Origin of the sequence: Pseudomonas capeferrum, assembly GCF_000731675.1 — a bacterium.
Lineage (GTDB): Bacteria > Pseudomonadota > Gammaproteobacteria > Pseudomonadales > Pseudomonadaceae > Aquipseudomonas > Aquipseudomonas capeferrum.
In genome coordinates this window covers 2,329,829-2,387,499 of the sequence record NZ_JMIT01000001.1, presented here as the reverse complement: position 1 = coordinate 2,387,499, position 57,671 = coordinate 2,329,829, and the positions used below count along the sequence as shown (strand labels likewise).

49 protein-coding genes and 1 other RNA gene (2 of these 50 running past the window's edge) are annotated in these 57,671 nt (G+C 62.7%); 22 read left to right on the top strand and 28 right to left on the bottom strand.

Annotation, left to right across the window (positions count from 1 at the left end; genetic code table 11):
- The 4 genes from PC358_RS10630 to PC358_RS10615 all read left to right on the top strand — a co-directional run.
- Positions 1–637 carry the 3' portion of a PhzF family phenazine biosynthesis protein gene (locus PC358_RS10630; protein ID WP_033699419.1) on the top strand. It extends 152 nt beyond the left edge of the window, so only the last 637 of its 789 coding nucleotides appear in the window; its start codon lies off the left edge, out of view; its stop codon occupies positions 635–637.
- Between the two features lie 449 nt (positions 638–1,086).
- Positions 1,087–1,425 (top strand): FKBP-type peptidyl-prolyl cis-trans isomerase, encoded by a 339-nt coding sequence (locus PC358_RS10625; RefSeq protein ID WP_033699418.1) that lies wholly within the window; start codon positions 1,087–1,089, stop codon positions 1,423–1,425.
- A gap of 275 nt (positions 1,426–1,700) precedes the next feature.
- Positions 1,701–2,363 (top strand): hypothetical protein, encoded by a 663-nt coding sequence (locus PC358_RS10620; protein WP_033699417.1) that lies wholly within the window; start codon positions 1,701–1,703, stop codon positions 2,361–2,363.
- Positions 2,364–2,411: 48 nt separating this feature from the next.
- Complete coding sequence (locus PC358_RS10615; protein ID WP_033699416.1) at positions 2,412–3,602, top strand: D-amino acid dehydrogenase; 1,191 nt, start codon at positions 2,412–2,414, stop codon at positions 3,600–3,602.
- 121 nt (positions 3,603–3,723) lie between these two features.
- Here PC358_RS10615 and PC358_RS10610 read toward each other — a convergent pair whose 3' ends face one another.
- From PC358_RS10610 to PC358_RS10600, 3 genes are all read right to left on the bottom strand, one after another.
- Complete coding sequence (locus tag PC358_RS10610) at positions 3,724–4,452, bottom strand: aspartate/glutamate racemase family protein (RefSeq protein WP_033699415.1); 729 nt, start codon at positions 4,450–4,452, stop codon at positions 3,724–3,726.
- A 16-nt stretch (positions 4,453–4,468) separates the two neighbouring features.
- Positions 4,469–6,001: an NCS1 family nucleobase:cation symporter-1 gene (locus PC358_RS10605; protein WP_033699413.1), complete on the bottom strand. Its 1,533-nt coding sequence runs from the start codon at positions 5,999–6,001 to the stop codon at positions 4,469–4,471.
- Between the two features lie 470 nt (positions 6,002–6,471).
- The gene (locus PC358_RS10600) at positions 6,472–6,909 is read right to left on the bottom strand and encodes an Lrp/AsnC family transcriptional regulator (protein ID WP_033699412.1); all 438 of its coding nucleotides are present in this window, start codon (positions 6,907–6,909) and stop codon (positions 6,472–6,474) included.
- 134 nt (positions 6,910–7,043) lie between these two features.
- On the opposite strand from PC358_RS10600, the gene PC358_RS10595 reads away from it, so the two are divergent.
- Entirely contained in the window at positions 7,044–7,940 is an 897-nt protein-coding gene (locus tag PC358_RS10595) for a DMT family transporter (protein ID WP_033699411.1), read from the top strand.
- A 48-nt stretch (positions 7,941–7,988) separates the two neighbouring features.
- Entirely contained in the window at positions 7,989–8,915 is a 927-nt protein-coding gene (locus PC358_RS10590; RefSeq protein ID WP_033699409.1) for a class I SAM-dependent methyltransferase, read from the top strand.
- Positions 8,916–8,971: 56 nt separating this feature from the next.
- On the opposite strand, the gene PC358_RS10585 is transcribed toward PC358_RS10590, so the two are convergent.
- The 9 genes from PC358_RS10585 to gcl all read right to left on the bottom strand — a co-directional run bounded on the left by PC358_RS10585 (position 8,972) and on the right by gcl (position 20,756).
- A complete protein-coding gene (locus PC358_RS10585) occupies positions 8,972–10,996 on the bottom strand; it encodes a mechanosensitive ion channel family protein (protein WP_033699406.1) in 2,025 nt (674 codons plus the stop codon).
- A 149-nt stretch (positions 10,997–11,145) separates the two neighbouring features.
- Positions 11,146–12,144, bottom strand: a complete 999-nt coding sequence (locus PC358_RS10580) for a sulfate ABC transporter substrate-binding protein (protein ID WP_033699405.1) — start codon at positions 12,142–12,144, stop codon at positions 11,146–11,148.
- A 92-nt stretch (positions 12,145–12,236) separates the two neighbouring features.
- Positions 12,237–13,061, bottom strand: a complete 825-nt coding sequence (locus PC358_RS10575) for an ion transporter (protein WP_033699404.1) — start codon at positions 13,059–13,061, stop codon at positions 12,237–12,239.
- 55 nt (positions 13,062–13,116) lie between these two features.
- A complete protein-coding gene (locus PC358_RS10570) occupies positions 13,117–13,992 on the bottom strand; it encodes an urea transporter (RefSeq protein WP_033699402.1) in 876 nt (291 codons plus the stop codon).
- A gap of 193 nt (positions 13,993–14,185) precedes the next feature.
- Positions 14,186–15,601 (bottom strand): pyruvate kinase, encoded by a 1,416-nt coding sequence (gene pyk / locus PC358_RS10565; protein ID WP_033699401.1) that lies wholly within the window; start codon positions 15,599–15,601, stop codon positions 14,186–14,188.
- Positions 15,598–16,872 (bottom strand): glycerate kinase type-2 family protein, encoded by a 1,275-nt coding sequence (locus tag PC358_RS10560; protein ID WP_033699399.1) that lies wholly within the window; start codon positions 16,870–16,872, stop codon positions 15,598–15,600. The genes pyk and PC358_RS10560 overlap by 4 nt, the downstream gene beginning before the upstream one ends.
- A gap of 166 nt (positions 16,873–17,038) precedes the next feature.
- Entirely contained in the window at positions 17,039–17,932 is an 894-nt protein-coding gene (locus PC358_RS10555) for a 2-hydroxy-3-oxopropionate reductase (RefSeq protein WP_033699398.1), read from the bottom strand.
- A gap of 199 nt (positions 17,933–18,131) precedes the next feature.
- Positions 18,132–18,914: a hydroxypyruvate isomerase gene (gene hyi, locus PC358_RS10550; RefSeq protein ID WP_033699395.1), complete on the bottom strand. Its 783-nt coding sequence runs from the start codon at positions 18,912–18,914 to the stop codon at positions 18,132–18,134.
- Between the two features lie 66 nt (positions 18,915–18,980).
- A complete protein-coding gene (gcl, locus tag PC358_RS10545) occupies positions 18,981–20,756 on the bottom strand; it encodes a glyoxylate carboligase (protein ID WP_033699393.1) in 1,776 nt (591 codons plus the stop codon).
- A gap of 257 nt (positions 20,757–21,013) precedes the next feature.
- Here gcl and PC358_RS10540 point away from each other — a divergent pair, with 257 nt between their 5' ends.
- Positions 21,014–21,454 carry a GlcG/HbpS family heme-binding protein gene (locus PC358_RS10540; protein ID WP_033699392.1) on the top strand — a complete coding sequence of 147 codons (441 nt, stop codon included), beginning with the start codon at positions 21,014–21,016 and terminating at the stop codon, positions 21,452–21,454.
- 107 nt (positions 21,455–21,561) lie between these two features.
- Here the strand turns inward: PC358_RS10540 and PC358_RS10535 are convergent, their stop codons facing one another.
- On the bottom strand, positions 21,562–22,173 hold the full coding sequence (locus tag PC358_RS10535; RefSeq protein ID WP_033699390.1) for a TetR/AcrR family transcriptional regulator: 612 nt from the start codon (positions 22,171–22,173) through the stop codon (positions 21,562–21,564).
- A 132-nt stretch (positions 22,174–22,305) separates the two neighbouring features.
- On the opposite strand from PC358_RS10535, the gene PC358_RS10530 reads away from it, so the two are divergent.
- A complete protein-coding gene (locus PC358_RS10530) occupies positions 22,306–23,220 on the top strand; it encodes a DUF808 domain-containing protein (protein ID WP_033699388.1) in 915 nt (304 codons plus the stop codon).
- Between the two features lie 43 nt (positions 23,221–23,263).
- Here PC358_RS10530 and PC358_RS10525 read toward each other — a convergent pair whose 3' ends face one another.
- The 7 genes from PC358_RS10525 to puuE all read right to left on the bottom strand — a co-directional run bounded on the left by PC358_RS10525 (position 23,264) and on the right by puuE (position 30,219).
- Positions 23,264–24,046 (bottom strand): outer membrane protein OmpK, encoded by a 783-nt coding sequence (locus PC358_RS10525; protein ID WP_027592962.1) that lies wholly within the window; start codon positions 24,044–24,046, stop codon positions 23,264–23,266.
- A gap of 352 nt (positions 24,047–24,398) precedes the next feature.
- Positions 24,399–25,184 carry an outer membrane protein OmpK gene (locus PC358_RS10520; RefSeq protein ID WP_033699387.1) on the bottom strand — a complete coding sequence of 262 codons (786 nt, stop codon included), beginning with the start codon at positions 25,182–25,184 and terminating at the stop codon, positions 24,399–24,401.
- A 142-nt stretch (positions 25,185–25,326) separates the two neighbouring features.
- Entirely contained in the window at positions 25,327–26,682 is a 1,356-nt protein-coding gene (locus tag PC358_RS10515; protein WP_033699386.1) for a nucleobase:cation symporter-2 family protein, read from the bottom strand.
- Positions 26,683–26,840: 158 nt separating this feature from the next.
- The gene (locus tag PC358_RS10510; protein WP_033699385.1) at positions 26,841–28,169 is read right to left on the bottom strand and encodes a urate hydroxylase PuuD; all 1,329 of its coding nucleotides are present in this window, start codon (positions 28,167–28,169) and stop codon (positions 26,841–26,843) included.
- Between the two features lie 43 nt (positions 28,170–28,212).
- Positions 28,213–28,716 (bottom strand): ureidoglycolate lyase, encoded by a 504-nt coding sequence (locus tag PC358_RS10505; RefSeq protein ID WP_027592958.1) that lies wholly within the window; start codon positions 28,714–28,716, stop codon positions 28,213–28,215.
- Positions 28,717–28,777: 61 nt separating this feature from the next.
- Entirely contained in the window at positions 28,778–29,293 is a 516-nt protein-coding gene (gene uraD / locus PC358_RS10500; protein ID WP_033699383.1) for a 2-oxo-4-hydroxy-4-carboxy-5-ureidoimidazoline decarboxylase, read from the bottom strand.
- Entirely contained in the window at positions 29,293–30,219 is a 927-nt protein-coding gene (gene puuE, locus PC358_RS10495; RefSeq protein WP_019471481.1) for an allantoinase PuuE, read from the bottom strand. Before puuE ends, uraD begins: the two co-directional genes overlap by 1 nt.
- Before the next feature lie 377 nt (positions 30,220–30,596).
- Between puuE and uraH the strand changes: the two genes are divergently transcribed.
- On the top strand, positions 30,597–30,950 hold the full coding sequence (gene uraH, locus PC358_RS10490) for a hydroxyisourate hydrolase (RefSeq protein WP_008091641.1): 354 nt from the start codon (positions 30,597–30,599) through the stop codon (positions 30,948–30,950).
- A gap of 181 nt (positions 30,951–31,131) precedes the next feature.
- On the opposite strand, the gene PC358_RS10485 is transcribed toward uraH, so the two are convergent.
- A complete protein-coding gene (locus PC358_RS10485; RefSeq protein WP_033699381.1) occupies positions 31,132–32,481 on the bottom strand; it encodes an NCS2 family permease in 1,350 nt (449 codons plus the stop codon).
- A gap of 353 nt (positions 32,482–32,834) precedes the next feature.
- Here PC358_RS10485 and PC358_RS10480 point away from each other — a divergent pair, with 353 nt between their 5' ends.
- Positions 32,835–33,590 (top strand): GntR family transcriptional regulator, encoded by a 756-nt coding sequence (locus tag PC358_RS10480; RefSeq protein WP_033699380.1) that lies wholly within the window; start codon positions 32,835–32,837, stop codon positions 33,588–33,590.
- Positions 33,591–33,741: 151 nt separating this feature from the next.
- Entirely contained in the window at positions 33,742–34,440 is a 699-nt protein-coding gene (gene aqpZ / locus PC358_RS10475) for an aquaporin Z (protein ID WP_033699378.1), read from the top strand.
- Here the strand turns inward: aqpZ and guaD are convergent.
- The 4 genes from guaD to xdhA all read right to left on the bottom strand — a co-directional run bounded on the left by guaD (position 34,437) and on the right by xdhA (position 40,617).
- The gene (gene guaD, locus PC358_RS10470; RefSeq protein ID WP_033699377.1) at positions 34,437–35,741 is read right to left on the bottom strand and encodes a guanine deaminase; all 1,305 of its coding nucleotides are present in this window, start codon (positions 35,739–35,741) and stop codon (positions 34,437–34,439) included. The genes aqpZ and guaD overlap by 4 nt on opposite strands.
- A 10-nt stretch (positions 35,742–35,751) precedes the next feature.
- Entirely contained in the window at positions 35,752–36,597 is an 846-nt protein-coding gene (xdhC, locus tag PC358_RS10465) for a xanthine dehydrogenase accessory protein XdhC (RefSeq protein WP_033699376.1), read from the bottom strand.
- A gap of 173 nt (positions 36,598–36,770) precedes the next feature.
- Positions 36,771–39,170 (bottom strand): xanthine dehydrogenase molybdopterin binding subunit, encoded by a 2,400-nt coding sequence (xdhB, locus tag PC358_RS10460; RefSeq protein WP_033699375.1) that lies wholly within the window; start codon positions 39,168–39,170, stop codon positions 36,771–36,773.
- On the bottom strand, positions 39,163–40,617 hold the full coding sequence (gene xdhA, locus PC358_RS10455) for a xanthine dehydrogenase small subunit (RefSeq protein WP_033699373.1): 1,455 nt from the start codon (positions 40,615–40,617) through the stop codon (positions 39,163–39,165). Before xdhA ends, xdhB begins: the two co-directional genes overlap by 8 nt.
- Before the next feature lie 267 nt (positions 40,618–40,884).
- On the opposite strand from xdhA, the gene PC358_RS10450 reads away from it, so the two are divergent.
- The 7 genes from PC358_RS10450 (at position 40,885) to PC358_RS10425 (ending at position 51,130) form a co-directional block, all read left to right on the top strand.
- Positions 40,885–41,544, top strand: a complete 660-nt coding sequence (locus PC358_RS10450) for a GntR family transcriptional regulator (RefSeq protein ID WP_033699372.1) — start codon at positions 40,885–40,887, stop codon at positions 41,542–41,544.
- Between the two features lie 2 nt (positions 41,545–41,546).
- A complete protein-coding gene (gene smc / locus PC358_RS10445) occupies positions 41,547–45,035 on the top strand; it encodes a chromosome segregation protein SMC (RefSeq protein ID WP_033699370.1) in 3,489 nt (1,162 codons plus the stop codon).
- A gap of 204 nt (positions 45,036–45,239) precedes the next feature.
- Positions 45,240–46,121, top strand: a complete 882-nt coding sequence (gene zipA, locus PC358_RS10440) for a cell division protein ZipA (protein WP_033699369.1) — start codon at positions 45,240–45,242, stop codon at positions 46,119–46,121.
- 236 nt (positions 46,122–46,357) lie between these two features.
- Positions 46,358–48,688, top strand: coding sequence for an NAD-dependent DNA ligase LigA (gene ligA / locus PC358_RS10435; protein WP_033699368.1), 2,331 nt, complete (start codon positions 46,358–46,360; stop codon positions 48,686–48,688).
- A gap of 276 nt (positions 48,689–48,964) precedes the next feature.
- An RNA gene (gene ffs / locus PC358_RS27090) (signal recognition particle sRNA small type) lies at positions 48,965–49,061 on the top strand.
- Positions 49,062–49,314: 253 nt separating this feature from the next.
- Positions 49,315–49,866 (top strand): GNAT family N-acetyltransferase, encoded by a 552-nt coding sequence (locus PC358_RS10430; RefSeq protein ID WP_033699367.1) that lies wholly within the window; start codon positions 49,315–49,317, stop codon positions 49,864–49,866.
- A gap of 94 nt (positions 49,867–49,960) precedes the next feature.
- The gene (locus tag PC358_RS10425) at positions 49,961–51,130 is read left to right on the top strand and encodes an MFS transporter (protein WP_033699366.1); all 1,170 of its coding nucleotides are present in this window, start codon (positions 49,961–49,963) and stop codon (positions 51,128–51,130) included.
- Here PC358_RS10425 and PC358_RS10420 read toward each other — a convergent pair.
- A complete protein-coding gene (locus PC358_RS10420) occupies positions 51,077–51,520 on the bottom strand; it encodes a helix-turn-helix domain-containing protein (protein WP_033699365.1) in 444 nt (147 codons plus the stop codon). The genes PC358_RS10425 and PC358_RS10420 overlap by 54 nt on opposite strands.
- Positions 51,521–51,613: 93 nt before the next feature.
- Here PC358_RS10420 and PC358_RS10415 point away from each other — a divergent pair, with 93 nt between their 5' ends.
- The gene (locus PC358_RS10415; protein ID WP_413787216.1) at positions 51,614–52,087 is read left to right on the top strand and encodes a DUF2938 domain-containing protein; all 474 of its coding nucleotides are present in this window, start codon (positions 51,614–51,616) and stop codon (positions 52,085–52,087) included.
- A gap of 861 nt (positions 52,088–52,948) precedes the next feature.
- Here PC358_RS10415 and PC358_RS10410 read toward each other — a convergent pair.
- Positions 52,949–53,725: a substrate-binding periplasmic protein gene (locus PC358_RS10410; protein ID WP_033699363.1), complete on the bottom strand. Its 777-nt coding sequence runs from the start codon at positions 53,723–53,725 to the stop codon at positions 52,949–52,951.
- Positions 53,726–53,848: 123 nt separating this feature from the next.
- On the opposite strand from PC358_RS10410, the gene dnaX reads away from it, so the two are divergent.
- The 3 genes from dnaX to recR all read left to right on the top strand — a co-directional run bounded on the left by dnaX (position 53,849) and on the right by recR (position 57,012).
- Positions 53,849–55,921 (top strand): DNA polymerase III subunit gamma/tau, encoded by a 2,073-nt coding sequence (gene dnaX / locus PC358_RS10405; protein WP_033699361.1) that lies wholly within the window; start codon positions 53,849–53,851, stop codon positions 55,919–55,921.
- 64 nt (positions 55,922–55,985) lie between these two features.
- Entirely contained in the window at positions 55,986–56,321 is a 336-nt protein-coding gene (locus PC358_RS10400) for a YbaB/EbfC family nucleoid-associated protein (protein ID WP_008093501.1), read from the top strand.
- A gap of 88 nt (positions 56,322–56,409) precedes the next feature.
- Positions 56,410–57,012 (top strand): recombination mediator RecR, encoded by a 603-nt coding sequence (gene recR, locus PC358_RS10395; RefSeq protein ID WP_033699359.1) that lies wholly within the window; start codon positions 56,410–56,412, stop codon positions 57,010–57,012.
- 143 nt (positions 57,013–57,155) lie between these two features.
- On the opposite strand, the gene PC358_RS10390 is transcribed toward recR, so the two are convergent.
- A protein-coding gene (locus PC358_RS10390) for an adenine phosphoribosyltransferase (protein WP_033699357.1) crosses the window boundary here: on the bottom strand, positions 57,156–57,671 show its 3' portion. It continues 33 nt past the right edge of the window; the window shows 516 of its 549 coding nt (coding positions 34–549); the start codon falls outside the window, past its right edge; its stop codon occupies positions 57,156–57,158.

Here is a 57,671-nt window from a genome sequence, read left to right as displayed (position 1 = left end):
GCGCAACGGCGAGGGTTACGACCTGCGTTGGTTCACCCCGACGGTCGAAGTCGACCTGTGTGGCCATGCCACCCTGGCCTCGGCGTATGTGCTGTTCGAGCAGTTGGGTGAACAGGCGCCAGTGCTGCGTTTCAATACCCGCAGTGGCGAATTGCGCGTCAGCCGAGGTGTTGATGGGCTTTTGGCGATGGATTTTCCGGCCAAGCAGCCGGTGGCGGTGGAGGTGCCGGCAGGCTTGCTGGAGGCGCTGGGCTTGAGCGGTGCGCGGGCGGTGTACCAGTCCGACGACTATGTGGTGGTGATCGATGACGCCTCGCTGCTTGACCCGCTGAAGCCGGACTTCGTTGCGCTGTCGGCTTTTGCTGTGCGCGGTATCGCCGTGACTGCGCCGGGCCGCGGGTATGATTTTGTCACCCGTTGGTTTGGTCCGCGGGTTGGTGTGAATGAGGACCCGGTCACGGGGTCGGCGCATACCTCGCTGGCGCCGTTGTGGGCCGAACGGTTGGGCAAGGGTGTTTTGAGCTGTGAGCAGGGTGGGGCGCGCAAGGGGCAGCTGTGTTGCGAAGTGCCGGGCAATGGCCGGGTGATCATTAGCGGGCGGGGGGCGTTGTACCTGCGGGGGAGTGTGTTTATCTGAGTTGGGTGTGTGGGTTTAAAGGTGTAGGCCTTGGGGTTTGCAGCGCCTATGAAATCGAGCGCCGCCCGCGCGGCGCATCGCGACGCAAGGCCGCTCCTACATGTGTTTCGGGCCAGTTATTCCTGGGGTAATGGCGCGCGGCCTCTTGGTGCCCACCTCGATATCGCGTCGTACAAACAAGGCGGTCGCGCGCCAATGGCACAGGCCTCACTGGCCCGAAACGGATGTAGGACCGCCCTTGCGTCGCGATGCGCCGCGCGGGCGGCGCTCGATTTCATAGGCGCTGCAAAACCCCAGACATGCACCTATAAACCCCAAAGCCATCCCCAGTCATTGTCTCTCGGGCGAAGATGCAGTCAATGCGCCAGCATGAAACACCGACTGCGCTTGCCAAACCTGTGCATTCCTGAGAAAAGGGCGGCTTTGATTTTTCAGCGTTGGAGCATGCCATGAGCAGCGAACTGCAGATCATCGACCTCGTCGACGGCGACGGCAAGGCCGCCGTCAAAGGCGCCCTGATCACCACTCAGTACACCGGCTGGTTGGCCGACGGCAGCGAGTTCGATTCGTCCTGGTCGCGCGGCAAGCCCTTCCAGTGCGTGATCGGTACCGGTCGGGTGATCAAAGGGTGGGACCAAGGCCTGATGGGCATGCGCGTTGGCGGCAAGCGCAAATTGCAGGTGCCTGCGCAGTTGGGCTATGGCGAGCGCAGTGTGGGGGCGATTCCGCCGCATTCGGACCTGACGTTTGAGATCGAACTGCTGGAAGTGCTGACGCGGGATGATTGAGTGATTGATGTGGTTTTCGGTGTGCAAACCTCAAGGCATGCACACCACCCCCGAAAATTGCGCAAGGAATACATATTTCAGCAACACCCATCCCCTAACCTAAGCCTTGCTCAAGGATCGGCAATCACACGCCAGGGAGGAACCAAACGGGTTGAAGGCACTCTGACTCTCACTCGTTGCCAAGGATGGCACTCACTACAAGGACGCCTCGCGGCTGCGGCTCCGGGCAAGGTGGCGGGTCAACTCGATTCTCTCTGCCACATGAGCCTGCCTTGATGAAGTTGCCAACGTTTCTCCGCCGTCGTCGCCACCTGCTGCTAAGCCTAGTGCTCACAGCTGTAGCCATACCGCTGGCGTTGGAAGCTGTCGAAAGCCGCGCCCAGCCGGCTGATGGCACGCAGACCCTGGTGTTTCTGCGCCATGCCGAGAAACCCGGCGAAGGGCTGGGGCAACTGAACTGCCAAGGCCTCAACCGTGCACTGGACCTGGCCACGTTGCTGCCGGAGCGTTTCGGCAATGCCGACTACGTATTCGCCGCCAACCCGTCGCGGCATGTCGAGGAAGGCAGCAAGGACGAGAGCTACAGTTATATCCGCCCATTGATGACCATCACCCCCAGCGCCATCCGCCTGGGCCTGCCGGTGAACATCGACTACGGCGCCAACGATACCGACGAGCTGGCCGAAGAACTGCTGAGCGACAAATACCGCAACGCGACGGTCTACACGGCCTGGTCCCACGGCTACCTCCCCGAACTCATCAATACCGTGGCCGGCAAGGCCCTGGGTGAAGAGCGGGTGATCACCGAGGACTGGAACGGCGATGACTTCGACACGCTGTACGTGCTGACCCTGACCTGGCACGACGGCAAGGCCAGCCTGCTCAGCCGCAACGTGCGCCAAGGCCTCAACGACGGCGCGCATAGCTGCCCGACCTGATCCGCTGTTACTGTCTTGGCAGGGAAGCCGAAGCAGGGGCACTGCAAGATGCAAAAAGTCACGATCATTGGCGGCGGGGTGATTGGCCTGGCGACAGCCTATGCGCTGGTGCGCGAGGGGCTGGCTGTGGACCTGATCGAGGCGCGGGACCGCCTGGCGTTTGCCACCAGTTTCGCCAACGGCGGGCAGCTGTCTTACCGCTATGTGGCGCCATTGGCCGACGCCGGTGTGCTCTGGCAGGCGTTGGGCTGGATGCTGCAGGGGGACTCGCCGCTGCGCTTGCGGTTGCGCCTGGACCCGGCGCAGTGGCGCTGGTTGATGGCGTTCATGCTGGCCTGCCGGCGCAGCGTCAACCGCCGCAACGGTGCACAACTGCTGACGTTGGCGCTGGAAAGCCAGGCCGCCCTGGCGCGTTGGCGCGAGGCCGATGGGCTCACCGATTTCGCCTGGCGGCGTAACGGCAAACTGGTCGCCTTCCGCAGCGAGCGGGCGTTCGCCCATGGGCGTGAGCGCCTGCTTGATCGGAGCAGCCAACGGGTGCTCGATGCTGCCGAACTGCGCGCCCTGGAGCCGGCATTGGCCGAGGCGCCGTTCGTGGGCGGGGTTCTGACGCCTGACGAGGAAGTCGCCGACTGTCACCGTTTTTGTGAACGCCTGGCCGAGCGCTTGCGCGCATCCGGGCAGTGCCGGTTCCTGCTTGGCAGGCCCGTGACGCGGCTGATCGCCCATCAGGAGCAGGTCGTTGCGCTGCACCTGGGGGGCGAGCAGGTTGACGTTCAGCGCCTGGTGCTGTGCGCGGGGCATCGCAGTGCAGGGCTGGCGCTACCGGGCTTGAGGCTGCCGGTCTATCCGCTGAAGGGCTACAGCCTGACAGCGCCGATCAACACGGAACATCGGGCGCCAGAACTCAGCCTTACCGACTACGAGCGCAAGATCGTCTATGCCCGCCTGGACCGGCAATTGCGGGTTGCAGCGATGGTGGACATCGTCGGCTTCGACGAATCGGTGGATGCGCGCAGGCTCCACAGCATGCGCCGGCTGGCACTCGATACGTTGCCCGATGCCGCCGACTACGGGCAGGCGATAGAGTGGGCGGGGATGCGGCCGGCGACCCCTACCGGGGTGCCGATCATTGGTGCTACGGCTTACCGAAACCTGTGGCTGAATCTGGGGCATGGGGCTCTAGGCTTTACCTTGGCCTGTGGCAGTGGGGAGCGGTTGGCCAGGATGTTGCGCTGACTGCACCGGCCACTTCGCGGGGCAAGCCCGCTCCCACAGGTATTTGCGTTGGGTTGGAGAATAGCGCGCACCTGTGGAAGCGGGCTTGCCCCGCGAAGTGGCTGGTCTTGACGAAGCCCCCTTACCGCCCGAAGCGCATCGGCCAGCCCACCACCTTCTTTACCCTCGGTGTGGCATAGGTGCGTACCTTGGAGGTACTCAAGCCCATGCGCACCAGCGATTCGGCAATGGTCACCGCTGCACTTACACCATCGACCACCGGCACACCGGTACGCTGGCGAATCTGCTCATCCAGCCCGGCCATGCCACCGCAACCCAGGCAGATGACCTCGGCCTTGTCCTCCCGCACGGCGCGTTCGGCCTGTTCGACAATGGCCTCGACGGCACGCTGCGGGTCGGCTTCAAGCTCAAGCACCGCCAGGCCACTGGCGCGCACCGAGGCGCAGCGGTCATACAGCCCAGAGAGCTTCAAGCGGTCCTCGATCAGCGGCACGGTGCGGTCCAGTGTGGTCACCACCGAGTAAGCATGGCCCAGGTACAGGGCAGTGCTGGCGGCTGCATCGGTGATGTCCACCACGGGCACGTTCAGCAGCTCCTGCAGGCCTTCGCGGCCGTGCTCGCCGTAGCCGGCCTGGATCACGGCGTCGTAGGGGCCCTCGTAGGCCAGCACCCGGTCCATCACCGCGATGGCGGCCAGGTAGCTTTCGAAGTTGCCTTCCACCGACTCGGCACCAAACCACGGGGTCAGCCCGATGATCTCGGTACCCGGCGCGGCAACGGCGCGTGCCTGCTCGGCGATGGCCTCGGTGATGGCTTCAGTGGTGTTGACGTTGGCAATCAGAATACGCATGGACGGTTCTCCCTGATCAGTGGCTGCTGTGGTCGACGGCGATGCACTCGCCGCTGACATCCAGGTAATGGCGGTTGCGTGGCGCGATCAGCAAATAGACGGCGGCAGCGATACCGGCACCGATCAACCAGGAGAACGGCGCCACGCTGTGGAAGTTGGGCGCCAGGGCGAGGACGATGGCCAGCAGTGCGGCCGGCACGAAGGCGGCCACGGCGCGCAGGTTGATGCCCTTGGTGTAGTGGTAGGCGCCAGCCGGGTCTTCGCTGTACAGCTGCGGCACGTTGATGCAGCCTTTGCGCAGCAACCAGTAGTCGGCCATGATCACCCCGTACAGCGGGCCGAGCAGGGCACCGAGGCCCGACAGGAAGTACACGATCACCAGCGGGCTGTTGTATAGGTTCCAGGGCAGGATCAGCACCGCAAGGGTGGCGCTGATCAGGCCGGCACGGCGGAAGTTCAGGTGGCGGGGTGCCAGGTTGCTGAGCACGAAGGCCGGGGCGACGAAGTTGGCCATGATGTTCACCGCCACCGTGACGATCAGGAAGGCCAGGCAGCCCAATACCAGGAACGGTGTGCTGGGGATGCTGGCGACGATCTGGGTCGGGCTGTCGATGATCTGGCCGTTGATCTGGAACTGCGCGCCGCACAGCACCACGGTGATCATCGCGAACACCAGGATGTTCACCGGCAGGCCCCAGAAGTTACCGACGCGGATGGTCTTGCGGCACGGCGAAGAACGCGCGAAGTCGCAGAAGTTGAGCACCAGAGTGCCGTAGATCGCCAACCACAGCGCACCGCCCGCAAAGATGTTGCGCCACATCTCGTAGCCGGTCAGGGGCGCTGCCACCGACCAGGCGATGCGCGCGTCGGCCTTGAAGTACATGAACACCGCCAGGCTGGCCACGGTCAGCAGAATCACCGGGCCGGCAAAGGCCTCGTAGCGGCGCACCATCTCCATGCCGTAGGCGAGGATCACCAGTTGCACCAGCCAGATCGCCACGAAGCACACCCAGCCCAGGCTCGACAGGCCAAGGATGCTGTCATGGTCGTACACGGCCAGTTGCGGCCACACGGCCGTAAGCAGCACGCGCAGCACCACCGAGGCCAAGTAGGTCTGGATACCGAACCAGGCAATGGCGATGACTGCGCGGATCAGCGCCGGTATCTGCGCGCCGTGGATACCGAAAGCGATGCGGCTGATGACCGGGAACGGTACGCCGGTCTTCTGCCCCATGTAGCCGGACAGGTTCATGAAGAAGTACACCAGCGCAGCGCCGATGCCCAGCGACAAGAGGATCTGCCAGCCGCCCAGCCCCAAGGCGAACAGCCCCATGGCGAAGGAGTAGTTGGCGATGTTGTGCACATCGTTGGTCCATAACGCGAAGATGCTGTAACCGCCCCAGCGCCGGCCTTCGAGGCGTGTCGGGGCAAGGTCGCGGTTGTGCAGGCGCGGGCTCAGGTCAAGTGCTGGCGCAGGCCCGGCAAGGGTGGACGCGGGGTTGCTGCTGGCGACGGAAAGTTCAGGGGCAAGGTTGAGGCTGGTACTCATTCCGGCAGGCTCCTGATGCACGTGGACTGCGATGAGCGGGCAATGCGCACGGGCTCGCCATCTCGTCGGTGCAGCATTGGCATCACTGGGTTCTGGGCGCGGCGGCCGGGTTCTGGTCGGCGTCGCGAGTTCTTGTGTATTTATGTTTTGCTCAACTTGTATACAAAACACGAACACACAAAAGCGAGTTCCATGCCAGGCGAATAGCGACATCGAAGTTGCCACTATTTTGAATCTATCTTGTTGAACGGTAAGTTAATGAAATAACGTCGATATAAGTTGACCATTTGAACAGTTATTATTTTTGTGTGCACTTGTTAGTTGATCAAATGGTCAGAAATTACGCTGAAAAGGTTGTAACGTATTGGGGCAGGGTTGAGAAAAGTGCACACAAAAATGGCACCTAAGGTGACATTCTTGTGTACAAAAAATAGTCAGCTTTTCACTGTGGCTTTCTTTAGGCCGCAGATTCAATCCATCGGCGGCAGGCGTCGCTTCACCGGGCTTTTCTTGATGATCGCGGTATTGGTCTCGGCCAGCACATTGATCCGGTCGAGCAGGGTGTCGAGCTGTTCCATCGAGCGCACATGCAGGCGGGCAATGAAGCAGTCCTCGCCGGTCACCTTGTCGCACTCAGTGAATTCGGGCAGCGCAATGATTTGCCGCTCCACTTCCTGCAACTGCCCCGGCAGCGGGCGGATACGCACGATCGCCTGCAGTTGATAACCGAAGCTGCGCGGGTCGACATCCACCGTGTAACCGCGCAACACACCGCGCTCCTCCAGGCGGCGCAAGCGTTCGCTGACGCTGGGGGCGGACAGCCCGCTGATCTGCGCCAGGGCCTTGAGCGAACGCCGCGAGTCTTCCATCAGTGCATTGATCAGCAGTTGGTCGATTGCATCGGTCATGCTTTACCTCGTCAGGCTGTTCGATTGATTTGCCTTGATAGTAAAGGCAGGTTGGCTGATACGCCTTTTATATCCGCTGGAAGGTCACCCTCCGACCTTTGCATACTGTTGCCATCGTCAACGGGAGGTGTGAGATGGACAGTTCATTGCGCCGTGGCTCGCTGGAAATGGTCGCTGCCATGCTGATTTCCGGGACCATCGGCTGGTTCGTGCTGGTGTCGGGCCAGCCGGTGCTCGATGTGGTGTTCTGGCGGTGTGTGTTCGGCACCGGCACGTTGCTGGTGATCTGTGCAGCCTTGGGCTTCCTCAAGCCGGGGGTGATCGGCCGCACCGCATTTTTGCTGGCGATTGCCAGCGGCGTGGCCATCGTTGGCAACTGGGTGTTGTTGTTCGCCTCCTATTCGCGCGCTTCGATTGCCATCGGCACGGCGGTGTACAACGTGCAGCCGTTCATCCTGGTGGGGCTGGCAGCGGTGTTTCTGGGGGAGAAGATCACCCTGGCCAAGGTCACCTGGCTGAGTGTCGCCTTCCTTGGCATGTTGGCTATCGTCAGTGCCCACGGTGCGGGGCAGGGCAGTGGCGAGGATTACTTGTTGGGCATCGGCCTGGCGCTGGGCGCGGCGTTCTTGTATGCAATCGCTGCGTTGATCATCAAACGCCTCAAAGGCACGCCGCCGCACCTGATCGCCTTGATCCAGGTGGCAACCGGTGTGCTGCTGCTGGCGCCGTGGGTCAAGCTGGGCGGTCTGCCTGGCGAAACTTCGGCATTGGCCAGCCTGGTGACCCTGGGTATCGTGCACACCGGGGTGATGTATGTGCTGCTGTACAGCGCCATCCAGCGTTTGCCTACGGCACTGACCGGCGCGCTGTCGTTCGTTTACCCGATTGCCGCGATCCTGGTCGACTGGGTGGCCTTCGGGCATCGGCTGGCACCCCTGCAATGGCTCGGCGTGGCGCTGATTCTGCTGGCGGCGGCGGGGATGCAGCAGGGCTGGTGGTTCCGCCCTGCGCGGGTTGCAGTCAAGCATTGAAGAGGCTGACAAGGGTAGAATGCCGCTTTTTCCAGCTTGCGACCCGCCATGACCTCGCCGATCCAGACCCTCGAGCAACACCTGCTCACCGCCCTCGACCCCGCCCCGCAGGAAACCCGCCGGCTGTTCCACGGCCGCGGCCGCTGCTGGCCGGGCCTTGAGCAAGTGACTGTGGACTGGCTCCAGGGCGTGCTGTCAGTAGCGCTGTTTCGCGAGCCGCCGGAGGGCCAACTGGCCGAGCTGGAGGGCATGCTGCAGAGCCTGGCCCAGCGCCCGCAATGGGCCGGTCAGGCCATCCTCATCCAGCACCGCTACCTGCCGGACAGCCCCGGCCAATGGTTGCTGGGCGAGCCCTGCCAGCAGCGCGAGGTGGTCGAGGATGGCTTGACCTACCTGCTGGACCTGGGCGTGCGCCAGAACAACGGCCTGTTCCTGGACATGCGCTATGGCCGGCGCTGGGTGCGCGAGCAGGCGGCGGGCAAGCGGGTGCTCAACCTGTTCGCCTATACCTGTGGTTTTTCGCTGGCGGCCATCGCCGGTGGCGCCGAACAGGTGGTGAACCTGGACATGGCCAAGTCGGCGTTGTCCCGCGGGCGCGACAATCACCGGCTCAATGGCCACGATGCGTCGCGGGTGGCGTACCTGGGGCATGAATTGTTCAAATCGTGGGGCAAGGTGCGCAAGTACGGCCCTTATGACCTGATCATCATCGACCCACCGACCTTCCAGAAGGGCAGCTTTGTGTTGACCCAGGACTACGCGAAGATCTTGCGGCGCTTGCCCGAGTTGCTGAACGAGGGCGGCACGGTGCTGGCGTGTGTGAACGACCCGGCGATCGGCCCGGAATTTCTGATCGAGGGCATGGCCGAGCAGGCGCCAACGTTGGCCTTCGTCGAGCGGCTGGAGAACCCGCCGGAGTTTCCTGATGCGGACCCAGCGGGGGGCTTGAAGGCCTTGGTATTCCGCCAGGCCTAAGTCTTCCTGTAGCGCCCCTTCGCGGTTTCCCCGCGAAGGGGCCGGGCGTGCCTGCATCAAGCAGTAACGGCGCGTACCGGCAGCGGATACACCTGGGCAAAGCTCACCTTCTCGGTCTGGTCCACACGTTTCTTGAGCCGTTCATTGAACGCCCGGCTAACTGCATACTGCCCGCCGGAAATGGTACGGAACTGCGCCGTCAGGACAAACCCGTTCAAGTCCATGCGGTCCACCCCGAACACTTGCAGCGGCCCCTGCAGGTTGATGCGCAGCAGCGGGTCGTGGCTGATCGACTGCCCCACCTCGTGGATTAGCGCCAGCGATTCATCGACGTCGCTGTCGTAAGTGAACTGCACCGAGAAGAACGCATAGGCGAACTGGCGCGACTGGTTGGTGACTGCCTTGATCTGGCCGAACGGCACCGAATGCACGAACCCCTTGCCGTCGCGCAGGCGCAGGGTGCGGATGGTCAGGCTTTCGACGGTGCCGGCGTGGCCTGAGTCGAGCACTACCCAGTCACCGATCGAGATGGTGTCTTCGATCAAGATGAACAGCCCCGTGATCACGTCCTGCACCAGTTGCTGCGAGCCGAAGCCGATGGCCAGGCCGATTACCCCGGCACCGGCCAGCAGCGGTGCGACGTTGATGCCCAGGTTGGCCATGGTGGTGATGGTGCAGATGACGATCAGCACCACTTTTACGGCATTGCGCAGCATCGGCAGGATGGTCCGCACCCGGGTACTCGGCTGGCGCGCCGCGCGGCGCCCGACGGCGGGTTTCAGCGCTTCCTGGATGGCGGTGTCGAGGACCACCCACAGCAGCCAGGTCACCAGCAGAATCAGGCCGATGCTCGACAGCGAATTGCTGATAGCCTGGCCCAGGCTGTTGCTCAGGGCGAAGCCGATCACCGAAACGCCCCAGATGCGCCCGAGCAGCTCGATGAAAGCCACCGCCATGGCGATGCGCAACAGCGCGTGGGCGAGGCTGCGCAGCAGTTCCTTGTAAGGCCGAACCCGTTGCCCGGCATCCGCTTCGCGGGGCGCCAGCAGGTGCTGCAGCAAGGTGCTGAGAAACACCGTGGACACCAGCAGCACGGTAGTCAGCAAAGCCTTTTGCAGCGCCTTCTGGCTTTCTTCGCCGGCGCCGATCAGGTGAATCGCGGAGACCAGGATCATCAACAGGATCGGCAGGTACCACAGCACCGAGAAGATCCGCAGGGTTTCCTGCACGGCCCGATGTTGCACGCGGTCCTTGAGCGCACGGTTGCGAATCAGATGGGCCACCGGGCGGCGCAGGCGGATCACCAGGCTGGCGAAGATGAACGTGGCGGCCAGGCCGGTGAACACGGCGATGCTGGCAGTGATGTTACCGCCCAACTGGCGGGCGATCTGCGGGCTGGTCAAGGCATCGCTCCAGGCCGCCAGGAAGCCGATCAGAAACAGCGGTCGCGGGGCCAGGCGCTTGATCACGGCCACGGCAGGGCGCTTGTGGCCGGCATCAAACAACGTAATCAAGCACAGGATGATCGAGGTCGAGAACAGGCCGCTGCTGGTGGCGTAGGCCAGGCTCAGGCCAAGGGCACGGGCTACCGAGGGGTCGAGGAAACGGCTGATGTAGAGGGTCAGCGGCAGGCTGGCCAGCGCCGGCAGGGTATAGGGCAGCAGGTAGCCGAGCAGGCTGCTGGCGCGCTGGCGCTCGTTCAGCCATGGGGTGGCCGAAGCGCGCTTGCTGAGCCAGCGGCCGAGGCTGGTAAGCACCGCGAAGCTGGCGGCCCAGGTGAGGGTCAGCAAGATGAAGTTGCCCGCCAGCTGCAGCGAATCGCTGGACGAATGGCGGTCGACCAGGCGTTCCATTTCCTTGGCCGCGCGGTCGGTGCGCAGGCGCCAGGCATCGACCAGGTGGGCATCGAGGTCGAGCTCCTGGGCGGCGCTGTCCAGGCCGTCGGCCAGGGCGCCGAGCAGCCCGCCTTGCAGGACCGGTTCCGGTTCGGTGGGTTGTTCTTCGGCAGGTGCAGGGTCTGCAGCCAGCAGATGGGTGCTCAGCAGGCAGCCGAGCAGCAGGGTGGAGAGGTAACGCAGCACTGGAGTACTCCTTCGGCCGGGGTGAGCGGGGCAGGGTTACTCAAGGAACTGATTGGTGGGGGTGGGGAAAGTTCGATGGGGTGTGTTGCCAGCACCGGCCTCTGCGCGGGTAAACCCGCTGCCACAGAGGCCGACACTGGCTGGGTCAATTACTGATTGGTGTAGATCTGGTCGAACACGCCCCCGTCGTTGAAGTGGGTTTTTTGCACGGTGCGCCAGTCACCAAAGGTCTTCTCCACCGACAGGAAGTCCACTTTCGGGAAGCGGTCGGTGTACTTGGCCAGCACTGCCGCATCGCGTGGGCGCAGGTAGTTGTTGGCCGCGATTTCCTGGGCTTCTGGCGACCACAGGTACTTCAGGTACTCCTCGGCCACTGCCTGGGTACCTTTCTTCGCCACCACCTTGTCGACCACGCTTACCGGTGGCTCGGCTTCGGCGGACACACTTGGGTAGACCACTTCGAACTGGTCGCGGCCGAATTCGCGGGCGATCATTTCGGCTTCGTTCTCGAAGGTCACCAGCACGTCGCCGATCTGGTTGGTCATGAAGGTGGTGGTGGCGGCGCGGCCACCGGTATCAAGGACTGGCGCCTGCTTGAACAGCTTGCCGACGAAGTCACGGGCCTTGGCCTCGTCACCGCCTTGCTTGAGCACATAGCCCCACGCCGACAGGTAGGTATAGCGGCCGTTACCCGAGGTCTTGGGGTTGGGCACGATCACCTGCACGCCGTCCTTGAGCAGGTCGGGCCAGTCTTTCAGTGCCTTGGGGTTGCCCTTGCGCACGATGAACACGGTGGCCGAGGTGAACGGCGCGCTGTTGTTCGGCAGGCGGGTCACCCAGTTGTCCGGCACCAGTTTGCCGTGATCGACCAAGGCATTGATGTCGGTGGCCATGTTCATGGTGATGACATCGGCCGGCAGGCCATCGATGACTGCACGCGCCTGCTTGCTCGAACCGCCGAAGGACATCTGCACGTTGACCTTCTCGTTGTGCTCGGCCTCCCAGTGCTTCTGGAACGCTGAGTTGTAGTCCTTGTAGAAGTCACGCATCACGTCGTAGGAGACGTTGAGCAGGGTCGGGGCCGCCTGGGCGAAGTTGCCCAGGGCAAGGCCCGCGGCCAGCAGCGAAGCAGTGAACAGTTTTTTCACGACGCATTCCTTGTTCTTGAACAGTATTGGGCAGAGTGCCAGCGACTATAGCGGGTGCCTTGCTGCTGTTTAAAGAACAAAAAACGCTTTGGTTATTCCCGCTTGGGAAACAGCGCATTGCCACAACGCGAGCAGAATGCGGCGCCGTGTTCGTGGCTGTTCTTGCGGCAGGTGGGGCAGTCATGCTGCAACTGCTCCCCGCGCATGGCATTGGCCAGCTCGGCGGTGAAAATCCCGGTGGGTACGGCAATGATCGAATAACCGGTAATCATCACCAGCGACGACAGCACCTGCCCCAGCGGCGTCTTCGGCACGATGTCGCCGAAGCCCACCGTGGTCAGGGTGACGATCGCCCAGTAGATGCCCTTGGGAATGCTGGTAAAGCCATGCTCCGGCCCTTCGATCACGTACATCAAGGTGCCGAACACGGTCACCAGGGTCGACACGGTGACCAGGAACACGATGATCTTCTGCTTGCTGCCGCGCAGCGCCGCCATCAAGTAGTTGGCCTGCTTGAGGTACTGGCCGAGCTTGAGCACGCGGAAGATCCGCAGCATGCGGATGACCCGGATGATCAACAGGTACTGGGCATCGCTGTAATAGAGGGCGATCACGCCCGGCACGATCGCCAGCAGGTCGACCAGGCCGTAGAAGCTGAAGGCGTAGCGCAAGGGTTTGGGCGAGCAGTACAGGCGCGTCAGGTATTCGGCCAGGAAGATCGCGGTGAAACCCCATTCGATGCCCGCCAGCAGGCCGGCGTAGCCCTGATGGACAGCGTCGATGCTGTCGAGGATCACCGTGACCAGGCTGGCGAGGATGATCAGCAGGAGGGTTTTGTCGAAGCGTCTTCCAGCCACGGTGTCGGTCTGGAAGACGATGATGTAGAGCCGCTCGCGCAGGCTCGCAGGGTTGTTCATTGGCTCGTCCACAAAGCGATAAAGAAAGCGATGGGCTGAGCCTAGGGGCTGCGTTTCAGCTGTGCAAGCGGGAAGCATTGCGCCGCTGATTGAGTTGAGCCAGGTAGTTGCCCAGGTGCATGAGCCAGCAGGCTGTGACGAAGGGGGCGGTCAGCCCGGCCACCGGCAACAAGGCGAACAGGGGTTGCAGCAGCAGGGCCAGTGCAATCGCCAGCAGTGTCACCCCTGGGCGCTCGCCCTGCCTGCTGAACGCCAACGCTGCCAATGCGGCGTTGAAGCCGTACAAACCCATCCAGGCTACCTGCGCCTGGTCGGTCAGTAATGCGACACCAGCGCCGATGGCAGAGCCGATCACCGCCCAGGTTGCTGCATAAGGATTTGCAAGGTACATGCCGATGACGATCAGCAGGCCCGCCATTGGCTTGTCGAGCAAGAACACCTGGCCCACGCCACGCAGCAGCGCAGACAGCGGGTCGGCTTCGACAGGGAGTGCGGCCGAGGGCTCGGCCAGCAGCAGGGTACCCCAGCCGAGAAGGACGAAGGGGGCGGTGTAGGCGACCAGCAACTTGCCGCCGCGCTTGCGCCACTGGTGGGTGATGATGCTCGACAGCCCGCCAGCGGCAATGATCAGCGGCGGCAGGATGGCCGACCATGGCAGCACCGCACTGATCAGGATGCCGATCAGCACGCCGTTGTAGCAGTACAAGCCGGCCTGGCGGTCGGCGCGGTCGTAGCCGCGCCGTTGTGCGGTGAGCAGGCCGGCGAGGGCGCCGAGCAGGGCGCCACCGACCAGGCTGGGGGCGGTCAGCAGGATGGCCAGCAGGCAGCACAGGCCGCACAGGGGGTTGCGCAGCAGCAGCACTTGGCTGAAGCCGTTGAGCAGCGCCGTCGCCCAGTCAGGGCACGGGTTGACGAAATTTTTGGTGTACATGGGGCAGTCGGTAAGGTTGAGGGTTGAGCGGTGGGCCTCTTTGGGCCTCGGGTTGTCCGCAGGTCTGGTGTAACGGTGTTCGGGGAGGGCTTTGCCCTCCATTCGCGGGGCAAGCCCGCTCCCACAGGCGCAAGGCAATTGAATGCCATGCAGTCCCTGTGGGAGTGGGCTTGCCCCGCGAAAGGGCCCGGGATCAGACCAAGGTCTCGATCCGTAGCGTATTAGTCGAGCCTGGCTTGCCGAAAGGCACACCAGCGGTGATCAGCAGCGTGTCACCGCGGCTGGCCATGCCTTGGGCCTGGGCAATCTCCAACGCCGTCGAGCAGATCTCGTCAACCTGGCGCAGGCGGTCGTTGACCACCGAGTGCACGCCCCAGGCCACGCTCAGGCGGCGCGCGGTGTTCAAGTTCGGCGTCAGGTTGAGGATCGGTGCCCGTGGTCGCTCGCGGGCGGCGCGCAGGGTCGAGGCGCCCGACTCGCTGTAGTTGACCAGCACCGCCACCGGCAGGATGCCGCTGATACGGCGGATCGCGCAGCTGATGGCGTCCGACACGGTGGCCTCGGCTTTTGGCCGGCCAACGTCGAGCTGGGCCTGGTAGTCCGGGCCGTTCTCCACCTGGCGGATGATCTTGCTCATCATCTGCACGGCTTCCAGCGGGTAATCGCCCGACGCAGTCTCGGCCGACAGCATCACCGCATCGGCACCTTCGGCCACGGCGTTGGCTACGTCGGTGACTTCGGCGCGGGTCGGGGCTGGCGAGAAGCGCATCGACTCAAGCATCTGCGTGGCCACCACCACCGGTTTGCCCAGCTGGCGGCAGGTGCCGATGATGCGCTTCTGGATCTGCGGCACGCTTTCGGCCGGCACTTCCACGCCCAGGTCGCCACGGGCCACCATGATCGCGTCGGACAGCTCGGCGATCGCTTGCAGCTGTTCGACGGCGGACGGCTTTTCGATCTTGGCCATCAGGTAGGCGCGGTCACCGATCAACTGGCGCGCTTCGGTGATGTCTTCCGGGCGCTGCACGAACGACAGGGCCACCCAGTCCACGCCCAGTTCAAGGCCAAAGGCCAGGTCGAGACGGTCTTTTTCAGTCAGCGGGGAGAGCGCCAGCACTGCTTGCGGCACGTTGACGCCCTTGCGGTCGGACAGCTCGCCACCGGCCAGCACTTCGGTGTCGATGGCATCGCTGTGCTTGGCGGTCACCCGCAGGCGCAGCTTGCCGTCGTCGAGCAGCAGGTCCATGCCTGGCTCTAACGCGGTGATGATCTCCGGGTGTGGCAGGTTGACCCGGCGGTTGTCGCCCGGGGCTTTGTCCAGGTCCAGGCGCAGGGCCTGGCCGCGCTGCAGTTGCACCTTGCCTTCGGCAAAGCGGCCAACGCGCAGCTTCGGCCCCTGCAAGTCCATGAGGATGCCCAGCGGGTAGTTCAGTTGCTGCTCGACTTCGCGGATCCACTGGTAGCGCATGGCGTGGTCGGCGTGCTCGCCGTGGCTGAAGTTGAGGCGGAAGATGTTCACCCCGGCTTCGACCAGCTGGCGGATGTCGTCGATACCCTGGGTCGCAGGGCCGAGGGTGGCGAGGATTTTGACTTTTTTATCAGGCGTCATGATTGCGGAGTCTCGAGGATCAGGATTGCGCGGAAGTCGTTGACGTTGGTGCGCGTCGGCTCGGTGACGATCAACGCATCGAGCGCGGCGAAGTAGCCGTAGCCGTTGTTGTTGTCCAACTCGTCGCTGGCCGAAAGGCCCAGGGCTTCGGCACGGGCGTAGCTGCCCGGGGTCATGAAGGCACCGGCGTTTTCTTCGGAGCCATCGATGCCGTCGGTGTCGCCGGCCAGGGCGTACACGCCTGGCAGGCCCTTGAGGTTCTCGGTGAGGCTGAGCAGGAACTCGGCGTTGCGCCCGCCACGGCCGTTGCCGCGCACGGTGACGGTGGTTTCGCCGCCAGAGAGGATCACGCAGGGCGCCTTGAGCGGCTGGCCGTGCAGCACGATCTGCCGGGCAATACCGGCGTGCACCTTGGCCACTTCGCGCGATTCGCCTTCCAGGTCGCCGAGTATCAGCGGGCTGAAACCGGCCTGGCGGGCTTTGACCGCAGCGGCTTCCAGCGACTGCTGGGGCTTGGCGATCAATTGGAAATGGCTGCGAGCCAGGGCCGGGTCATCGGCCTTGACGGTTTCCGAAGCCGGGTTGTTGAGCCAGTCGATAACCGCCTTGGGCGCGTCGATGCTGTAGCGCTTGAGGATGGCCAGGGCGTCGGCGCTGGTGCTCGGGTCGGCGACGGTGGGGCCGGAGGCGATGACGGTGGCCAGGTCGCCAGGCACATCGGAAATCGCATAGGTGTAGACGGTGGCCGGCCAGCAGGCTTTGGCCAGGCGGCCGCCCTTGATCGCCGAGAGGTGCTTGCGTACGCAGTTCATCTCGCCGATGGTGGCGCCAGACTTGAGCAGTGCCTTGTTGATGTGCTGCTTGTCGGCCAGGGTCAGGCCCTCGGCAGGCAGGGCCAACAGGGCGGAACCGCCGCCAGACAATAGGAAGATGACGCGGTCGTCTTCGTTCAGGTTGCTGACCAGTTCCAGCACGCGTTTGGCCACGGCCAGGCCGGCGGCATCGGGGACCGGGTGGGCGGCTTCGACCACCTCGATCTTCTGGCAGTTGGCGCCGTGGCCGTAGCGGGTGACGACGAGGCCGGACACTTCGCCCTGCCAGCTTTTCTCGACCACTTCGGCCATGGCCGCTGCGGCCTTGCCAGCGCCGATGACGATGACCCGGCCGCTACGGTCGGCGGGCAGGTAGGGTTCGAGGACTTGGCGCGGGTGGGCGGCGGCGATGGCTGTGTCGAACAGCTCGCGAAGAATTTTTTGCGGATCGACCGACATGGCAGGCTCCCAATTATTGTTGTTCTGCAGAATCGAAAACGCCCCTGGAACTGCCTCCGTGCAGGCCGAACCAGGGGCGGTCCCCAGAGCTGCAAGCTTCAAGCTACAAGCCACAAGTAAAAGCAGACCTGCTTTTGCTTGCCGCTCGAGGCTTACAGCTTGAAGCTTATTTCTCGTCGCGGATCGAGAAGTTGGCCATGTGCTCCAGGCCTTTGATCAGCGCCGAGTGATCCCAGTTGCCGCCGCCCAGGGCCTGGCAGGTGTTGAACACTTGCTGGGCGTTGGAGGTGTTGGGCAGGTTGATGCCCAGCTCCTTGGCGCCTTGCAGGGCCAGGTTCAGGTCCTTCTGGTGCAGGTTGATGCGGAAGCCTGGGTCGAAGGTGCCTTTGATCATGCGCTCGGCGTGCACTTCGAGGATTTTCGACGAAGCGAAGCCGCCCATCAGTGCTTCACGCACCTTGGCAGGGTCGGCGCCGTTCTTGGCGGCGAACAGCAGCGCTTCGCTGACGGCCTGGATGTTCAGGGCGACGATGATCTGGTTGGCGACCTTGGCGGTCTGGCCGTCGCCGTTGCCACCCACGCGGGTGATGTTCTTGCCCATGGCTTCGAACAGCGGCAGTGCGCGCTCGAAGGCTTTCGGGCAACCGCCGACCATGATGCTCAGGGTCGCAGCCTTGGCACCGACTTCACCGCCGGACACCGGGGCGTCCAGGTAGGCGGCGCCAGTGGCCTTGATCTTCTCGGCGAAGGCCTTGGTGGCGGTAGGGGAGATCGAGCTCATGTCGATCACTACCTTGTTCGGGCCCACACCTTCGGCCACGCCGTTTTCACCGAACAGGACGGCTTCGACCTGTGGGGTGTCGGGGACCATGACGATGATGAACTCAGCTTCCTGGGCAACTTCTTTCGGGTTAGCCAGGGCCACGGCGCCGGCGGCGATCAGGTCGGCCGGGGCAGCATCGTGGTGGGTGGAGACGAACAGGCTGTGACCTGCTTTTTGCAGGTTCTGAGCCATGGGCTTGCCCATGATGCCGGTGCCGATAAAACCGATTTTAGCCATGAGAGATTACCTCGTTGTAGTTGTTGAATCTCGATGGAGCAGGCGACGCGTCCCATTGTAGGAGCGGCCTTGCCGGGGCGCCGGACCGGTCGGAAAGGGGGCGCAGCGCCCCCAGAATTTCGGCCACAGCAAAGATTGCCGGGGCTGCTGCGCAGCCCATCGCGACGCAAGGCCGCTCCTACAAAGTGCGTATTCGCCCTTAAATTGCGTTATGAGTCTTCAGCCAGCCCAGACCTGCTTCGGTCGTGGTCAGTGGCTTGTATTCCGCGCCCACCCAGCCCTGGTAGCCGATGCGGTCCAGGTGCTCGAACAGGAAGCGGTAGTTGATCTCGCCGGTGCCTGGTTCGTTGCGGCCCGGGTTGTCGGCCAGCTGGATGTGGTTGATCAGTTTCAGGTTGCCCTCAATGGTGCGGGCCAGGTCACCTTCCATGATCTGCATGTGGTAGATGTCGTACTGCAGGAACAGGTTGTCGCTGCCGACTTCGGCCTGGATGTCCAGGGCTTGCTGGGTGGTGTTCAGGTAGAAGCCCGGGATGTCGCGGGTGTTGATCATTTCCATGACCAGGCGAATGCCTGCGGCCTTGAGCTTGTCGGCGGCAAAGCGCAGGTTGTCGACGAAGGTCTTGCGCACGTCGGCGCATTGCAGGCCCTGCGGGCGAATGCCGGCCAAGGCGTTGACCTGGGTGTTGCCCAGTACCTTGGCGTATTCGATGGCCTTGTCGACGCCGGCGCGGAATTCTTCGACGCGGTCCGGGTGGCAGGCAATACCGCGTTCGCCCTTGCCCCAATCGCCGGCCGGCAGGTTGAACAGCACCTGGGTCAGGCCGTGAGCGTCGAGCTGTTGCTTGATTTCGGCAGCGCTGAAATCGTACGGGAAGAGGTATTCGACACCGCTGAAACCAGCATCGGCGGCGGCCTTGAAGCGGGCCAGGAAGTCCTGTTCGGTGAACAGCATGGACAGGTTGGCAGCGAAGCGAGGCATGGTTGTCTCCTTGCAGATTAAAGCCCCCGGCGCCACATAGGCGGGATGCACGGGGGCGTCAGGCAATCAGTCGAGCATCGAGATCGCGGTTGGCGCGTCGTTGCCGACCAGGGCCAAGTCTTCGAACTCGTTGACGGCGTTGATCTCGGTACCCATGGAAATGTTGGTGACACGCTCGAGGATCACCTCGACCACCACCGGCACGCGGAACTCTTCGGCCATCTTCTGCGCCTTGAGCAGGGCAGGGGCGATTTCGCCTGGTTCGAATACGCGGATGGCCTTGCAGCCCAGGCCTTCGACCACGGCAACGTGGTCGACACCGTAGCTGGCAGCGTCGGTCGAGTTGATGTTCTCGAACGCCAGTTGTACACAGTAATCCATGTCGAAGCCACGCTGCGCCTGGCGGATCAGGCCGAGGTAGGCGTTGTTCACCAGCACGTGAACGTACGGCAGGTTGAACTGCGCACCGACAGCCAGTTCTTCGATCATGAACTGGAAGTCGTAGTCACCCGACAGGGCGACAACCTTGCGCGATGGGTCGGCCTTGACCACGCCCAGGGCGGCAGGGATGGTCCAGCCCAGCGGGCCGGCCTGGCCGCAGTTGATCCAGTTGCGTGGCTTGTACACGTGCAGGAACTGCGCACCGGCGATCTGCGACAGGCCGATGGTGCTGACGTAGCAGGTGTCCTTGCCGAATACCTGGTTCATCTCTTCGTACACGCGCTGCGGCTTGACCGGCACGTTGTCGAAGTGGGTCTTGCGCTGCAGGCTGGCCTTGCGCTGCTGGCAGTCTTCCAGCCAGGCGCTGCGGTCCTTGAGCTTGCCGGCGGCTTTCCACTCGCGGGCCACTTCGAGGAACACGTCCAGCGCCTTGCCGGCGTCCGAGACGATGCCCAGGTCGGGAGTGAACACGCGGCCGATCTGGGTGGGCTCGATGTCCACGTGCACGAACTTGCGGCCTTCGGTGTAAACATCGACGGAGCCGGTGTGGCGGTTGGCCCAACGGTTACCGATACCGAACACCAGGTCGGATTTCAGCAGGGTGGCGTTGCCGTAGCGGTGCGAAGTCTGCAGGCCGACCATGCCGACCATCAGGGCGTGGTCGTCCGGGATGGTGCCCCAGCCCATCAGGGTCGGGATCACCGGTACGCCGGTCAGCTCGGCGAACTCGACCAGCTTGTCGCTGGCGTCGGCGTTGATGATGCCGCCACCTGCAACCAGCAGTGGGCGTTCGGCATCGTTGAGCAGGGCCAGGGCTTTTTCGGCCTGGACGCGGGTGGCGGATGGCTTGTTGACGGCCAGTGGCTCGTAGGCGTCGATGTCGAATTCGATTTCGGCCATCTGCACATCGAACGGCAGGTCGATCAGTACCGGGCCTGGGCGGCCGGTACGCATTTCATAGAAGGCCTTCTGGAACGCGTAAGGCACTTGGCCTGGCTCCAGTACGGTGGTGGCCCACTTGGTGACCGGCTTGACGATGCTGGTGATGTCGACGGCCTGGAAGTCTTCCTTGTGCAGACGTGCACGCGGGGCTTGGCCAGTGATGCAGAGGATTGGAATGGAGTCGGCCGACGCGCTGTACAGGCCGGTGACCATGTCGGTGCCGGCAGGGCCGGAGGTACCGATGCACACGCCGATGTTGCCCGGGTTGGCACGGGTGTAGCCCTCGGCCATGTGCGAGGCACCTTCGACGTGACGAGCGAGGACGTGATCGATGCCACCGACTTTCTTCAGGGCTGAGTACAGCGGGTTGATGGCAGCCCCTGGGATGCCGAACGCGGTATCTACACCTTCACGGCGCATGACCAGAACGGCTGCATCGATTGCTCTCATTTTGCTCATGGGTTGTGCCTCATCGATTTTGTAATTGTATACAACTTGCTTTGCGACAGAGTGTATTCACGCCTGGCGGGCTAGGTCAATGGATTTTCATCGGGGAAGCTGGCTTTCGTCGGAGAGCCCGTGAAAACTGGGTTCTGTCGGATCTGGTACGATCGTTTAAAAATATTGTATACAAAAATATCTTTCGTTGTGTTCTATTTAGGTCATCGGTTTTCAACTGCCCTCAGGGCTTCTCACAACAAGAAGAGGACCTTTTCATGAACGTTCTGAACCTGAAAGTCGCGGTAAGCCTGGTGAATGCCGCGCTGGCCGCAGGCCGCAAGATCAATGCGGCGCCACTGACCGTGGCGGTGCTGGATGCGGGCGGGCACGTGCTGGCGCTGCAGCGGGAAGATGGCGCTAGCCTGATTCGCCCGGAAGTGGCCACCGGTAAAGCCTGGGGTGCGATTGCCTTGGGCAAGGGCTCGCGTTTGCTGGCACTGGATGCGCAGCAACGGCCGGCGTTCTTTGCCGCGCTGAATGGGTTAGGGGAGCGGCCTGTGGTGCCGGCGCCGGGTGGCGTGCTGATTCGTGATCAGGACGGCAAGGTGCTGGGTGCGGTAGGGATCAGCGGCGATACGTCGGATATCGACGAGCAGTGCGCGATCAGTGCGATCGAGGAGGTTGGGTTGACGGCGGATGCGGGGGTGGCGGCGTAAAAACTTAGATTGTTGGGGCCGCTTTGCGGCCCATCGCGACGCAAGGCCGCTCCTACAGGAGCGGCCTTGTGTCGCGAACGGGCTGCATAGCAGCCCCATTGGCCCGATCAGGCCGCCTCAGGCTCACAGCCCTTGAGCACCAGCCGGATGATGGTCTCGGCCGCAGCGTCATAATCGCTGTCGGCCAGCTTGGCCTTGCCCGTTACCGCCGAGATCTGCCAATCGAAATCGGCATAGGTCTGGGTCGCCGCCCAGATGCTGAACATCAGGTGATGCGCATCCACATTGGCAATCTGCCCGCGCTCGATCCAGCCCTGGATGCACTCGATGTTGTGCCGCGCCTGTTCGTTGAGCTGCTCGACCTGGTTGGGCGACAAATGCGGCGCACCGTGCATGATCTCGCTGGCAAACACCTTGGATGCATGCGGCAGGTCGCGCGAGATGCGGATCTTCGAGCGAATGTACGAACTCAACACTTCCTTGGGGTCACCGTCGGCATTGAACGGCGTCGAGGCCTGCATGATAGGCGCGATGATGCTCTCCAGGACCTCGCGGTAGAGGTTGTCCTTGGATTTGAAGTAGTAGTACACGTTTGGCTTGGGCAGGCCGGCCTTGGCCGCGATATCGCTGGTCTTGGTGGCGGCGAAGCCCTTGTCGGCGAATTCCTCGCTGGCCGCGCGCAGGATCAGTTCCTTGTTGCGCTCGCGAATGGTGCTCATGGTCAGGGATCTTCCTCGTGTCTGGCCACCTCTAAGAGGGATCGGGCATGGTAGCACCGGGCTCGACGGGCGCTCAAGGCAGCGACTTTGGGCTAGACTCCGGCGCATTCATTTCACGGGAAACAGGCAAACATGGCAGGCAGCAGTCTACTGGTACTGATCGACGACATCGCCACGGTGCTCGACGACGTGTCACTCATGACCAAAGTCGCGGCGAAGAAGACTGCTGGCGTATTGGGCGACGACCTGGCGCTCAATGCTCAGCAGGTCACTGGCGTACGCGCCGAGCGCGAGATCCCGGTGGTGTGGGCGGTGGCCAAGGGCTCGTTCGTCAACAAGGCGATCCTGGTGCCGGCGGCGTTGCTGATCAGTGCGTTCATCCCTTGGGCGGTAACGCCCTTGTTGATGATCGGCGGCGCTTACCTGTGCTACGAGGGCTTCGAAAAGCTCGCACACAAGTTCTTGCACAGCAAGGAAGAGGACGAGGCGCAGCATGAGGCGCGCAAGGAAGCCGTGGCCGACGCCAATGTCGACCTGGTGGCCTTCGAGAAAACCAAGATCAAAGGCGCGGTGCGCACCGACTTCATTCTCTCGGCAGAAATCATCGCCATTACTCTGGGCACCGTAGCCGATGCGCCGTTGACCCAGCAGATCATCGTGCTGTCGGGTATCGCCATTGTCATGACCATCGGCGTTTACGGGCTGGTGGGCGGCATCGTCAAGCTCGATGACCTGGGCCTGTGGATGACGCAGAAGGCATCGAAGCTGGCCCAGGTGGTGGGTAACGGCATCCTGCGCGCGGCGCCTTACATGATGAAAAGCCTGTCGGTGATCGGCACTGCGGCGATGTTCTTGGTCGGCGGCGGGATTCTGGTGCATGGCATCGGGCCGTTGCATCATGCGATCGAGGCGTTCAGCGAAGGGCGCGGCGGGGCGCTGACGGGCGCATTGCTCAACGGGGGTGTGGGCATTGTTGCGGGCGCTGCCGTGTTGGCGGTAGTGAGCGGTTTGAGCAAGTTGTGGCGGGTAATGCGCCCGGCTCAGTGACTGTGACACAGGGGCCGCAAAGCGGCCCCTGTGGTCTTTCAGGTCAGAAGTGAACCTTGACCAGGAAGCTCGCCGTATTCTGGTCGGTCGTGAAGGCATCGCTGTCCTTGATGCCGTACTTGTTCTTCCAGTAGTCGTACTCAAAACCTACGTACAGCTGCTTCTCACCCAGGTGCAACGCCTTGCCCAGGTCATATTTGACCTGCGGGTTGAAGTGCAGGTTGGCCTGGTAGGTACCGCGACGGTTCTCGTCGTTGTCCACCACCCAGTCCATGAAACCGTCGATGAGGATGTCGGACGAGCCCACAGGGATGGTGTACGACCACACCGGGGTAATCTGCCAGACGTTGTCACCCGCACGGCTGCCGTCGGTGGTGCGCTGGTAGAAGTTCAGCTGGAAGTAGTCGAAGCCCGGGATGTCCAGGTCGAAGCCAGGGCCGATCAGGTAAGACTCGGTATCCCCCTCGCCAAACTCGTAGGTCATCGCCAACAGCACGTCCTTGACCGGGCCGAACGCCAGCTTCTGGTCGAAGATCTTGCCAAACGACAGGCGCGGGCTGATTTCACCGTAGTAGGTGTTGGGGCCGTTCCCGGCGTCTTTCTTGCCCTGGTAGAAGATCTTGTCGACGAAGATGAAGTTGTCGCCGTACTTCCAGCCATCGGCATGCTCGAACGTCACCGTCTGCTGGATCTCGGGGTTGACCTTGAAGTTCTTGCCCCACAGGTAGGTGAGGCTGTTGTTCTGCCACTGCAGCAGGTCGCCGCCGAAGGTGGTGCCGCAGGCCAGCAGGCCGCCGGCGAGGATCAGGCTGTTGATGGTACGCATTGCGAGTGTCGCTCCCTTGATTGATCTGTTGTCAGCGCTCGTTGTTGGCGCTTTTTTGTCTTTTGAGTCAGCTTTTTTCGATAGGCCACAGCTGTTTGGCAAGAGCTGCGCCAACTTTTCGGGGCTGGCACAACCTTCCTGCTCGACTACGTTCTGAACGGATGAAAAGGGTTTTTCAGGCTGGCAATACGTTGGCCAACCGCCCGAATTCATTGACTGAGCGGTCAGTAAACGCAGGCAGAATCCGTTCTGCCCTGAGCGAGGGGGCGCGCAGATTACTGGCTTGCGCGCCGGTCCTCAAGTGCCCCGTCCTGGAGCGCTGTGAAACAAACTTGTGCGTTTGGTCAGTTTCTTAGAAATGGACTTTGACCAGGGCGCTGGCGACGCTCTGATTACTGTCCACGTTGCCACGGCTGTCGATGCCGTACTTGTCCTTCCAGTAGCTGTATTCAAAGCCTACGTACAACTGCTTGGCGCCCAGGTTCAGGGCCTTACCCAGGTCATACTTGACCTGTGGGTTGAACTGCAGGTTGGCGTGGTAGGTGCCGCGACGGGTCTGGTCGTTGTCCACCACCCAGTCCATGTAACCGTCGATCAGGATGTCGGAGCGGCCCACGGGGATGGTGTAGGACCACGCCGGGGTGATCTGCCAGACGTTGTCCCCAGGGCGGCTGCCCTCGGTGTTGCGCACGTAGAAGTTCAAGGTGAAATAGTTGAAGCCGGGGACGGCCAGATCGAAACCGGGGCCGATCAGGTAGGCCTCGTTGTCGCCTTCGCCACGCTCGTAGGTCATGGCGATCAGCACGTCCTTGATCGGGCCGAACTCGAATTTGTGGCCGGTCATCTTGCCAAGCGACAGGCGCGGGCTGAATTCACCGTAGTAGGTGGTCACGCCTTTGCCGGGGTCGGCCTTGCCGTTGTAGAAAATCTTGTCGACGAACATGAAGGTGTCGCCGTACTTCCATTTGTTGGCGTGCTCGAACGTGATGGTCTGCTGGATACCAGGGTTGACCTTGAAGTCCTTGCCGTACAGGTAGGTCAGGCTTTCGCCGTGCCATTGCAGCCATTCGCCTGCATGCGAGGGGAGGGTGGCCAGCAGGCTGCTGCCCAACAACAGGGACGAGGTGATGCGCTTCATGTTGTGATTCCCGGACTTATTGTTTTTGTTGGCGGTGTTTTTAGCGCGCAGGGGCGCCCCGAGCGGCCCATTCCGGCGGGCCGACGGTGTAGCGGTTACTGCGGGTGTGAGTGAGGGGCGGCCAATGCGCCGCCCCTCGGGCTCAATGCTGGTGACAGGCGTCGTTATGCGCTGCGCGGTCGGCGCCACCGAGGATGTTGAACAACACGTTCAACACCAGGGCGCTGACCGTGGCCATGGCGATGCCACTGTGGGTGATCGGTTCCATCCACTGCGGCATCTGCGCGAAGAAATCCGGGCGCACCACGGGGATCAGCCCGAAACCGACGCTCACCGCCACCAGCAACTGGTTGCGACGGTCGCCGATGTCCGCTTCCTGAAGAATCTTGATCCCGGTGGCGGTGACCATGCCGAACATGGCAATGGACGCGCCGCCCAGTACCGCAGGCGGGATCGAGGCAATCAGGTAGGCCGCCTTGGGCAGCAGGCTGAGCATGATCAACAGCGCACCGGCCACCACGGTAACGTAGCGGCAGCGTACCCCGGTCATCTGCACCAGGCCGATGTTCTGGGCGAACGAGGAGTGGGTGAAGGTGTTGAAGAAGCCCGCGATGAACGACGCGCCGGCATCGCACAGCAGGCCGCGACGCAGCATGCCGGGGGTGACTTCACGATCGGTCACCTTGCCCAGGGCGAGGAACATGCCCGTGGACTCGACGAAGATGATCACCACCACCAGGCACATCGACAGGATCGGCGCCAGGCTGAAGGTCGGCATGCCGAAGTGCAGTGGGGTCACCACTTGCAGCCACGGTGCCTGGCTCAGGCCAGACAGGTCGACCATGCCGATGGAGCCGGCCAGGATGTAACCCAGGCCCATGCCCACCAGCACCGAAACGTTGACCCAGAAGCCGCGCATGAAGCGGTTGATCAACAGGATCACGGCCAGCACCAGGCCCGCGACCATCAGGTAGATGGGCGAACCGAAGGCTTCTGCCTCATGGCCGCCACCGGCCCAGTTGACCGCAACCGGGAATAGCGACAGGCCGATCGAGGTGATCACGGTACCGGTAACCAGGGGCGGGAAGAAGCGCACGACTTTGGACATGAAGGGCGCGATCAGCATGCCGAAGAACCCGGCGGCGATGGTCGCGCCGAAGATCCCCTGCAAGCCCACGCCGGGCATGCCGGCCATGGCCACCATGCTGCCGACGGCAGCGAAGCTGGCACCCATCATCACCGGCATGCGGATCCCTACCGGGCCGATACCGAACGACTGGATGATGGTGGCGACGCCTGCGACCAGCAGGTCGGCGTTGATCAGGAAGGCAACTTCTTCACGGGACAATCCAGCAGCCTGGCCAATGATCAAAGGCACGGCAATCGCGCCTCCGTACATCAGCAGTACATGTTGCAGGCCTACCAGAATCAGTTGGAACAGGGGCAGAGGCTGACGCGGCGGCGCAACAGGGATGTACGCCTTGCGTGACTCGGACATGCAGCACCTCGAGTTTTGTTTTTATTCTCGGATCCAAGCGGCAAGCTCCAAGCGGCAAGCTTCAAGAAGAAGCTTGGTGATCCGCGTTGGAGCTTGACGCTCGATGCTTGCTTGTTACCTACGACTTACAGCTTGAGGCTTGAAGCTTGCGGCTTCTATCAGTTGACCTGGGCGCCTTTGGCGATCCAGTCACCAACGAGCTTGCGCTCTTCGGTGGTCATCTGGGTGATGTTGCCCAGCGGCATGATCTGGCTGGCGACCGCTTGCGCCTGAATGCGCGCGGCCTGGGCCTGGATCTGCTGCGGGGTGTCGAACATCACGCCAGCAGGGGCGGCGCTGAACAGTGGGCTGGTCGGTTTCGACGAGTGGCACACGGTGCAGCGTTCCTGGATGACATTGTGGATCTTGTCGAAGTCGCCACCACCGGCCTGGGCAGCGGCCTGGGCCGGTGCTTGCGCAGGTGCGGCTGGCGCTTGCGCAGCCTTGGCGGCGTCCTCGGCGCGCTGCTCGGCAGCGGTCTTGCCACCGACAGCAGTTGCAGGCAGCGGCTGGTACTCGATCTTCGCTGCGGCTTGCTCAGGGCTTACGGCCATCGGTTTCGGGCCGGTGACGTAGGCCAGGCAGATCATCGCCAGGGCGCCTACCGGCAGGGTCCAGGCGTACTTGTTGCTGTCGTGGCGGGTGTTGAAGTAGTGGCGGATCAGAACCGCGGCTACTGCGATACCGGCCAGGATCAGCCAGTTGTACTGGCTACCGTAGGTGCTCGGGAAATGGTTGCTGATCATGATGAACAGCACCGGCAGGGTGAAGTAGTTGTTGTGGCGCGAGCGCAGCAGCCCCTTGGCCGGCAGGCGCGGGTCCGGGGTGGTGTTGCTCTCGATCGCGGCCACCAGCTGGCGCTGGGCCGGCATGATGATGCGGAACACGTTGCCGACCATGATGGTGCCGATGATCGCGCCGGTGTGCAGGTATGCGCCACGGCCGCTGAACACCAGGCTGAAGCCCCAGCAGGCGGCGATGATCAGCACGAACAGCACACCACCGAGCAGCGCTGGCTTCTTGCCCAGGGGCGAGTCGCACAGGAAGTCGTAGATGAACCAGCCAGCGATCAGCGAACCGATACCGATGGCCACGCCTTCGGCACCGCTCAGGGTGCTGCCAGGGGCCAGCAGGTACAGGGCCGGGTTCCAGTAGAACACCACGCACAGCAGGGCGATACCGGACATCCAGGTGAAGTAGGCTTCCCATTTGAACCAGTGCAGGTTCTCGGGCATTTTCGGGGGTGCGAGTTTGTATTTCTCCAGGTGGTAGATACCACCGCCGTGAATCGCCCAGAGATCACCCGACAACCCATCGCGCGGGTTGCTTCGGTTCAGGTGGTTCTCCAGCCAGACGAAGTAGAACGATGCACCGATCCAGGCGACACCGGTGATCATGTGAACCCAGCGAATGCTCAGGTTCAGCCATTCGTGAAGGTGTGCTTCCACAGTATGTACCTCTGCCAATCACCTTGCGATGATCGACCTTTTCTTATTGGTGGGGATTGAGGATCAGCATCTGTTCCTCGGTGAAGTAATGCTCATCGCAGTTGTTGCCAGAACCACTGCGATCAACCACCAGGAAATCATCCCGCTTTTCGATCGTCAGCACCGGGTGGTGCCAGACGCCGCGATGGTAATTGATGCCCTGCCTGCCGTTACTGCGGAAGGCGCGGACCAAACCTGATACAGGTGCATCGCCAACGGGCGCGACCACGATCAGAAAGGGGTTGCCGAGCAGCGGGATGAAAGCCTGGCTGCCCAGCGGATGGCGTTCCAGCATGCGTACGGTCAGCGGCATGTCCAGCGCGTCGGCGCGGAAGATGCTGATGATCGCTTTGTCTTCAGGCTCGGCGGTCTCGACCGTGGCGAGCTTGTGAAAGCGCATGGTCGAGCCGTTGTTGATCATGAAGTGGTCACTGCCATCGGTTTCGATCACGTCACCGAACGGGGCGAAGGCTTCTTTGGTCAGGGGCTCGATCATCAGGGTGCGCATGCGGTTATCTCTTCTATGTTCGTTATTCTTGAAAGGGCTCTAACGTTCGTTGCAGCGGTAATTACAGCTGCAGCAGACGGAACAGGGCGATCAGGTTGATCTGCGCCAGGGCTTCCTTGAATTCGGCATCGCTGTCGTTGTGGATGCGTTTTTCGAAAGCGGCGAGGATCTGGTGCCGGTTGCTGCCCTTGACCGCCATGATGAACGGGAACTGGAACTTGGCCTTGTAGGCGTCGTTGAGCTCGGTGAAACGGGCGAACTCTTCGGCGGTGCACTGGTGGATACCGGCGCCGGCCTGCTCGTTGGTGCTCGATTCGGTCAGCTCGCCTTGGATGGCCGCTTTGCCAGCCAGGTCCGGGTGAGCGTTGATCAGCGCCAACTGGTCGGCGTGGCTGGCGCTGAGCAGGATGTCGCTCATACGCTGGTGCAGCGCCTCGACCTCGTCCAACTCGATCAGGTTGCCCAGGCCATAGGCTTTTTCAGCGACCCACGGCGAGTGCTCGTAGATATCGGCGAAGGCGGCGACGAATGCGTCACGGCCCAGGGTGGAGGGCTTGAGGGTCTTGAAGGCGGTCATCAGGCGTTCTCTTTCTTGTACGGGTGGGTGGCGTGCCAGTGGCGGGCGATGTCCGCGCGACGGGCGAACCAGACCTGGTCATGGCTCTTGGCGTAGTCGACGAAGCGCTTCAGCGCGGCCAGGCGCGCCGGGCGGCCGACCAGGCGGCAGTGCAGGCCGATGGAGAGCATCTTCGGTGCTTCGGCGCCTTCGGCGTAGAGCACATCGAAGGCGTCCTTGAGGTACTGGAAGAACTGCTCGCCGCAGTTGAAGCCCTGTACCTGGGTGAAGCGCATGTCGTTGGTGTCCAGGGTGTAGGGGATCACCAGGTGCGGCTTGCCGGTCGGGTTGTTCGGCTCCCAGTAGGGCAGGTCGTCGTCGTAGGTGTCGCTGTCATAGAGGAAGCCACCTTCCTCCATCACCAGGCGGCGGGTGTTCGGGCCGGTGCGGCCGGTGTACCAGCCCACCGGGCGTTCGCCGGTCAGTTCGGTGAGGATGCGGATGGCCTCGAGCATGTGCTCGCGCTCCTGCGCTTCATCCATGTTCTGGTAGTCGATCCAGCGGTAGCCGTGGCTGCAGATCTCGTGGCCGGCTTCGGCCATGGCGCGGATCACGTCCGGGTGGCGCTGGGCGGCCATGGCCACGGCGAACACGGTCAGCGGCACGCCGCTGTCCTTGAACAGCTTGAGCAGGCGCCACACGCCGGCACGGCTGCCGTATTCATACAGCGATTCCATGCTCATGTTGCGCTGGCCCTGCAACGGCTGGGCAGCCACCATCTCGGACAGGAAGGCTTCGGACTCTTTGTCACCGTGCAGGATGTTGCGCTCGCCACCTTCTTCGTAGTTCAGGACGAAGGACAGTGCAATGCGGGCGTTGCCCGGCCATTGCGGGTGAGGTGGGTTGTTGCCGTAACCGATCAGGTCGCGAGGATAGTCAGCGCTCACTGCAGTCTTCCTTCTTGTGCGTTAGTGCGGGGGTGGGCGGGCCGCGTCGGGATGTCGCACCACCGGATGGGCTGATTGTATACAACTTCTGAAATCTTTTGTAAGCCTGTTTTTCCGCATTTCTTCCCTTTTGTCGCCTGAGAATCCCTTGCAATAAACCTGCCTGGTTGGTCAGCTAATGACGTGGGTGTCGGCATGGCGTCTGTATTTGCGACTGTATGGCGGCTTTAGGGAGGCGGCGACGGATGGGTTCAAAAAATTGTGTACAATTTGGCGATGGAATGTCTTAATAACGCCATTCCCGCACATCGCAGGCCGTTTGGCGTGATGATGGCCGTGTATTTTTTGCCCACAGATTGAACAAGAGGCGACAAGCAATGGGACGTTTGACCACACACGTACTGGATGCCGCGCATGGCTGCCCGGGCAGCTCGATCAAGGTCGAGCTGTATCGCGTCGAAGGCCAGCAGTTGGAGCTGGTTAACACCGCCCTGACCAACAGCGATGGCCGCGTCGATGCGCCGCTGCTGCAGGGTGACGATTACCGTACCGGCGTTTACCAGCTGCAGTTCAGTGCTGGCGCCTACTACCGTGCTCGCGGCGTACAGCTGCCGGACACGGCGTTTCTGGATGTTGTTGTGCTGCGTTTTGGCATCGACGAGCAGCAGGAGCACTACCACGTGCCGCTGCTGATCTCGCCGTATAGCTATTCGACCTATCGCGGAAGCTAGTTGGTCGCTAGAAGAATCTTCGTAGGTCCTTTGGCCCGCTCTCACACTGGCGGGCTTTTTTTCGTCTGGCGGAAAGTGATGGGGGGCGGCTTGGATGTTGTAGTGGCCATGAGATCGAGCGCCGCGGGGGCGGCGCTTGATCTTGAATGCACTGAAACTCTAAAGCCGGGTAATCAATGACTTAAAGGAACACGAACTTGGCAATGAAGATCGCGCACAGCACCCAGAGGCTGGCCGAGATTTCCTTGTACTTGCCAGTGCCCGCCTTCAATGCCACATAGGTGATGAAGCCCAGGGCAATACCGTCGGCGACCGAGAAGGTCAGCGGCATCATGATCACCGTGACGATCGCCGGAATGCTGTCGGTGGCTTCGTCCCAGTGGATATGCGCCATGCTGCCCATCATCAGCATGGCCACGTAGATCAATGCACCCGCAGTGGCATAAGCCGGAATCATCCCGGCCAGCGGCGCGAAGAACATCGCTGCAATGAACAGCAGCCCCACCACCACAGCTGTCAGGCCAGTCCGGCCACCGGCGGCCACGCCTGCGGCACTTTCTACATAGCTGGTGACCGGCGGCACGCCGACCACCGCGCCGAATACGCTGGACGCACTGTCTGCTTTCAACGCCCGTGACAGGTTTTCGATACGCCCATCAGGCGCCACCAGGTTGGCCCGTTGTGCCACGCCCATCAGGGTGCCGGCGGTGTCGAACATGTGCACGAAGAGGAATGCCAGCACCACGCTGATCATGCTGACGTTGAACACGCCGGCGACATCCATGGCCATCCAGGTCGGCGTCAGGCTCGGTGGCATCGATACCACCCCGCCAAACTTCACCAGGCCAAGCCCCCAGCCGGCGAGGGTGACGCCGATGATGCTGATCAGGATCGCGCCGAATACCCGTTTGTAGCTGAGGATGGCAATCGACAGGAAGCACACCGCCGCCAGCAGTGGGCCGGGTTCATGCAGCGAGCCCAGCTTGATCAGCGTGGCCGGGCTGTCGACGATGATACCTGCGGTCTTCAGGCCGATCAGTCCGAGAAACAATCCGACGCCGGCCCCCATCGCATGGCGCAGGCTCAACGGGATGCTGTTGAGCAGCCACTCGCGCACCTTCGACAAGGTCAGGAACATGAACAGCACGCCCGAGACGAATACCGCGCCCAGTGCCGTTTCCCAGTTGTAGCCCATGGTGCCGACCACGGTGTAGGTGAAGAAGGCGTTCAGGCCCATGCCGGGCGCCAGGCCCACCGGCCAGTTGGCGTACAGGCCCATCAGCAGGCAGCCCAGCGCTGCGGCGATGCAGGTGGCGACGAAGGCCGCGCCGTGGTCGATGCCGGCGTCGGCCATGATGTTGGGGTTGACGAAGATGATGTAGGCCATGGTGATGAAGGTGGTCACCCCGGCAATCATTTCGGTTTTGACGGTGCTGCCGTGTTGCTTGAGTTTGAAAATCCGTTCCAGCCAGCTCGTTTCGAGCGGTGGGGCGAGATCCAGCGTAGGGGCTTCGGATTTGCGGCTTTCCACAGCGGGTACTCCTCAAGTCTTTCTTGTTGTGTCGGAGCCATTGTCCTGCGCATGCACTTGGCGGCTCCGCGAGGGGAAGGCAGACGCCTGACCATTTTGTTGACTTATGGGTCAGGAAGTCGCACGGTGGATTATGCTTTTGTGTACAAAGAATGCAAATAATGTTTTATCTTTTGTGCGCACAAATGCGCGTACAACGGCTATATATGTGAAAGGCCACCTGCAGAAACGGGTCAGCCTGTGTACAATGGCGCCATACCTTGGTCCTTCATCCCTTTTCAGGACTTGCCAGCCACCCTCTGACACGCGTTACAGTCAAGGTCCGACTGGTGGATCCACGTGCTCGAGTGCCCATGAACGAACAGCTGCAACCTCTGAAAAAACCTGTGCGCACTGGCAAGGCCGGGCGCAGTGGTACCCAGGACGACATCGTCTACGCGCATATTTTCGAGGCGATCCTCGAACAGCGTCTGGCTCCGGGCACCAAGTTGAGCGAGGAAGCGCTGGGCGAGATCTTCGGCGTCAGCCGCACCATCATCCGCCGCGCCCTGTCGCGCCTGGCCCACGAAAGCGTGGTGCTGTTGCGGCCCAACCGCGGTGCGGTGGTGGCCAGCCCGACGGTTGAAGAGGCGCGCCAGGTGTTCTTCTCGCGGCGCATGGTCGAACGCGCGATCACCGAACTGGCCGTGGAGCACGCCACCCTCGACCAGCTCAACGAGCTGCGGCAGATGGTGCGCGAGGAGCGCGACAGCTTCTCCCGCGGCGATCGGGGTGCGGGTATCCGTCTTTCTGGCGAATTCCACCTCAAGCTGGCCGAAGCGGCGGGCAATGCGCCCCTGGTCAGCTTCCAGCGCAGCCTGGTGTCGCAGACCTCGCTGATCATTGCCCAGTATGAAAGCGGCAACCGCTCGCATTGCTCCTATGACGAGCACATGCAGCTGATCGATGCCATCGAAGCGCGTGACGCCGAGCAGGCGGTGAGCTTGATGATGCACCACATGGACCACATCGACAGCAAGCTGAACCTGGACGAGGAGAGTGCTTCGGACGATCTGCATGCGGTGTTCTCGCACCTGCTGAAAAAGCCAAAGGTTTCGGCCAAGGGTTGATCGTTTGCCTCGGTAGATGTGGGGTTTTGCAGGCGCGGGCTTGCCCGCTCCTACACATCAGCCAAAGGTCTGCTAAATTCTTGTGAGCAAACCTTCATCAAGCAGTTGGGCTTGCGCATTCGTTGCGTTCAACTTCTTGAGGAATGGATTCATGAGCATGTCCCTCGGTAAACGCATGGGTGCCGAATTGATCGGCACCTTCTGGCTGGTCCTTGGTGGCTGCGGCAGTGCGGTACTCGCAGCCAGTTCCCCCCTCGGTATCGGCGTTCTCGGTGTTGCTTTCGCCTTCGGCCTTACAGTGCTGACCATGGCCTTCGCCATCGGCCACATTTCCGGCTGTCATCTAAACCCTGCCGTATCGTTCGGGCTGGTGGTGGGCGGGCGTTTCCCGGCCAAAGAGCTGCTGCCCTACGTGATCGCTCAGGTGATCGGCGCCATCCTGGCTGCGGGTGTGATCTACCTCATCGCCAGCGGCAAGGCCGGTTTCGAGTTGTCTTCGGGATTGGCTTCAAACGGCTACGCCGACCACTCGCCCGGCGGCTACACACTGGGTGCGGGTTTCATCAGTGAAGTGGTGATGACGGCGATGTTCCTGGTGGTAATCATGGGCGCCACCGACTCCCGCGCCCCAGCAGGTTTCGCGCCGATTGCCATCGGCCTGGCCCTGACCCTGATCCACCTGATCTCCATTCCGGTGACCAATACTTCGGTCAACCCCGCGCGTAGCACGGGGCCGGCACTGTTCGTCGGTGGCTGGGCCCTGCAGCAGCTGTGGCTGTTCTGGCTGGCGCCGCTGATCGGGGCTGCGATCGGCGGCGCGTTGTACCGGGGCCTGGCGAAAGAACCTTAGCGCTGGTGCACGCAACGCCCGGCGGCGTAGGTTTCCCGCACGGTGCGGTCATCGCCCAGGGTGGTGAGCACGAACAGGGTCTCTTCGATGCTGTTGGACTGCTGGATACGGTAGTCCAGCAGCGGCGTAGCCTTGTAGTCGAGCACGACGAAGTCGGCATCGTTGCCGGGGCGCAGGCTGCCGATGCGATCGTCCAGGCGCAGTGCGCGGGCGCCGCCGAGGGTGGCCAGGTACAGCGACTTGTAGGGGTGCAGGCGCGCGCCCTGCAACTGCATGACCTTGTACGCCTCGTTGAGGGTGTTGAGCAGCGAGAAGCTGGTGCCAGCGCCCACGTCGGTGCCCAGGCCCACGTTGACCTTGAAGCGCTCGGCCTGGGGCAGGTTGAACAGGCCGCTACCGAGGAACAGGTTGGACGTCGGGCAGAAGGCCACGGCCGAACCGGTTTCGGCCAGGCGCTGGCACTCGTCGTCGCACAGGTGCACGCCATGGGCGAACACCGAGCGCTCGCCGAGCAGCTCGAAGTGGTCGTACACGTCCAGGTAGCCCTTCTGCTCCGGGAACAGTGACTTGACCCAGTCGATTTCCTTGAGGTTTTCGGACAGGTGCGTGTGCATGTACACGCCTGGGTGCTCCTTGAGCAACTGGCCAGCGAGTGTCAGTTGCTCTGGCGTGCTGGTCGGTGCGAAACGTGGGGTCACTGCGTAGTGCAGGCGGCCCTTGCCGTGCCAGCGTTCGATCAATGCCTTGCTTTCGCTGTAACCGGACTCGGCCGTGTCAGTCAGGTAGTCAGGGGCATTGCGGTCCATCATCACCTTGCCGGCGATCATCCGCAGGTCGAGGCGCTCGGCTTCTTCGAACAAGGCGTTGACCGACTCCGGGTGCACGCTGCCAAACACCAGGGCGGTGGTAGTGCCGTTGCGCAGCAGTTCCTTGAGGAAGATTTTCGCGACCTGGTCGGCATGGCCCTTGTCGGCGAACTGTTTCTCGCACGGGAAGGTGTAGGTGTTGAGCCAGTCCAGCAGCTGTTCGCCGTACGAGCCGATCATGCCGGTCTGTGGGAAGTGGATGTGGGTATCGATGAAGCCTGGGGTGATCAACGCATCCTGGTAATGCACCACTTCGATGCCGGCATCCAGGGTCGGCAGCAGGTCGCTGGCGTGGCCGAGGGCGCTGATGCGGCCATCGTCGACCACCAGCAGGCCGTCTTCGTAGTAAGCGTGGGAGGCGTCAAGGCCGACTTCGGCCGGGTCGGCGATGCTGTGCAGGATGGCGGCACGGTAGGCTTTGCGGGTTGCGGTCATAAAGCGCTCGTCAAATGGCTTGGCTGCGCCGGGAGGGCGGCAGCAACTGGGCAATGGGGCCGGCGTTGGCGGCAGCGTCATGCTGGCCGAAGCAGGCGTTGTAGGTGGCAATGATTTCGCCGGCGATGGACACGGCGATCTCGATCGGCAGCTTGCCCTTGACCTCGGCAATGCCCATCGGGCAGCGCATGCGCGCCACGACGGCATCATCGAAGCCGCGCTCGCGCAGGCGGTGCTCGAACTTGGCCCGTTTGGTCTTCGAGCCGATCAGGCCGAACCAGGTGAAATCATTGCGTTTGAGAATGGCGGCGGTCAGTTCCAGGTCGAGCTGGTGGTTGTGGGTCATGACGATGCAGTAGCTGCCGGCTGGCAGGTCGGCCACTTCGTCGACGGGCTCCTCGTTGACCACCTTGGTCACCCCGTTGGGGATGAGCTCGGGAAATTCCTGTTCGCGCGAATCGATCCAGCGCACCCGGCAGGGCAACGCGGCGAGCAAGGGTACCAGAGCGCGGCCGACATGGCCCGCGCCGAACACCGCGATCTGCGCCTGCACGGCGGCCATTGGCTCGAACAGCAGCACGGTCACGCCGCCGCAGCACTGGCCGAGGCTTGCACCCAGGCTGAAGCGCTCCAGGTGCGGGGTGGTGCGCTGGTCTTCGAGCATTTGCCGGGCGATATGCAGGGCCTTGTATTCCAGGTGGCCGCCGCCGATGGTATCGAACAGCGCGGTGGCGCTGACGACCATTTTCGAGCCGGCGTTACGCGGGGTAGAGCCGCGTTCCTCGATGATGGTCACCAGCACGCAGCGTTCACCGCGGGACTGGTGGTCGGCGAGGGCGTTGATCCATTGGTGCATGATCCAACCTCTCTTCTGTCTACGCGGGCCTTGTGTAGGAGCGGCCTTACGTCGCGAAAGGGCTGCGCAGCGGCCCCAGGATTTCAGCTTCGCTGCTGAGCTGGCTGGGGCCGCTTCGCGCCCCTTTCGCGACGCAAGGCCGCTCCTACACACACACCCAACGGAGCGCAGGGTCAGTGGCTAACGGTTTCCAGCTCCTGCGATGCAGGCTGCGCGGCGGCCACCGCCTTGCGCATCTGCTCGCAACCCCACAACACCCGCTCTGGCGTTGCCGGGGCATCAACCTGGGGTTGCAGGCGATAGTCGGCAATGCTGGCCACGGCGTCCTTGATCGCGCACCAGGCGGCGATGCCAAGCATGAATGGCGGCTCGCCCACGGCCTTGGAATGGAACACCGTGTCTTCCGGGTTCTTGCGGTTTTCCACCAGCTTCACGCGCAGGTCCAGCGGCATGTCGGCTACCGCCGGCACTTTGTAGCTGGCCGGGCCGTTGGTCATCAACTTGCCCTTGGCATTCCACACCAGCTCCTCGGTGGTCAGCCAGCCCATGCCCTGGATGAAACCGCCTTCCACCTGGCCGATATCGATGGCCGGGTTCAGCGAGGCGCCGACGTCATGCAGGATGTCGGCGCGCAGCATCTTGTACTCGCCCGTCAGGGTGTCGACGACCACTTCCACGCAGGCTGCACCGAAGGCGAAGTAGTAGAACGGCCGACCGCGAGCCTGGCTGCGGTCGTAGAAAATCTTCGGCGTGCGGTAGAAGCCAGTGCTCGACAGCGACACTTGGGCAAAGTACGCCTGCTGCACCAGTTGCTCGAAGCTGACGATCTGCTCACGCACGCGCACATGGCCGTTGCGGAACTCGACGTCTTCCTCGGTCACCTGGTAATGCCGTGCGGCGAACTCGGTCAGGCGCTTCTTGAGGATTTCGGCGGCGTTCTGCGCGGCCTTGCCGTTCAGGTCGGCGCCGCTGGAAGCCGCGGTAGGCGAGGTGTTGGGGACCTTGTCGGTGTTGGTGGCGGTGATCTGGATGCGGTCGAAGTCGACCTGGAAAATCTGCGCCACCACCTGCGCCACCTTGGTGTTCAGGCCCTGGCCCATCTCGGTGCCGCCGTGGTTCAGGTGGATACTGCCGTCGGTGTAGATGTGGATCAGCGCACCGGCCTGGTTGAGGAAGGTGGCGGTGAACGAGATACCGAACTTGACCGGGGTCAGCGCCAGGCCCTTCTTGAGAATCGGGCTGTTGGCATTGAAGCGGCGAATCGACTCGCGCCGCTCGGCGTAATCGCTGCTGGCCTCAAGCTCGGCGGTCATCTCTTCGAGCATGTTGTGCTCGACGGTCTGGTAGTAGTGGGTAACGTTGCGGTCGGTCTTGCCGTAGTAGTTGGCCTTGCGCACCGCCAGCGGGTCGCGGCCCAGGTGGCGGGCGATATGGTCCATCACCTGCTCGATGGCGACCATGCCCTGCGGGCCGCCAAAGCCGCGGTAGGCGGTGTTGGAGGCGGTGTTGGTCTTGCAGCGGTGGCCATGCACGGTGGCATCGCCCAGGTAGTAGGCGTTGTCGGAGTGGAACATGGCGCGGTCGACGATCGAGCCGGACAGGTCGGGCGAGTAGCCGCAGTTGCCGGCCAGGTCGAAATTGATGCCGTGCAGGCGGCCAGTGTCATCGAAGCCCACGTCGTACTCGACATAGAACGGGTGGCGCTTGCCGGTCATCATCATGTCTTCGACGCGCGGCAGGCGCATCTTGGTTGGCTGGCCGGTCAGGTGCGCAACCACCGCACACAGGCACGCCGGGCTGGCGGCTTGGGTTTCCTTGCCGCCGAAACCACCGCCCATGCGGCGCATGTCGAGGACGATCTTGTTCATCGGCACGTCCAGCACTTCGGCGACCAGCTTCTGCACTTCGGTGGGGTTTTGCGTGGAGCAGTAGACGATCATGCCGCCGTCCTCGGTCGGCATCACCGAGGAAATGTTGGTTTCCAGGTAGAAGTGCTCCTGGCCGCCGATATGCAGGGTGCCTTGCAGGCGGTGCGGGGCGCTGGCCAGGGCGGCGGCGGAGTCACCGCGCTGGTGGGTGTGGCTGTCGAGCACGAAGTGCTTCTTGCGAAACGCTTCGACCACATCCAGTACCGGCTCCAGGTCTTCGTATTCGATGATGGCCGCCATCGCTGCGCGGCGGGCGGTTTCCAAGTCGCGGGCAGCCACGGCGAGCACCGGCTGGCCGAAGAATTCGACCTTGTCGATGGCCAGCAGCGGGTCGCCGGCCACCACCGGGCCGATGTCCTTGAGGCCAGGGATGTCTTCGTGGGTGATGGCGATGCGTACACCCTCGAAGGCATAGCACGGCGTGGTGTCGACACGCAGGATGCGCGCGTGGGCGCGGTCGGCGGTGCGCGCATAGACGTGCAACTGGTTGGGGAATTCCAGGCGGTCATCGATGTACACCGCTTCGCCGGCCACGTGCTTGTCGGCACTGTCGTGCTTGACGCTGCGGCCGACCCCGGTGGTCAGGTCCTGGCTGAACAGTTCGGCCATCTCGGCCTGGCTCTTGGCTACGTGATGGTTAGACATAAGCGGTCACCCGGGTTTCGATGTGCGGTGTTTGCTGTTCAATGAAGTACTTGCGCAGCAGGTTCTGTGCGGTCAGCAGGCGGTACTCCTTGCTGGCGCGGAAGTCGCTGAGCGGGGTGAAGTCTTCGGCCAGCGCCTGGCAGGCGCGCTCGATGCTGGCCTGGTTCCACGCTTTGCCGCGCAGGGCTGCTTCGCAGGCACGTGCACGTTTTGGAATGGCGGCCATGCCGCCGAAGGCGATCCGAACGCCGCTGACCACACCGTTCTCGATGCTCAGGTTGAACGCTGCGCACACGGCGGAAATGTCGTCGTCCAGGCGCTTGGACACTTTATAGGCGCGGAAGGCCCAGTCATCGCTGGCGCGCGGCACGATGATCTTCTCGATGAACTCGCTGTCCTGGCGCGCGGTGATGCGGTAATCGATGAAGTAGTCTTCCAGCGCCAGGGTGCGCTGGCGTTCGCCCTGGCGCAGCACCACCTGGGCATCCAAGGCAATCAGCAGGGGCGGCGAGTCGCCAATCGGCGAGGCGTTGCCGATATTGCCGCCCAAGGTGCCTTGGTTGCGGATCTGCAACGAGGCAAACCGGTGCAGCAGGCCGCCGAAGTCGGGGTACTCGGCATTGAGCGCTTCATAGCAGTCGGTGAGCGGGGTGGCCGCGCCGATTTCCAGGTGGCTGGCGGTCTTGTCGATGCGCTTGAGCTCGGCCACGTGGCCGACATAGATCATCACCGGGAGCGTCTTGTGGAACTGGGTCACTTCCAGTGCCAGGTCGGTACCACCGGCCAGCAGGCGTGCTTCGGGGTGCGAGCTGTACAGGTCGGCCAGGTCAGCCACGGTCAACGGCACCAGGCAGCGCTTGTCGCCACTGTTGAGCTCGCCGGTCTGGGTCGGCGCGATGGCCTTGAGGCGGCTGATGGTCTGGGCTTGCTGGGCATCGAACTGGTCGCGGCAAGGCTGGCGGCAGCTTTGCTCGGCAGCATCGAGGATCGGCCGGTAGCCGGTGCAGCGGCACAGGTTGCCGGCCAGGGCTTCCTGGGCCAGGTGCAGGTCGGGGCCTTGGCTGTTTTTCTGCAGGGCGAACAGCGACATGACGAAGCCTGGGGTGCAGAAGCCGCATTGCGAACCATGGCAGTCGGCCATGGCTTTTTGCACGCTGTGCAGTTCGCCCTGGTGCTTGAGGCCTTCGACGCTGATCAACTGCTTGCCATGCAGCGAAGACACGAAGGTCAGGCACGAATTGAGGCTGCGGTAGCGCAGGGTGTCCTGGCCCTGGTCGTCCTGGGTCAGTTCGCCGACCACCACGGTGCATGCACCGCAGTCACCACTGGCACAGCCTTCCTTGGTGCCGGGTTTGCCCAGGTGCTCGCGCAGGTATTGCAGCACCGTCATGTTCGGGTCCAGGGCGTGCTCATTACGCAGCTCCTGGTTGACGAGAAACTGGATCACGGGGGTGGCCTCGCAATGGTTTTATTGTTGTTGGGCGGACAATAAGCAGACCTGACGAACTGGTCAATATTTTTCTGACTCAAAGGTCAGGAAAATGCGCATCTCTACACCCGGCCGAACACATTGCCTTTACTACAAGCATAGATCGCGCCGGGCAGGCGGCTGTCTGGCAGGCCAAATAAAGCGCAAGGCCCCTCTGCGCGAGTGCCGGTCAAGTACGCTACAATCCGCCCCTTGTGCCCAGTTCAATGATTTTGAAGGAAAACCATGACGTTCAAGGCCCCGGACAGCCTCTCCGAGCAGATTGCCGATTACCTGGCCGAACGCATCATCCGCGGCGAGCTGGCGCCAGGCGAGCGCATCCAGGAGCAAAAGGTCACCCAGGCGCTGAATGTCAGCCGCGGTTCGGTGCGTGAGGCACTATTGATCCTCGAACGTCGGCATCTGGTCGCGATCTTGCCGCGTCGTGGCGCTCATGTGACCAAGCTGGACGAGCGCAGCGTGCGCAGCCTGTGCAACTTGATGGGCGAGTTCTACATCCTGCTGGGCAACGCCGTTGCACAAAAATGGCGCCTTGAGGCCGACCTGCGCCCGTTTCTGGAGATCCAGCAGCGCCTGCAGCTAGCCCGCGACAAACGGGACATCAAGGTGTTCGTTGCCGAAAGCTTCGCGGTGATGCGGGCGGCCTATCCGTTCGCCGACAACCCTTACCTGCAGGAAACCGTAGAAAACCTGCAGCCGGCCATGAGCCGCGCCTACTACCTGGCCCTGGACCAGCGCCAGGCCAGCACCGACGACTACTTGCAGCTGTTCGCCTGCCTGCTCGAGGCCGTGGTCTCGCGCGACCTGCCGCGCATCCGCGAGGTGCTCACCGCTTACTGCCAGCGCAGCTGTGAACTGGTGCTGGCGGCGTTGGCCCGGGCCTGACCATGCGCCTCAAATGCATTCGCCTGGCCGGGTTCAAGTCGTTCGTCGACCCGACCACGGTCAACTTCCCCAGCAACATGGCGGCCGTGGTCGGCCCCAACGGTTGCGGCAAGTCCAACATCATCGACGCGGTGCGCTGGGTGATGGGCGAGAGCTCGGCGAAAAACCTGCGCGGCGAGTCGATGACCGACGTCATCTTCAACGGTTCCACCAGCCGCAAGCCGGTCAGCCAGGCCAGCATCGAGCTGGTGTTCGACAACAGCGACAACACCCTGGTAGGTGAATACGCGGCCTACGCTGAGATTTCCATCCGCCGCAAGGTGACCCGCGACGCGCAGAACAGCTACTACCTCAACGGCGCCAAATGCCGTCGCCGCGATATCACCGATATCTTCCTCGGCACCGGCCTTGGGCCGCGCAGCTACTCGATCATCGAGCAGGGCATGATCTCCAAACTGATCGAAGCCAAGCCCGAGGAGCTGCGCAACTTCATCGAGGAGGCGGCGGGCATCTCCAAGTACAAGGAGCGCCGTCGCGAGACCGAAAACCGCATCCGCCGCACCCAGGAAAACCTGGCGCGCCTGACCGACCTGCGCGACGAGCTGGAGCGCCAGCTCGAACGCCTGCATCGCCAGGCCCAGGCCGCCGAGAAGTACCGCGAGTACAAGGCCCAGGAACGCCAGCTCAAGGCGCGCCTGTCGGCCCTGCGCTGGCGCGACCTGGACGAACGCGTACGCCAGCGCGAAGCGGTGATCGGCGACCAGGATGTGTCCCACGAGGCCTTGGTGGCCGAGCAGCGTAACGCCGACGCCAGCATCGAGCGCTTGCGCGATGGCCATCACGAATTGTCCGAACGCTTCAACCAGGTCCAAGGCCGCTTCTATTCGGTGGCAGGCGATATCGCCCGGGTCGAGCAGAGCATCCAGCACGGCCAACAGCGCCTGCGCCAATTGCAGGACGACTTCAAGGAAGCCGAGCGCACGCGCCTGGAGACCGAGTCGCACCTGGGCCATGACCGCACCCTGCTGGCTACCCTTGGCGAAGAACTGGCCATGCTGGTGCCTGAGCAGGAAATGACCCTGGCAGCCGCCGAAGAGGCCGCTGCCACCCTCGAAGAAGCCGAGCTGGGCATGCACGGGTGGCAAGAGCAGTGGGACAGCTTCAACACCCGCTCCGCCGAGCCCCGGCGCCAGGCGGAAGTGCAGCAGGCGCGCCTGCAGCAGCTGGAAACCAGCCTGGAGCGCTTGGCGGAGCGCCAGCGCAAGCTGGGTGAAGAACGCGACCTGTTGGGTGCCGAGCCACAGGATGCCGCCCTGCTCGAACTGGCCGAACAGTTGGCCAGTAGCGAAATGCTGCTGGACGAGTTGCAGGTGTCCGAAGAGCAAGTGGTCGAGCGCCTCGAAGGCACGCGCGAGCAGTTGCAGCAGGCCACCCAGGCGCAACAGCAGGCGCAGGGCGACCTGCAGCGTCTGGGTGGTCGCCTGGCATCGTTGGAGGCCTTGCAGCAGGCTGCGCTGGAGCCTGGCGTAGGCGCCGCAGACTGGTTGCGCGAGCAAGGCCTGGCGCAGCGCCCCCGCCTGGCGGAAGGGCTGCGGGTCGAGCCGGGTTGGGAGCTGGCAGTAGAAACGGTGCTTGGCGCCGACCTGCAGGCGGTGCTGGTCGATGATTTCAACAACCTCGATTTCGCCGACCTGGAGCAAGGCGAGTTGCGCTTGCTGCTGGCCGGCGGCGAGGGTGCGCGGCTGGCGGGCAGCCTGCTGGACAAGGTCGAAGGGCGTACCGACCTGACGCCCTGGCTGGGGCAGGTAAAGCCGGTCGATGACCTGGCCCAGGCGCTGGCGCTGCGGGCCACCCTGAATGAAGGGCAAAGCCTGGTCAGCCGTGACGGTTACTGGGTGGGCCGGCATTTTTTGCGGGTCAGCCGAGGTGGCGAAGCCGAAGGCGGGGTGTTGGCCCGCGGCCAGGAAATCGAACGCCTGGGCCAGGAGCAGTTGGAGCAGCAAGCCGCCCTGGAGCATCTTGAGCAACAGCTTCAAGGCCTGCGCGAGCAGCAGTTGGGCTTTGAAGAGCAGCGCGAGCAGTTGCGCCGCCGTACCCAGGAAGAGAGCCGCCAGCATGGCGAGTTCAAGGCCAGCCTGTCGGCCAGCCGTGCCCGTGCCGAGCAAGTCGAATTGCGCCGCCGCCGTCTGCAGGAAGAACTGACCGAACTGCAGGAGCAGCGCGCCCTGGAACACGAGCAACTGGGCGAGGCGCGGCTGGTGCTGCAGGAAGCCCTGGACCTCATGGCCCAGGACACCGAACAGCGCGAGCAGTTGATGGCCCGTCGCGATACCCTGCGCGAAGGCCTCGATCGCGTTCGCCAGGAGGCGCGCCAGCACAAGGACCATGCCCACCAGCTGGCCGTGCGCCTGGGCTCGCTGCGCGCCCAGCATGACTCCACCCGTCAGGCCCTGGAGCGCTTGGAGCAGCAGGCCGCACGCCTGACCGAGCGCCAGGAGCAACTGAGCCTGAACCTGGAGGAGGGCGAAGCACCCCTCGAAGAGTTGCGCCTGAAGCTCGAAGAGCTGCTGGAGCGGCGCATGAGCGTCGACGAGGAAATGCGCCAGGCCCGCCTGCACATGGACGAGGCCGACCGTGCACTGCGCGACGCCGAAAAACGCCGCAGCCAGGCCGAGCAGCAAGCCCAACTGCTGCGCGGCCAGCTGGAGCAGCTGCGTTTGGAGTGCCAGGGCCTGGATGTGCGGCGCAAGACCCTGCAAGAGCAATTGCTGGCCGACGGTTACGACCTGCAAGGCGTGCTTGCCACGCTCGAAGCCGACGACAGCGAACAGGGCACCGAGCAGGCGCTGGAACAGACCGAGGCGCGTATCCAGCGCCTGGGCGCGATCAACCTGGCAGCGATCGAAGAATACGAGCAACAGTCCGAGCGCAAGCGCTACCTGGACGCGCAGAACGCCGACCTGGTCGAAGCGCTGGAGACCCTCGAAAACGTCATCCGCAAGATCGACAAGGAAACCCGCAACCGCTTCAAAGATACCTTTGATCAGATAAATGCTGGATTACAGGCACTTTTTCCAAAAGTTTTCGGTGGTGGCAGCGCTTATCTGGAACTGACGGGCGAAGATCTACTCGATACAGGGGTGACGATCATGGCGCGACCACCGGGCAAGAAGAACAGCACCATCCATTTGCTGTCCGGTGGCGAGAAGGCACTGACCGCCCTGGCGCTGGTGTTTGCCATTTTCAAGTTGAACCCCGCACCGTTCTGCATGCTCGACGAGGTCGATGCGCCGCTGGACGATGCCAACGTCGGGCGTTACGCGCGGCTGGTGAAGGAAATGAGTGAGAGCGTGCAGTTCATCTACATCACGCATAACAAGATTGCCATGGAGATGGCGGATCAATTGATGGGGGTGACCATGCACGAGCCCGGCTGCTCCCGCCTGGTGGCGGTGGATGTGGAGGAGGCGATGGCAATGGTCGACGCCTGATGAGCGAAGATAGGGCACATTCTGTAGTGAAATGGCCCCGTCATGTGCGACAGACGGTGTAAAGTTCTCTTTGGTCGTGCTAGCTTAATGTCACTCGTTTTTTGCGTGGGTAAAACGCCTGTCAGAACATAGAGTTGGCGCCACGTGTTAAAGGGCTTTGAACCCTTTGTTTTCAAGCATATTTTTATAGAGGCACGGGATTACATGGAAATCGGTCTGCGCGAGTGGCTGATCCTCATCGGCATCATTGTCATTGCCGGTATTCTTTTCGACGGCTGGCGCCGCATGCGCGGCGGAAAAGGCAAGTTGAAATTCCGCCTGGATCGCAGTTATACCAACGCCCCCGACGAAGAGGGCGGTGCCGAAGTGCTCGGCCCGTCGCGGGTGTTGGATAACCATAAAGAGCCAGAACTGGACGAGAGCGACCTGCCCTCGCTCAGTGCGTCGTCGCGTGATCGCGAGCGCGAGCCCAAGCCGGTCAAGGCCAGCAAACGTGGCAAACGTGCCGCAGAAGTGCCGCAGGGTGACCTGAACCTGGTGGCCGAATCGCGCGAGCCTGACCTGTTTGCCGATACCGATGATGACTTTGCTGCCGACAACAACCGCAACAGCGGTGCGTCGTCCGCCAATAACACGGTCAAGGAATTGCCCCCCGCTGAAGAAGTGCTGGTGATCAGCGTTATCTCCCGCGACGAGGGTGGCTTCAAAGGGCCGGCGTTGCTGCAGAACATTCTCGAGAGCGGCCTGCGTTTTGGCGAGATGGACATCTTCCACCGCCACGAGAGCATGGCCGGCCACGGCGAAGTGCTGTTCTCCATGGCCAACGCGGTGAAGCCCGGTATTTTCGACCTGGACGATATCGACCACTTCAGCACCCGTGCGGTGAGCTTCTTCCTGGGCCTGCCGGGCCCGCGTCATCCGAAGCAGGCGTTCGACGTGATGGTTGCAGCGGCGCGCAAGTTGGCCCATGAGCTCAATGGTGAACTCAAGGATGATCAGCGCAGCGTGCTGACCGCCCAGACCATCGAGCATTACCGCCAGCGCATCGTCGAGTTCGAGCGCCGCGCGCTGACCCAGAAACGCTGATAGTTCCAGACAAAGAGCAGCCTGTGGGCGCGCTGGTCGGTTCAGGTTTTGAGTGTGCCTGTACCGACCCTTTCGCGGGTCAAGCCCGCTCCCACAGGTACACCGTAAGCCTTGCAGGCAGTGGTGTACCTGTGGGAGCGGGCTTGACCCGCGAAAGGGTCGGCATTGACAACCTCAAACCCTGTTCTGGCACGGTGCCCCAAGGCTGCTTTTTGCTTTGCAAGAGACCCTGACCCATGAACGCCGAATCCCGAATCCACGCCCTGCGCGCCGCACTCGACCAGCATAACTACCGCTACTACGTGCTCGATGAGCCCAGCGTGCCCGATGCCGAATACGACCGCCTGTTCAACGAACTCAAGGAGCTGGAGGCCGAGCATCCGCACCTGGTGACACCCGATTCGCCTACCCAGCGTGTTGGTGGTGGCGCGTTGGCGGCGTTGAGGAAGGTACGTCACGAGATACCAATGCTCAGTCTGGGCAACGCATTCGATGAAGCTGATATGCGTGAATTCGGTCGTCGTGTGGCCAATGGTCTCGAACAGTCCGGCTCCGTGGACTTCAGTTGTGAGCCCAAGTTTGACGGTTTGGCGGTGAGCTTGTTGTATCGGGGGGGGCGTCTGGTGCGGGGGGCCACTCGTGGTGACGGTACGACCGGCGAAGATATCACCGCCAATGTTCGCACCGTGCGTAACATTCCGCTGAAGCTACAGGGCGTAGGCTGGCCTACCGTGCTTGAAGTGCGCGGCGAGGTATATATGAGCAAGGCGGGTTTTGAGCGTCTTAACGCTACCCAGGCCGAAGCAGGGGGCAAAACCTTCGCTAACCCACGAAATGCCGCTGCTGGCAGCCTGCGCCAGCTGGATTCTAAAATCGCTGCTAGCCGGCCGTTGGAGTTCGGCACTTATGGTGTTGGTCAGGTCTCTGAGAGCGTCGGTGAAACCCAAATTTGCGTTCTGGAGCAGCTCAAACAATGGGGCCTTCCGATTTGTAGCGAAGTCAAGCACGCTGCGAACATCGAGGAGTGCCTGGCGTACTACCGCGACATCGGCGAGCGCCGCAACAGCCTGCCTTACGAAATCGACGGTGTGGTGTTCAAGGTCAACAGCCTGGCGTCCCAGCGTGAGCTGGGCTTCCGCGCCCGCGAGCCGCGCTGGGCGATTGCCCACAAGTTCCCGGCCATGGAAGAGCTGACCGAAGTGCTGGATGTCGAATTCCAGGTCGGCCGCACGGGGGCGGTAACCCCTGTGGCGCGTCTGAAGCCGGTCAAGGTGGCTGGTGTGACCGTGTCCAACGCCACCCTGCACAACATGGACGAAATCGCCCGCCTGGGCCTGCGCATCGGCGATACGGTCATCATTCGCCGGGCCGGTGATGTCATCCCGCAAGTCATGCAAGTGGTGCTCGAGCGCCGTCCCGAAGATGCCCGCCCGGTCGAAGTGCCGAGCGAGTGCCCGGTGTGTGGCTCGCAGGTCGAGCGTACCCAGCTGGTCAAACGCAGCAAGGGCAAGGAAACCACCAGCGAAGGCGCGGTGTACCGTTGCGTCGGCCGGCTGGCCTGTGGCGCTCAGCTCAAGCAGGCGATCATCCACTACGTTTCGCGCCGCGCGATGGATATCGACGGCCTGGGCGAGAAGAGTGTCGAGCAGTTGGTGGACGAAGGGTTGATCGGCTCGCCGGCGGACCTGTACAAGTTGGAATTCGACCAGATCGTTGGCCTGGAAGGGTTTGCCGAGGTGTCCAGCAAGAAGCTGCTGGATGCCATCGAAGCCAGCAAGCGCCCGAGCCTGGCGCGTTTCATCTATGCCCTGGGTATCCCGGATGTGGGTGAAGAGACTGCCAAGGTGCTGGCGCGCTCGCTGGGTACGCTGGAGCGGGTGCAGCAGGCCCTGCCGCAGGTGCTGACCTACCTGCCGGACATCGGCCTTGAAGTGGCTTACGAGATCCACAACTTCTTTGAAGACGAACACAACTGCAAGGTCATCGAACAGTTGCTCGCGTGTGGCATGCAATTGCAGGACGAAGGCGACCTGGCCGCCGAGTTTGCTGCCAGCACCACCTTGGCTGGGATGATCGCCAAGCTCGACATTCCCTCGGTCGGCCCGACCGGCGCTGAAAAGCTGGTGGCCAAGCTCGATAGCCTGGACAAGATCATCGCTGCCGATGGCATCGACTTGCGCCAGGCCTTGGCTGCCAAGCAGGCCGAGGCGGTGCGCGAGTTCTTCAAGGACGAAGCGAACCAGAAGCTGGCGCGGGCCATCGAGGCCCAGTTGCTGGCGTTCGGCATGCACTGGCACAGCGAGAAGAAAGTCGCCGAAGGGCTGCCGCTTGCGGGGCAGACCTGGGTGTTGACCGGCACCCTGGAGCGCATGAGCCGCGACATTGCCAAGGAGAAGCTGGAAAGCCTTGGCGCCAAGGTTGCCGGTTCCGTTTCCGGCAAGACCCACTGCGTGGTCGCCGGCCCAGGCGCGGGCTCCAAGCTGGCCAAGGCCAGTGAGCTGGGGGTGAAGGTGCTGGACGAAGACGCGTTCATTGCCTTCCTCGGCGAGCAAGGCATCACCCTCTGACCCTGCGCGGACCTTGTAGGAGCGGCCTTGCGTCGCGAAAGGGGCGCGAAGCGGCCCCAGCACTCTCTGCGGCGAAGCTGAAATCCAGGGGCCGCTTCGCGCCCCTTTCGCGACGCAAGGCCGCTCCTACAAAGGCCGTCGTTCGCCAAGGTACCCCCAGATTCAAACAAGTCATTGAGAAATGATGACTTTTTCTCCGGCCAGAGGTTGTAACTTCGCCTCAGACCGGTACAATGGCGCGGCTCGCTGCTTAGCGAGTCGCGTTAGTGGTGGCCCCATCGGTCCCCCCGCATTGATTACCCGTTAACCTGGTCAGGCCCGGAAGGGAGCAGCCATAGCGGGAACATCGAGTGCCGGGGTGTGGCTGGGGGGGCCGCCTCCATTTCTGGGGTCCTAAAACCTCAGCCTGTCAGGCTAAGGCCTTCCCTCTGGCCTGTTCTGCGCTCCTGCTGTTGCCAACTTCTCCAATCGCTGAAATTCAAGACTGCCACTTTCGGACACGTTGCCGCGCTCGGGTTGCTCTCATGCACGTTGTAGCCGCTGGGCAGTTGAGAATATCCGGACGCTATGTAAGGGTTGGGGTGCGCCTGCATCCCAGATCGCCTGCATGAATGGATTCCGCGAAAATGCACAGCCTTCCAATCCTCGAAACTCCGCGCCTGATACTCACGCCGCTGCAGCTCGGCGACGTGGATGCCATTCAGCAACTGTTCCCGCACTGGGACATTGTTCGCTACCTGGACAGCCGCGTGCCTTGGCCTTACCCAGAAGACGGCGCGCTGCTCTACGTCCGAGACATCGCATTACCCGCCATGAACGCCGGGTGTGAATGGCATTGGATGATTCGCCTGAAGACGGAGCCTGCGCAGATCATCGGAAGCATCAGTCTCTATGACCAGCCGGGCAACAACCGTGGCTTTTGGCTTGCACAGGCATGGCAGAAAAACGGCTACATGCGGGAGGCCTGCAGGGTCATCAACCACTACTGGTTCGAAACGCTTGGGCGTTGCGTCATGCAGGTGCCCAAGGCTGCGTGCAATGACCGATCGCGCAGTGTTTCCGTGCACGAAGGCATGCGGCTGGTGGGAACTGAAGAGGGCCATTTCGTCTGTGGCCCCGTGCTCAAGCAGATCTGGGAGTTGAGCCGCGATGAGTGGCATCGACGTGGCGGCCGTTAGGTAATGAAGTGACGATCTCAACGTAAGCAAATGCTTGCCTTTGCCTGTGCCTTGCCGTGATAGAAAACAGCACCTACCCGCAAGGACTGCTTTCATGAAGTTTCAGCCATTCACGGTGTTCTGCATCGCGTGCTTCCTGCTGTCCATCAGCTATGGCACGACGTTCCTGCTCTCGATGCTGGTGCAGACGCTGGGCGGGACTGCAAGCGATGCCGGGCAGGTATTCGCTGTTGCCATGCTAAGTACGTTGCTCTCTGTGCTCGGCTCGGGGCACCTGCTGCAGCGCTTTGGCGCTGCTCGCAGCATCGCTGTGGGGGCGCTCTGCCTGGTCGGGTCATCAGTGGGCTTTGCCATGGTCTCAAGCCTGGGCATCGCTTTGTTGGCATGCGGCTTGATGCTTGGCATCGGCTGGGGGGTGTTCTACACCATTGGCCCCATCATGGTGACGCAAATGGTCGAGCCCACACGCCGTACCCATTGTTTTGCACTGCTCTCTGGCAGCATGCTGACCGGCATTGGCACCGGGCCCTTGCTGGGCAAGTTCGCCGCTTTCGTTGCACTGCCTACCCAGCTCGCGTTCTGGGTGGCGGCGTGCGCTGCAGGGTTGGCGGGGTTGTACTTTGCTTGGCTCGCTTCGACTTCTCAGGGGCGGCGACCTGCTGAGAAGGTGCAAATCGGGTTGGCGTCCGCGCTCAAAGTGATGAGCTCGCGCTCTGGGCTGTCGATCCTGATGGTAGGGCTGGGCGGGGCAATCTTCGGCACCATGGGCAGTTTCCAGACCAGTTATGCCGCTCGCCTGGGGCTTGATTACTCGACCTTCTTCATTGGCTTCATGGGCGCTGCGATCGCCTGCAGGCTCCTGCTGGCCGGCTGGGTCGTGAAGCAAAACCCGCTGGCGACCTCCTGGGTTCTAACCTTGATCATGGCAACGGCCGTGCTGGGGTTCGACCAGTGGGTGCACAGTACGGAAAGTTATCTGGCCATGGCCGTTCTTCTGGGCGTGGGTTACGGCCTGAATTACTCGGTGATCAACGGGCTGGCTGCCAACGAGGCACCGGCAGGGCTTACGGCACAAGCGCTGCTGCTGTTCAGCTTGTCGTATTTCATCGGAGTGTTCGGGTTCCCCTACGTCGCCAGCCAATTGATCACGCAGCTTGGGATCAGCGCGATGATGCTGAGCATTGAAGGCGTGGCGTTCCTGGTCGTAGGGCTAAGTACGGCCAGATGGCTGGCTTCGCGCTTTTCCAGGCCTGCTCTGGTGTAGGTGTTTTTCCCCAAGGGCGCCTGCTGCTGACAGCTTCATCAAACGCTGAAATTTCGGACAGGCCAGGTGATCTACCTCAGGGCACTGCGCTGCATGCCGCAGCCCCTTGCTCATGGCCTGCAAGCGTTTGACCCGGGTATCGATTTCGTCCGCCTTGGCTATCAGCATCTGTCGATCGACCTGAAGGTCCACCAGCATCGCCCCGACCTCATCCAGGGAAAACCCGGATGCCTGCCCCAAGGCGATCAGTGCCAGCCTATCCGCAATGTCGGCGGCGAACTGGCGCCGCTGGCCACGCCCGGCGAGCGACGTGAGCAGGCCTTTCTTTTCGTAGTAACGCAGGGTCGACGCAGGGACGCCTGTGCGTTTGGCGACATCGGCAATGTCCATCGAGGTCCTTGACTTGAAGTTGACTTCAACTTCTATGCTGCGCGGCAGGTAACTGAACGTCAATCCTAGGGGGCTGAATCAATGACGCTTGCCATGCTACAAGCCGCTTTGCTGATCGGGGTCGGCGCCACCGTGATCATGGACCTATGGGGGATGCTGCTGCGGCGCTTGGGCATCGCCACCTTGAATTTCGCCATGGTCGGGCGTTGGGCGGGGCATTTGATGAAGGGGCGAGCGCGGCATGAGGCGATTGCCAAGGCGGAGCCTGTGGCCAACGAGGTGGCCTGGGGTTGGCTGATTCACTATGGCATCGGTGTGCTGTTTGCGGTGATGTTGGTCGGGATGGTCGGGGAGGGCTGGCTGGGTGCGCCGACGCTGTGGCCTGCGCTGGCGTGGGGTGTGGTGACAGTGGCGGCGCCGCTGTGCTTCATGCAGCCGTTGATGGGGGCAGGGTTCTTTGCCTCCAGAACGCCGACGCCTGGGCGTAACTGCCTGAAGAGTCTGGTGACGCATTCGGTGTTTGGGGTTGGATTGTTTTTGAGTGCGGTTGTGGTTGCGATTGATTGAAAGGGCGTTAGCGGTAGGGCTTTGGATGTTGGCGGGGCTGGGGGCAGGGCGTGAGTTTTGTGTGGCCGTTGAGATCGAGCGCCGCCCGCGCGGCGCTTCGCGGGGCAAGCCCGCTCCCACATTTGTTTCGGGCCAATTATCCCTGAAGCATTAGCGCGCGGCCCTTTGGTGCCCGCCTCAATATCGCGTCGGACAAACAAGGGGGCGCGCGCCTCTATTACAGGCGATACCGGCCCGAAACAAATGTGGGAGCGGGCTTGCCCCGCGAAGCGCCGCGCGGGCGGCGCTCGATCTTGTAGGCGACATAGCGCTTCCGGCGGACACCTGTCAGCGCCAACGCGCTCTAAAACCAGGAATGTTCCTACGCTTCTCTAGCCGATTTCCCGGCGCCCTGTAAGGCTCGCAGAAATATCCTACGCATCCCGTCGACTCGCGTTTGATTGTCCTGGGGAACCCCACCCCATAGGCTTTTGCGGTCGCTGTCGGTTCAGCGATCGGGTGTGGAAACCCGAGGTGTACGGGACAGCTGTCAGTTATGGCGGCTGTGAGCGGGAGGTATTCGTACCTACCGGGTTTACCGTACGCCTGGATTTCCACCCCGCTTACAGCTGCCACCCCAATGTGTGGAAACGGAAGGATGCAGCCAAACCAGTACGGAGCTGTCATGAAAAAAATCGTCCCCGACCCACCCCATACGACCTGCCCCTGGGCAAGTCCCTTTCCCGCGCCATCAGCGAAGGCATCGTGCCAATGCACTTCGCGCTGATGAATGTCTCCCACTACCTGATGTTCGCCTACAGCGACAGCCGCCGAGTTGAGCGTCAGCACTGACCGATTGTCGCGCAGGGCGCAAGGCCGCTATCACATCATCACGGCCTTGGCGCTGCGGCATTCCCGGCATACCCCCGCAGCCCCATACCGCTGGCTGATCCGCTCGATCTCCCCCGTCTGTTTTATGCGCACCAGCGCCCTGAGCACCCCTTGCGTCGGTACCGCCGGGTCGCTGCGCACCATGCACCCCAGCTCCTGCTCCTCCAGCACCGCCAGCACCTGCAACTGCTGCCCCGCTGGCAAGCTGTGGTTGAACCACTGCAACGACAGTTCATTGCTCACCGCATGCAGGTACCGCCCCGCATGCAGCTTCTGCAGGGCCAGCAGTTGGCTGCGGCTGTCTTCGCGGTGCAGCCGGCCCTGTTCGAACAACGGCTGCAAAGTCGAATAGGCATAACCCAGCACGGTGCCGATGGCTTGCGGCGCCAGTTGTTCCGGGCGGGTGGGGCTGACTTCGCCAGCGCCGCCAACCAGCACGTCGCGCTGATGAATCAACGGGATGCTCCAGACATAATTGCCCGGCCGATCATGAAACCATTGGGGGCTGACATAGCAGCGCACGTCGATATCGCCGCTCACCATGGCCTCCTGTAGGCGCAGGCGTGCCAGTACGTGATACTCCGGGCGTACACCCGCTTCCCGGGCAATGGCCTGCATCAGGTCGAACAGCAAACCCTCCACCGGTTTGTCGCCTTCGACGCGCATCAGCGGCATGCTCCAGCTCTCGGCGACGGAAAAACGCAGCACCGGTTGTTCGGCCAGGCTGTGGGTGGCCCAGAGCAATAGCAGGGGCAACAGTCTTCGCAAGGCACATCCTCCCTGGATAGCGCGCCAGTTTCATAGCTTAGACCAGTCGCGCAGGGTGCAATTTCGGCCCCGCTCCGCTAGCATTAGCGATCTTCCGCTCGATCAGGCTACGATGGTTTTTCGATGAGTTATCAGGTTCTTGCACGAAAATGGCGTCCGCGCTCGTTCCGCGAAATGGTCGGCCAGGCCCATGTGCTCAAGGCCTTGATCAATGCCTTGGACAACCAGCGTCTGCACCATGCCTACCTGTTTACCGGCACCCGTGGCGTGGGCAAGACTACCATTGCCCGTATCATCGCCAAATGCCTGAACTGCGAAACCGGCATCACCTCCACGCCCTGCGGCACCTGTTCGGTGTGCCGGGAGATCGACGAAGGCCGCTTCGTCGACCTGATCGAGATCGACGCCGCCAGCCGTACCAAGGTCGAAGACACCCGCGAGCTGCTGGATAACGTGCAATATGCCCCGAGCCGTGGGCGCTTCAAGGTCTACCTGATCGACGAAGTGCACATGCTCTCGACCCACTCGTTCAACGCCTTGCTCAAGACGCTGGAAGAGCCGCCGCCCTACGTCAAGTTCATCCTCGCCACCACCGACCCGCAGAAATTGCCGGCGACCATCCTCTCGCGCTGCCTGCAGTTCTCGCTGAAGAACATGAGCCCGGAGCGGGTGGTCGAACACCTCAGCCATGTGCTCACCGCCGAAAGCGTGCCGTTCGAGCCCGATGCCCTGTGGTTGCTTGGCCGCGCCGCCGATGGCTCGATGCGCGATGCCATGAGCCTGACCGACCAGGCCATCGCCTTCGGTGAAGGCAAGGTGCTCGCCGCCGATGTGCGCGCCATGCTGGGCAGCCTCGACCACGGCCAGGTCTACGGGGTGTTGCAGGCACTGCTCGAAGGCGATGCGCGGGCGCTGCTCGAGGCCGTGCGCAACCTTGCCGAGCAAGGGCCGGACTGGAGCGGTGTGCTGGCCGAGATGCTCAATGTGCTGCACCGTGTCGCCATCGCCCAGGCGCTGCCAGAGGCGGTGGATAACGGCCAGGGCGACCGTGACCGCGTGTTGGCGCTGGCCCAGGCGCTACCGGCCGAGGACGTGCAGTTCTATTACCAGATGGGCCTGATCGGCCGTCGCGACCTGCCCTTGGCGCCCGACCCGCGTGGCGGCTTCGAGATGGTCCTGCTGCGGATGCTGGCCTTCCGCCCGGCCGATACCGACGATGCACCGAAGCCGGTGCTAAAGCCGGTGGGGATCAGCCAAGCCACAGCTGATCCTGCAACCCCGGTGGCAGCGGCGCTGGTGGCCCCTGCGCGGCCAGTCGCAGAGCCCGTGGTGCCGGTCGTCGCGCAAGCTGCGCCGGCCCCGGTCGCGCCGGCCGTCGAGCAGGTGCCTGCGGTTGCTCAGCCCGCGCCTGTCGTTGAGGCGCCCGTAGAGACCGCAGCACCGGCGCCGCAGCCCGCCGCCGAGGTCATCGACCTGCCTTGGGAAGAGCCTGTAGCGCCTATAGCGCCTGTGCAGCCGGTTGCTGCCGCCCCCGAGCCCGTTGTTGCGCCGCAGCCTGCCGTGGCCGAGCCACAGCGTGATCAGCCGGCCTACGACGAGCCGCCGTTCGACCCGTCCGCCTATGCTGCGGCGGGCATGGACCGTGATGACGAGCCGCCGGCGGACGAAGACTATTACATCGGTGACAGCGACCCGGTCGGCTTCAGTTACCTCGATGAACTGGCCGAGCATGTTCAGGAAGAGCAGGCCAAACCCGCTGCCGAACCGCTGCCTGCCGCCAAGCCGGCCACCGGCCTGGCCCTGCAATGGCTGGAATTATTCCCACAGTTGCCTGTCTCCGGTATGACAGGCAACATCGCGGCAAACTGTACGTTGATGGCCGCCGACGGCGACGACTGGCTGCTGCACCTGGACCCTGGCCAGGGCGCGCTGTTCAACGCCACCCAGCAGCGGCGTCTGAACGAGGCGCTCAATCAGCACCTTGGGCGTAACCTGAACCTGCGTATCGAGCTGATTCGCCCAGAGCAGGAAACCCCGGCCCAGGCGGCCTCGCGCAAACGTGCCGAGCGCCAGCAAGACGCGGTGGTGTCGATCGAGCAGGATCCGTTGATCCAGCAGATGATCAAGCAGTTCGGTGCCAAGGTGCGACAGGATACTATTGAGCCTGTAGAGGCCCTGGCCAATCAGGGCCAGTGACGGATAACCATGCGGCCGGCCCGGTGCCAGGCCGCATCACACGACCCAATCGAGGTATACCCCCATGATGAAAGGTGGCATGGCCGGCCTGATGAAGCAGGCTCAGCAGATGCAGGAAAAAATGGCCAAGATGCAGGAAGAACTGGCCAACGCCGAAGTGACCGGCCAATCCGGTGGTGGCTTGGTGAGTGTGGTGATGACCGGTCGTCACGATGTGAAGCGCGTCAGCATCGACCAAAGCCTGATGTCGACTGATGAAGACGACAAGGAAGTGCTCGAAGACCTGATCGCTGCCGCACTGAACGACGCGGTACGCAAGGTGGAGCAGAGCAGCCAGGAAAAAATGGGCGGCATGACCGCTGGCATGCAGTTGCCACCGGGCTTCAAGATGCCGTTCTGATCGACCTTTTGCGTCAAATGGGGAGTAACGGCCGTAGGGTCGTTGCTCCCTTGTTCATTCTGTTCCCCCGACTTGCAGGCCTGTCTACATGAGCTTCAGCCCACTGATCCGCCAACTGATCGACGCTTTGCGCACCCTGCCGGGTGTCGGCCAGAAAACCGCCCAGCGCATGGCCCTGCAGTTGCTCGAACGCGACCGCAGCGGCGGCCTGCGCCTGGCTCAGGCGCTGACCCAGGCCATGGAAGGGGTGGGCCATTGCCGCCAATGCCGCACCCTGACCGAGCAGGAACTGTGCCCGCAGTGTGCCGACCCGCGCCGTGACGACACGCAATTGTGTGTGGTCGAGGGGCCGGTGGATGTGTATGCGGTGGAGCAGACCGGTTACCGCGGCCGCTATTTCGTGCTCAAGGGGCACCTGTCGCCGCTCGATGGCCTGGGGCCTGAGGCGATCGGTGTGCCGCAGCTGATGGCGCGGATCGAAGCCCAGGGCACCTTTACCGAGGTGATCCTGGCGACCAACCCGACGGTGGAAGGGGAGGCAACGGCGCATTACATCGCCCAGTTGCTGAACGAGAAAGGCCTGGTGGCGTCGCGGATTGCCCATGGCGTGCCGCTGGGGGGCGAGCTGGAGTTGGTGGATGGCGGGACGCTGGCGCATGCCTTTGCAGGGCGCAGGCCGATTTCACTCTGATTTCAGATCTTGGGGCCGCTTTGCGGCCCATTCGCGGGACAAGCCCGCTCCCACAGGTGCTGCGGTGCCTGTAAGGCCTGCACAAAACCTGTGGGAGCGGGCTTGTCCCGCGAATGGGCTGCAAAGCAGCCCCGGTATGTAACTCAATTTTCGTTAAGCGAAAACTCGGTCAGGCAGAACGTCGGCACACCCGCCGCCTGCAGCCGGCGCGAACCTTCCAGCTCTGGCAGGTCAATGATCGCCGCCGCCTCAAACACTTGGGCCCCGGTACGACGCACCAGGTTCGCCGCCGCCAGCAGCGTGCCGCCAGTGGCAATCAGGTCATCGAAAATCAGCACCGAGTCGCCTTCACACAGGCTGTCGGCATGCACTTCGAGGAAGGCCTCGCCATACTCGGTCTGATAACCCTCGGAAAGCACGTCGGCCGGCAGCTTGCCTTGCTTGCGGAACAGGATCAGCGGCTTGTTCAACTGGTGGGCGATGATCGAGCCGATCAGGAAGCCGCGCGCGTCCATGGCGCCGATGTGGCTGAACTCAGCCTCGACATAACGCTCGATGAACTGGTCGGCGACATAGCGCAGCCCGCGCGGGGACTGGAACAACGGGGTGATGTCGCGAAAGATCACGCCCGGTTTGGGGAAGTCCACTACCGGGCGGAT

Excerpts from the sequence above, each read along its gene's own strand:
- dnaX (WP_033699361.1), top strand. The coding sequence starts at position 53,849 with ATGAGTTATCAGGTTCTTGCACGAAAATGGCGTCCGCGCTCGTTCCGC.
- PC358_RS10570 (WP_033699402.1), bottom strand. The coding sequence starts at position 13,992 with ATGTACACCAAAAATTTCGTCAACCCGTGCCCTGACTGGGCGACGGCG.
- PC358_RS10415 (WP_413787216.1), top strand. The coding sequence starts at position 51,614 with ATGCTACAAGCCGCTTTGCTGATCGGGGTCGGCGCCACCGTGATCATG.
- PC358_RS10600 (WP_033699412.1), bottom strand. The coding sequence starts at position 6,909 with ATGACCGATGCAATCGACCAACTGCTGATCAATGCACTGATGGAAGAC.
- uraH (WP_008091641.1), top strand. The coding sequence starts at position 30,597 with ATGGGACGTTTGACCACACACGTACTGGATGCCGCGCATGGCTGCCCG.
- PC358_RS10625 (WP_033699418.1), top strand. The coding sequence starts at position 1,087 with ATGAGCAGCGAACTGCAGATCATCGACCTCGTCGACGGCGACGGCAAG.
- PC358_RS10590 (WP_033699409.1), top strand. The coding sequence starts at position 7,989 with ATGACCTCGCCGATCCAGACCCTCGAGCAACACCTGCTCACCGCCCTC.
- PC358_RS10515 (WP_033699386.1), bottom strand. The coding sequence starts at position 26,682 with ATGTCCGAGTCACGCAAGGCGTACATCCCTGTTGCGCCGCCGCGTCAG.
- PC358_RS10480 (WP_033699380.1), top strand. The coding sequence starts at position 32,835 with ATGAACGAACAGCTGCAACCTCTGAAAAAACCTGTGCGCACTGGCAAG.
- gcl (WP_033699393.1), bottom strand. The coding sequence starts at position 20,756 with ATGAGCAAAATGAGAGCAATCGATGCAGCCGTTCTGGTCATGCGCCGT.
- PC358_RS10615 (WP_033699416.1), top strand. The coding sequence starts at position 2,412 with ATGCAAAAAGTCACGATCATTGGCGGCGGGGTGATTGGCCTGGCGACA.
- PC358_RS10560 (WP_033699399.1), bottom strand. The coding sequence starts at position 16,872 with ATGTCGGTCGATCCGCAAAAAATTCTTCGCGAGCTGTTCGACACAGCC.
- PC358_RS10420 (WP_033699365.1), bottom strand. The coding sequence starts at position 51,520 with ATGGACATTGCCGATGTCGCCAAACGCACAGGCGTCCCTGCGTCGACC.
- PC358_RS10450 (WP_033699372.1), top strand. The coding sequence starts at position 40,885 with ATGACGTTCAAGGCCCCGGACAGCCTCTCCGAGCAGATTGCCGATTAC.
- PC358_RS10595 (WP_033699411.1), top strand. The coding sequence starts at position 7,044 with ATGGACAGTTCATTGCGCCGTGGCTCGCTGGAAATGGTCGCTGCCATG.
- PC358_RS10540 (WP_033699392.1), top strand. The coding sequence starts at position 21,014 with ATGAACGTTCTGAACCTGAAAGTCGCGGTAAGCCTGGTGAATGCCGCG.
- PC358_RS10505 (WP_027592958.1), bottom strand. The coding sequence starts at position 28,716 with ATGCGCACCCTGATGATCGAGCCCCTGACCAAAGAAGCCTTCGCCCCG.
- PC358_RS10400 (WP_008093501.1), top strand. The coding sequence starts at position 55,986 with ATGATGAAAGGTGGCATGGCCGGCCTGATGAAGCAGGCTCAGCAGATG.
- PC358_RS10555 (WP_033699398.1), bottom strand. The coding sequence starts at position 17,932 with ATGGCTAAAATCGGTTTTATCGGCACCGGCATCATGGGCAAGCCCATG.
- PC358_RS10520 (WP_033699387.1), bottom strand. The coding sequence starts at position 25,184 with ATGAAGCGCATCACCTCGTCCCTGTTGTTGGGCAGCAGCCTGCTGGCC.
- PC358_RS10530 (WP_033699388.1), top strand. The coding sequence starts at position 22,306 with ATGGCAGGCAGCAGTCTACTGGTACTGATCGACGACATCGCCACGGTG.
- PC358_RS10575 (WP_033699404.1), bottom strand. The coding sequence starts at position 13,061 with ATGAACAACCCTGCGAGCCTGCGCGAGCGGCTCTACATCATCGTCTTC.
- PC358_RS10535 (WP_033699390.1), bottom strand. The coding sequence starts at position 22,173 with ATGAGCACCATTCGCGAGCGCAACAAGGAACTGATCCTGCGCGCGGCC.
- PC358_RS10620 (WP_033699417.1), top strand. The coding sequence starts at position 1,701 with ATGAAGTTGCCAACGTTTCTCCGCCGTCGTCGCCACCTGCTGCTAAGC.
- PC358_RS10605 (WP_033699413.1), bottom strand. The coding sequence starts at position 6,001 with ATGAGTACCAGCCTCAACCTTGCCCCTGAACTTTCCGTCGCCAGCAGC.
- aqpZ (WP_033699378.1), top strand. The coding sequence starts at position 33,742 with ATGAGCATGTCCCTCGGTAAACGCATGGGTGCCGAATTGATCGGCACC.
- PC358_RS10430 (WP_033699367.1), top strand. The coding sequence starts at position 49,315 with ATGCACAGCCTTCCAATCCTCGAAACTCCGCGCCTGATACTCACGCCG.
- zipA (WP_033699369.1), top strand. The coding sequence starts at position 45,240 with ATGGAAATCGGTCTGCGCGAGTGGCTGATCCTCATCGGCATCATTGTC.
- guaD (WP_033699377.1), bottom strand. The coding sequence starts at position 35,741 with ATGACCGCAACCCGCAAAGCCTACCGTGCCGCCATCCTGCACAGCATC.
- hyi (WP_033699395.1), bottom strand. The coding sequence starts at position 18,914 with ATGCCTCGCTTCGCTGCCAACCTGTCCATGCTGTTCACCGAACAGGAC.
- PC358_RS10610 (WP_033699415.1), bottom strand. The coding sequence starts at position 4,452 with ATGCGTATTCTGATTGCCAACGTCAACACCACTGAAGCCATCACCGAG.
- xdhC (WP_033699376.1), bottom strand. The coding sequence starts at position 36,597 with ATGCACCAATGGATCAACGCCCTCGCCGACCACCAGTCCCGCGGTGAA.
- smc (WP_033699370.1), top strand. The coding sequence starts at position 41,547 with ATGCGCCTCAAATGCATTCGCCTGGCCGGGTTCAAGTCGTTCGTCGAC.
- PC358_RS10525 (WP_027592962.1), bottom strand. The coding sequence starts at position 24,046 with ATGCGTACCATCAACAGCCTGATCCTCGCCGGCGGCCTGCTGGCCTGC.
- ligA (WP_033699368.1), top strand. The coding sequence starts at position 46,358 with ATGAACGCCGAATCCCGAATCCACGCCCTGCGCGCCGCACTCGACCAG.
- pyk (WP_033699401.1), bottom strand. The coding sequence starts at position 15,601 with ATGACGCCTGATAAAAAAGTCAAAATCCTCGCCACCCTCGGCCCTGCG.
- recR (WP_033699359.1), top strand. The coding sequence starts at position 56,410 with ATGAGCTTCAGCCCACTGATCCGCCAACTGATCGACGCTTTGCGCACC.
- uraD (WP_033699383.1), bottom strand. The coding sequence starts at position 29,293 with ATGACCGCCTTCAAGACCCTCAAGCCCTCCACCCTGGGCCGTGACGCA.
- xdhB (WP_033699375.1), bottom strand. The coding sequence starts at position 39,170 with ATGTCTAACCATCACGTAGCCAAGAGCCAGGCCGAGATGGCCGAACTG.
- PC358_RS10425 (WP_033699366.1), top strand. The coding sequence starts at position 49,961 with ATGAAGTTTCAGCCATTCACGGTGTTCTGCATCGCGTGCTTCCTGCTG.